General features: G+C 43.7%; 41 protein-coding genes, 2 pseudogenes and 1 riboswitch (2 of these 44 cut by a window edge). Of the genes and pseudogenes, 8 read left to right on the forward strand and 35 right to left on the reverse strand.

Annotated features, from left to right (window positions below):
• The 10 genes and pseudogenes from OCU87_RS23170 to OCU87_RS23210 form a co-directional block, all read right to left on the reverse strand.
• A protein-coding gene (locus OCU87_RS23170) for a LysR family transcriptional regulator (protein WP_062692457.1) crosses the window boundary here: on the reverse strand, nt 1-545 show its 5' portion. Its footprint begins 364 nt before the window's first position; only the first 545 of its 909 coding nucleotides appear in the window; the start codon lies at nt 543-545; its stop codon lies off the left edge, out of view.
• Between the two features lie 124 nt (nt 546-669).
• Nucleotides 670-2,052 (reverse strand): hypothetical protein, encoded by a 1,383-nt coding sequence (locus OCU87_RS23175; protein ID WP_261858642.1) that lies wholly within the window; start codon nt 2,050-2,052, stop codon nt 670-672.
• Nucleotides 2,036-3,850, reverse strand: a complete 1,815-nt coding sequence (locus tag OCU87_RS23180; protein WP_261858643.1) for a vWA domain-containing protein — start codon at nt 3,848-3,850, stop codon at nt 2,036-2,038. The genes OCU87_RS23175 and OCU87_RS23180 overlap by 17 nt, the downstream gene beginning before the upstream one ends.
• Nucleotides 3,843-4,997, reverse strand: coding sequence for a vWA domain-containing protein (locus OCU87_RS23185; protein WP_261858644.1), 1,155 nt, complete (start codon nt 4,995-4,997; stop codon nt 3,843-3,845). Before OCU87_RS23185 ends, OCU87_RS23180 begins: the two co-directional genes overlap by 8 nt.
• On the reverse strand, nt 4,994-5,578 hold the full coding sequence (locus OCU87_RS23190; RefSeq protein ID WP_261858645.1) for a DUF4381 domain-containing protein: 585 nt from the start codon (nt 5,576-5,578) through the stop codon (nt 4,994-4,996). Before OCU87_RS23190 ends, OCU87_RS23185 begins: the two co-directional genes overlap by 4 nt.
• Nucleotides 5,578-6,687 carry a DUF58 domain-containing protein gene (locus tag OCU87_RS23195; protein ID WP_261858646.1) on the reverse strand — a complete coding sequence of 370 codons (1,110 nt, stop codon included), beginning with the start codon at nt 6,685-6,687 and terminating at the stop codon, nt 5,578-5,580. The genes OCU87_RS23190 and OCU87_RS23195 overlap by 1 nt, the downstream gene beginning before the upstream one ends.
• Before the next feature lie 9 nt (nt 6,688-6,696).
• Nucleotides 6,697-7,044, reverse strand: a pseudogene (locus OCU87_RS25095) (AAA family ATPase); the annotation flags it as partial.
• A 117-nt stretch (nt 7,045-7,161) separates the two neighbouring features.
• Nucleotides 7,162-7,743, reverse strand: a pseudogene (locus OCU87_RS25100) (AAA family ATPase); the annotation flags it as partial.
• A 99-nt stretch (nt 7,744-7,842) separates the two neighbouring features.
• Nucleotides 7,843-10,182, reverse strand: coding sequence for a multiheme c-type cytochrome (locus OCU87_RS23205; RefSeq protein WP_261858648.1), 2,340 nt, complete (start codon nt 10,180-10,182; stop codon nt 7,843-7,845).
• Nucleotides 10,183-10,303: 121 nt separating this feature from the next.
• On the reverse strand, nt 10,304-11,851 hold the full coding sequence (locus tag OCU87_RS23210; protein ID WP_261858649.1) for an arylsulfatase: 1,548 nt from the start codon (nt 11,849-11,851) through the stop codon (nt 10,304-10,306).
• A gap of 425 nt (nt 11,852-12,276) precedes the next feature.
• On the opposite strand from OCU87_RS23210, the gene OCU87_RS23215 reads away from it, so the two are divergent.
• Complete coding sequence (locus OCU87_RS23215) at nt 12,277-13,842, forward strand: arylsulfatase (protein ID WP_261858650.1); 1,566 nt, start codon at nt 12,277-12,279, stop codon at nt 13,840-13,842.
• Nucleotides 13,843-13,967: 125 nt separating this feature from the next.
• On the opposite strand, the gene pulA is transcribed toward OCU87_RS23215, so the two are convergent.
• The 3 genes from pulA to OCU87_RS23230 form a co-directional block, all read right to left on the reverse strand.
• Entirely contained in the window at nt 13,968-17,294 is a 3,327-nt protein-coding gene (pulA, locus tag OCU87_RS23220; protein ID WP_261858651.1) for a pullulanase-type alpha-1,6-glucosidase, read from the reverse strand.
• 259 nt (nt 17,295-17,553) lie between these two features.
• Nucleotides 17,554-18,758, reverse strand: a protein-coding gene (locus OCU87_RS23225; RefSeq protein WP_261858652.1) for an IS3 family transposase whose coding sequence is annotated in 2 segments (ribosomal slippage) — nt 17,554-18,371 and nt 18,371-18,758 — 1,206 coding nt in all. Because the reading frame shifts where the segments join, the coding sequence is not laid out codon by codon here.
• A 113-nt stretch (nt 18,759-18,871) separates the two neighbouring features.
• Nucleotides 18,872-20,908: a DUF885 domain-containing protein gene (locus OCU87_RS23230; RefSeq protein ID WP_062692444.1), complete on the reverse strand. Its 2,037-nt coding sequence runs from the start codon at nt 20,906-20,908 to the stop codon at nt 18,872-18,874.
• A 722-nt stretch (nt 20,909-21,630) separates the two neighbouring features.
• Between OCU87_RS23230 and OCU87_RS23235 the strand changes: the two genes are divergently transcribed.
• Nucleotides 21,631-23,691, forward strand: a complete 2,061-nt coding sequence (locus OCU87_RS23235) for a TonB-dependent receptor (RefSeq protein ID WP_094957394.1) — start codon at nt 21,631-21,633, stop codon at nt 23,689-23,691.
• Between the two features lie 117 nt (nt 23,692-23,808).
• Here OCU87_RS23235 and OCU87_RS23240 read toward each other — a convergent pair whose 3' ends face one another.
• The gene (locus OCU87_RS23240) at nt 23,809-25,806 is read right to left on the reverse strand and encodes a methyl-accepting chemotaxis protein (protein ID WP_261858653.1); all 1,998 of its coding nucleotides are present in this window, start codon (nt 25,804-25,806) and stop codon (nt 23,809-23,811) included.
• Between the two features lie 556 nt (nt 25,807-26,362).
• On the opposite strand from OCU87_RS23240, the gene OCU87_RS23245 reads away from it, so the two are divergent.
• Complete coding sequence (locus OCU87_RS23245) at nt 26,363-27,268, forward strand: chemotaxis protein (protein WP_062692440.1); 906 nt, start codon at nt 26,363-26,365, stop codon at nt 27,266-27,268.
• Between the two features lie 196 nt (nt 27,269-27,464).
• Here the strand turns inward: OCU87_RS23245 and OCU87_RS23250 are convergent, their stop codons facing one another.
• Nucleotides 27,465-27,860, reverse strand: a complete 396-nt coding sequence (locus OCU87_RS23250; RefSeq protein WP_062692438.1) for an OsmC family protein — start codon at nt 27,858-27,860, stop codon at nt 27,465-27,467.
• Nucleotides 27,861-27,927: 67 nt separating this feature from the next.
• Complete coding sequence (locus OCU87_RS23255) at nt 27,928-28,293, reverse strand: hypothetical protein (protein ID WP_062692436.1); 366 nt, start codon at nt 28,291-28,293, stop codon at nt 27,928-27,930.
• 332 nt (nt 28,294-28,625) lie between these two features.
• On the opposite strand from OCU87_RS23255, the gene OCU87_RS23260 reads away from it, so the two are divergent.
• Together OCU87_RS23260 and OCU87_RS23265 are read left to right on the forward strand one after the other, a co-directional pair.
• Complete coding sequence (locus OCU87_RS23260; protein WP_062692435.1) at nt 28,626-29,798, forward strand: cation:proton antiporter domain-containing protein; 1,173 nt, start codon at nt 28,626-28,628, stop codon at nt 29,796-29,798.
• 253 nt (nt 29,799-30,051) lie between these two features.
• A complete protein-coding gene (locus OCU87_RS23265) occupies nt 30,052-31,269 on the forward strand; it encodes an acyltransferase family protein (RefSeq protein ID WP_261858654.1) in 1,218 nt (405 codons plus the stop codon).
• A gap of 244 nt (nt 31,270-31,513) precedes the next feature.
• On the opposite strand, the gene OCU87_RS23270 is transcribed toward OCU87_RS23265, so the two are convergent.
• Nucleotides 31,514-32,737 carry an HlyD family secretion protein gene (locus OCU87_RS23270; RefSeq protein WP_261858655.1) on the reverse strand — a complete coding sequence of 408 codons (1,224 nt, stop codon included), beginning with the start codon at nt 32,735-32,737 and terminating at the stop codon, nt 31,514-31,516.
• A complete protein-coding gene (locus OCU87_RS23275; protein ID WP_239928791.1) occupies nt 32,730-33,104 on the reverse strand; it encodes an MFS transporter in 375 nt (124 codons plus the stop codon). The genes OCU87_RS23270 and OCU87_RS23275 overlap by 8 nt, the downstream gene beginning before the upstream one ends.
• A gap of 150 nt (nt 33,105-33,254) precedes the next feature.
• Here OCU87_RS23275 and OCU87_RS23280 point away from each other — a divergent pair, with 150 nt between their 5' ends.
• Nucleotides 33,255-34,301, forward strand: a complete 1,047-nt coding sequence (locus OCU87_RS23280; protein WP_261858656.1) for an AraC family transcriptional regulator — start codon at nt 33,255-33,257, stop codon at nt 34,299-34,301.
• Nucleotides 34,302-34,420: 119 nt separating this feature from the next.
• On the opposite strand, the gene OCU87_RS23285 is transcribed toward OCU87_RS23280, so the two are convergent.
• Complete coding sequence (locus OCU87_RS23285) at nt 34,421-34,900, reverse strand: hypothetical protein (RefSeq protein WP_094957386.1); 480 nt, start codon at nt 34,898-34,900, stop codon at nt 34,421-34,423.
• A gap of 188 nt (nt 34,901-35,088) precedes the next feature.
• A complete protein-coding gene (locus OCU87_RS23290; protein WP_261858657.1) occupies nt 35,089-35,430 on the reverse strand; it encodes a hypothetical protein in 342 nt (113 codons plus the stop codon).
• A gap of 413 nt (nt 35,431-35,843) precedes the next feature.
• Here OCU87_RS23290 and OCU87_RS23295 point away from each other — a divergent pair, with 413 nt between their 5' ends.
• Nucleotides 35,844-36,887 (forward strand): GMP reductase, encoded by a 1,044-nt coding sequence (locus tag OCU87_RS23295; protein ID WP_261858658.1) that lies wholly within the window; start codon nt 35,844-35,846, stop codon nt 36,885-36,887.
• A gap of 793 nt (nt 36,888-37,680) precedes the next feature.
• Here the strand turns inward: OCU87_RS23295 and OCU87_RS23300 are convergent.
• The 9 genes from OCU87_RS23300 to OCU87_RS23340 form a co-directional block, all read right to left on the reverse strand.
• On the reverse strand, nt 37,681-40,335 hold the full coding sequence (locus tag OCU87_RS23300; protein ID WP_315972502.1) for an alpha-amylase family glycosyl hydrolase: 2,655 nt from the start codon (nt 40,333-40,335) through the stop codon (nt 37,681-37,683).
• A gap of 159 nt (nt 40,336-40,494) precedes the next feature.
• On the reverse strand, nt 40,495-41,985 hold the full coding sequence (locus OCU87_RS23305; RefSeq protein WP_261858660.1) for a helix-turn-helix transcriptional regulator: 1,491 nt from the start codon (nt 41,983-41,985) through the stop codon (nt 40,495-40,497).
• A 1,048-nt stretch (nt 41,986-43,033) separates the two neighbouring features.
• Nucleotides 43,034-43,759, reverse strand: coding sequence for a DsbA family protein (locus OCU87_RS23310; protein ID WP_062692417.1), 726 nt, complete (start codon nt 43,757-43,759; stop codon nt 43,034-43,036).
• 10 nt (nt 43,760-43,769) lie between these two features.
• Nucleotides 43,770-44,297, reverse strand: coding sequence for a protein disulfide oxidoreductase (locus OCU87_RS23315; RefSeq protein ID WP_062692416.1), 528 nt, complete (start codon nt 44,295-44,297; stop codon nt 43,770-43,772).
• Nucleotides 44,294-46,390 carry a protein-disulfide reductase DsbD family protein gene (locus tag OCU87_RS23320; RefSeq protein ID WP_261858661.1) on the reverse strand — a complete coding sequence of 699 codons (2,097 nt, stop codon included), beginning with the start codon at nt 46,388-46,390 and terminating at the stop codon, nt 44,294-44,296. Before OCU87_RS23320 ends, OCU87_RS23315 begins: the two co-directional genes overlap by 4 nt.
• A gap of 1,133 nt (nt 46,391-47,523) precedes the next feature.
• On the reverse strand, nt 47,524-48,129 hold the full coding sequence (gene thiE, locus OCU87_RS23325) for a thiamine phosphate synthase (protein WP_062692414.1): 606 nt from the start codon (nt 48,127-48,129) through the stop codon (nt 47,524-47,526).
• Nucleotides 48,130-48,185: 56 nt separating this feature from the next.
• Nucleotides 48,186-48,971, reverse strand: a complete 786-nt coding sequence (gene thiM, locus OCU87_RS23330) for a hydroxyethylthiazole kinase (RefSeq protein WP_261858662.1) — start codon at nt 48,969-48,971, stop codon at nt 48,186-48,188.
• Nucleotides 48,972-49,116: 145 nt separating this feature from the next.
• A riboswitch (TPP riboswitch) is annotated at nt 49,117-49,216 on the reverse strand.
• Between the two features lie 253 nt (nt 49,217-49,469).
• Complete coding sequence (locus tag OCU87_RS23335; RefSeq protein WP_261858663.1) at nt 49,470-49,940, reverse strand: hypothetical protein; 471 nt, start codon at nt 49,938-49,940, stop codon at nt 49,470-49,472.
• A 363-nt stretch (nt 49,941-50,303) separates the two neighbouring features.
• A complete protein-coding gene (locus OCU87_RS23340) occupies nt 50,304-50,462 on the reverse strand; it encodes a hypothetical protein (protein WP_261858664.1) in 159 nt (52 codons plus the stop codon).
• A gap of 63 nt (nt 50,463-50,525) precedes the next feature.
• Here OCU87_RS23340 and OCU87_RS23345 point away from each other — a divergent pair, with 63 nt between their 5' ends.
• Entirely contained in the window at nt 50,526-52,211 is a 1,686-nt protein-coding gene (locus OCU87_RS23345; protein ID WP_261858665.1) for an SgrR family transcriptional regulator, read from the forward strand.
• A 97-nt stretch (nt 52,212-52,308) separates the two neighbouring features.
• Here the strand turns inward: OCU87_RS23345 and OCU87_RS23350 are convergent, their stop codons facing one another.
• The 6 genes from OCU87_RS23350 to OCU87_RS23375 all read right to left on the reverse strand — a co-directional run.
• Entirely contained in the window at nt 52,309-52,875 is a 567-nt protein-coding gene (locus OCU87_RS23350; RefSeq protein WP_261858666.1) for a DJ-1/PfpI family protein, read from the reverse strand.
• An 11-nt stretch (nt 52,876-52,886) separates the two neighbouring features.
• Complete coding sequence (locus tag OCU87_RS23355; RefSeq protein ID WP_261858667.1) at nt 52,887-53,552, reverse strand: bifunctional 4-hydroxy-2-oxoglutarate aldolase/2-dehydro-3-deoxy-phosphogluconate aldolase; 666 nt, start codon at nt 53,550-53,552, stop codon at nt 52,887-52,889.
• Nucleotides 53,542-54,522: a sugar kinase gene (locus OCU87_RS23360; RefSeq protein ID WP_390961045.1), complete on the reverse strand. Its 981-nt coding sequence runs from the start codon at nt 54,520-54,522 to the stop codon at nt 53,542-53,544. Before OCU87_RS23360 ends, OCU87_RS23355 begins: the two co-directional genes overlap by 11 nt.
• A 120-nt stretch (nt 54,523-54,642) precedes the next feature.
• Entirely contained in the window at nt 54,643-55,497 is an 855-nt protein-coding gene (locus tag OCU87_RS23365) for a tagatose bisphosphate family class II aldolase (protein WP_062692407.1), read from the reverse strand.
• A gap of 109 nt (nt 55,498-55,606) precedes the next feature.
• On the reverse strand, nt 55,607-57,088 hold the full coding sequence (locus OCU87_RS23370; RefSeq protein WP_261858668.1) for a DUF2264 domain-containing protein: 1,482 nt from the start codon (nt 57,086-57,088) through the stop codon (nt 55,607-55,609).
• Nucleotides 57,089-57,150: 62 nt separating this feature from the next.
• Nucleotides 57,151-57,671, reverse strand: the final stretch of a protein-coding gene (locus OCU87_RS23375; RefSeq protein WP_261858669.1) for a sulfatase family protein. The gene runs 1,087 nt beyond the window's last position; only the last 521 of its 1,608 coding nucleotides appear in the window; the start codon falls outside the window, past its right edge; it ends in the stop codon at nt 57,151-57,153.

The raw sequence follows: 57,671 nt of genomic DNA on the forward strand, positions 1-57,671 counted from the left end.
TCTTTGATACGCGGATGTTGTGCACTACATACCACCAATAAGCGCTCTGAAAGAATCGGCTCTACTTTTAATACTGTTCGGCCTCGAGGGGCTAAATCAACGATCAGATCATAGCGTTGTAACCGTAAATCACTTTCAAAATCTTCAGTAAACAACGGGTGCACTTCAATAGAAATATGCGGCGCTTGTTCGTGGATCTGTTTCATTAATTGCGGCATCAATTCATAACTCGCAGCCGAGACACATGCAACTGAAAAAATACGATTTGAGACTTTAGGATCAAATGCCCGTGAAGCTGATAAGGTCGAACTAAAATTTTTAAATGCAGCAGACATCGCGGGGTAAATATCGCGGGCAAACGTGGTTGGCTCAACACCTGAAGTATTACGATGAAACAACGGATCATCATAGATCTCACGCAAGCGTTTCAGTGCTTTACTGACGGCAGGCTGAGTAATATCCATCCGCTTGGCGGCGCGCGATAGATTTTGCTCTTCAAAGATAGCAACAAAAATGGGGATTAAATTGAGTTCAGTACTTTTCATTCTTCCTGCTGATAAAGCAAAACCCATTAAGCATGATGAAGCAAGCTTAATGGGTTGAATACATGTAATTCGAGTGTAGGAAATCCCACGAAACGGGGCGAGTGTTATTGCTCAATAGTTTGAGCTAAAGTTCGTTTTTAGTGTTTATTGTCTCTAATGCAGGTAACGCTTTAGGCAAAGAGCAGCCTTTTATTGTCACCTTCTTTATTTTTAACCACACACGGATAAATCCTGCACGACTTAGCTTGGCTTGCTGCAACCGCTGACTCAATGACTGCCACGATGATGAGGCTTGATACTGATGCAGTTCTAGCTGTTGAGTTTGTCCTCGCAGTTTTCGGTATACCAATACGCGTGCGGTGGCCCAGCTTTTCGTTTTTAGTGCGCGGCTAAAGACTAACCATTGTGGCGTAGGTCGGGTACGGTAATAACGCACTAGCATCCGCATCAAGATATAGCTGGTCACCAGCAAAGCAAGCACGGTAAACAAAACAGGGCCGTAAAGCGATAGCCAAGAGCCCACGGTGTGTTTAACTGTAAAATGACGCCCTTCAAGTGTCAGTGTCTCAAGCTGCTGCGTTTTCGTGTTCCACCACTGTAACTTCAGGTTTGGAAAGTATAGATCGCCTCCTTTTTGCAGTACGTACACCACCTCTTCTGTTCGTGATGACTGATAATTTCCCCGTGACTGGCTATCGGCTAATGCATTGGGCTGCGGGTAGCGATGATAACTATCACTCGGCTCATGATTCTCTGTCGCGGCTAGCAAGGGAGGAAGCAACACCGATAAAGTATCCGTACCTGTCAGCGTCACGCTGCGCGTAATGCTATCGCCGACTTTTAGCTCACCCTGTTCACGCGATACTTGCCATTGCTCGGTCGCGGTTAACGCACTGGCTGCAACCCAACCCTGGCCTCCACTTAATAAACCAGACGGTAAACTGGCCTTAAATGCCAATGGTGGTGTGGTTAAATTCGCCTGTACATTCTGACCATTTGGCGCTGAAACTTGAGCTGTCACACTCGTCGGTGGAATATGAAATTGTCCCGATACCTGTGGGTACAAGGTAATTTCCCAGCGTTGAATAGACCAGGTTTGTCCATCACGACGCTGGGTATAATTGGTCGCTAACGGGTTACGTTGCTTAACAATGACATTAGGGATTTCAATATTGCCTATCCGTGTACCACCGGTTAACCAACGTGGAGTCGAGACTTCAACCACCATGATGATCTGTTCACTAACCGCATACACTGCTTCTTTCTGATCAAGTGCTGCTTTCTGGTCAGATGTTTCTCCATCACTGGCGGTATTACTATGCTTTGTACTTTGAGTAGCTTTGGCATTTTTATCAGCCCCTTCAAGCCAAGCATTCACACTCACCAAGTTTTTCATCTCAGCCTGATCAGACTTAGGGGTGATGCCACTTTCAGCGGCCATAACAGGTTGTAAAAATAATAAGATAAGACTGAGTAAGATCCACTTCGGCTTATTCGTTGGGTTCATCAGAGCCTCCTTGTGAGGTAGTAGAGCCAAGTTTGCCCTGAGCCGCCGTTTGCTCTATACGCTGTAACTGGAATTTAGCGCGCAAAAAGTATTTAGGATCAGCCTCTACCCGTCGCAGCCATTTATCGGCGAGTTCATCACTCCCGAGAATTTCATTGGCATTGAGCGTCTCTCGTACCATCATTTCTGAACTCACTTGCTCTTCTGCCCCTTCGGCAGTCTGCGGATTATCACCAAGTTCAAACGATTCTTCAGGGCCATCGGTCGTGCCTGATTGACTTTCACTGGTGCGGTTAATTTCTTCAACAATGCCTTTAATTACTTGGTAATTATGATCCGCTTGCTGACGAATAGGTTCGGTTTGCGCATGCTGCGCCAGTTGTAAGAACATGTCGCGTGCCGCGAGATATTCTCGCTGACGTGCCAACGCATTCGCGGCATTGAATAACCCTAATTCACGTTGTGCAGAACGCGTGTTATCAAGTGCCTCGCTACCCGTCTTTCCTACTTCCTGACTAACAACTGCAGGGCTTTGCTTACCCACTTGTAAAAAGGCACTGTGCGCCAACTGATATTCAGCACCATAGTAATACGCCACGCCTTTGCGTAAGGGATCAGTAAAGTGCTGCGCCGCTTTGACATACTCTTGCTGGTTAAAATAAAGCTGTCCTTGCTGATCTGGCGTTAACCACATATCGAGCCACCATGCCGACACACGGTCAAATACTGTGACCGTGTCAGTTTCTGCCGCAATTTCCTCTGCCGTTGGTGCCGCTTTCGTGTGAACACTTTGTGCTGACACAGGCGCTGAAAATGTCACGGGAAGAAGCACTGCTGCAATCAAGCACCATTGAACCAGCCACCCTTTACGAAACCACAACAGCAAAATAAAGGTGATAGGAAACAACACGTAATAGCCCATGTCTTTCCACGGCATTGCAGATTCATTATTGAGCTGCATGTGGCGCTCAACATAACGATTCAAGGTTTGCACATCACTGGCATCAATCGAAACCTCGACCAATTTTCCCTCAGTACTGTCTGCCAATTGGTTTAAAGATTTCAAATCAAAAGGCTGATGACTCACCACATCCGAGTTCCCCATCGCCAGCACTAATAACTGATGAGGGCTATTAGCAAAATAAGCACTAAAAGCGTCAATCGTGGTGGGGTTTGCACCGTCGGTAATTAATAAAACCGAGCCCGCTAATTCGTTACCCAACAAGCTAGAGATAAGCGGTAAGGCTTGCTCGGCAGATTTACCAGACTCCGGCATAATGCTCGGATCTATTGCCGCTAAAAATGGCGAAAACACATCGCTATCCTGGGTAGGTGGCATCGCCGTATGGGCAGAACCGCTATACACCACTAACCCTGTTTTACCGCCTTGCCTTAGCGCCAACAGGTCACGGACCTTTTGCTTAGCGCGCTCTAGACGGCTTGGCGCTACATCTTTTTCTAACATGGACTCGCTGGCATCCATCACCACCAGCATGGTCGCTTTGTCTTCACCAAAAGGGGACGCTTCACGCTGCCAACTCGGGCCTGCGCACACTAAAATTGCCAGCACCATCAACAGAGTCAGCACTTTAAGCGGAAGTTGTTTTTTCCAACCTTTCTCACCAATCGTCAGCGCATCACGTAAATGCTTTGGCAACACCTGCTGCCATGTTGATGCATCATCAAGCTGCCAGCGCCAATAAATAGTGACCGCCAAGGGAATAAACGCGAGTAACCACCAAGGGCGAATAAAGTGAAAAGCGGTCAGCAATTGCTGCCAAAACAAAGAATCAGTCATGCTGTTCGCCTCCTGGTATGTCTGCGAATCGCTTACGGCGCTTAACCACAACAACACGTTTTAATGTCAGGATGGAGAAAGTCAGTAAATAGATCACCACAACCGCACTGATCAAGTAATGGTGAATCGTCTGTTTAGGCCGATAGGTTGTGGCTTCATAAAGTGCAGGCTCCAACTCACCAATCGTGGCATAGGCTTGTTCCAGCTCAGACTGATTCAAGGCTTGAAAAGATTGGCCACCAGACAAGGCAGCAACACGTTTAATTGTATTCATATCTAACGCCTGCTCACCAACGGTTGCGGGATCTCCCATGGCGACCATGTGAATGCGTACACCTTTCGCCCCTGCCACTTTGGCCGCTTCTATAGGCTCAACAAAGCTGCCTGTGTCGTTGCCATCTGTCAGCACAATCGCCACTTTTTCTCTCGCAGGTTGGCTAGGGTCTTGGTCTTGGTCTTGGTCTTGGTCTTGGTCTTGGTCTTGGTCTTGGTCTTGGATATATGTTTGGTCAAAGACTTTAATCGCCAAACCAATCGCATCTCCCAAGTGCGTACTTTGCCCTGCCATCGCAACATCTGTTTGCTGTAACAGATCCAGCCAAGCTTGCTGATCGGCAGTAAACGGGGTTTGTAAAAACGCAGCGTCACCAAACAAAATTAAACCAAGACGATCCCCTTGACGCGTGTTAGCAAAATCCGTCAACACTTGCTTAGCTGCAGCCAAACGAGAGATACGTTGTCCCGCTTGAATCCCCTTTTCGGGGTTATCTTGAGTCGCAACAAAGTCGGTCTCTGCCATCGAGCCAGATAAATCCACCACCACCATGACATCACGACCAAACTGCTCACGCACCTGAGGCTTACCTAAAATCATTGGCTTAGCCAATGCAGTGATGACCAATAACCAAGATATGATTAAGATCACTCGTTGCCACCAGCTCGGCGTTAATTGGCTTGCACCTTGGTTGGGTGTTTCTCCCAACACCGCCATTAAGGTGTCAAAAAATGGAATTTTTATTGCCGTTTTCTTGGTGCGATAAGCGGGAATAAACCAATACACCAACAGAGGAAGTGGCAATAACAAGAAGCTGTAGGGGTGAACGAATTCAATCGATGCCCCTAGCCATGCGCTAAATATTGTCATCATTGCGCCCCTTTATTGCTTGCGCTAATTGACTCTGGCTTACGATGAAACAGCAACCACGTACGGGTATGCTCAATCAAAGTCGCTAATTCGGGTTCGGTCAGAGTTTGCTGACTCGACAAACTTGCCGCTAACCACTTTTTGCCAAGCTCCCCCCGATACTGAAAATCAGACTGAAAATCAGCATGATGTTCAGGCTTAATCTCAGTATCACCCTGTGCTCTTTTAAGCGTTGCCGATGGCAATAAACTATCGAGTTTTTGTAACAAAGCTTCACCAAATAACGCGGCATTTTTAGGGTCGAGATAAACCAACACTACTTTGATAATGGTTAGCAAAGACATGGCACTTTCGCGGGGCAAGCCAAGATCGAGTGTTGCCAATGCTTGCAAAGCTTCGCGGCGATAGCGGTTTTGCCACCACACATTGATGCGACGATAGCCCCAGACTAAACTAGCCATCAAGATCACGAGGGCCAGTATCTGCCAACCTATGGTTTGTGGCCACCACGCCACAGATTTCGGAACAGCAACATCAACAATATCGCGTAAAATATAGGTACTAGGTGGGGTGTGAATACTCATTAGCGCCCTCCCACCGCACGCTTAAATTGCTCGAGATGTTGTCCTTGAGTATCAAGTTCGATCATAGGAAGGCGTTGAACCGCCATAAGCTGTAAAAGCTGTTGTTTCTTTAATTGATGGTGTTGCTCTAACCCTTGGCGTGCTTTCTCCATTTGCTGACGATTAGCAAGATTAAATTGATAATCACCGTCCCCCACCACCCAAGGCGTAAATGAGCTGGGATCTGAAGCCTTATCTGCAGAATGCATCGCTGTAGAATGCATAGCCACGAAAGCACTTTCTAAAGGATCAGCAATGAGTACACCTAATACATCGTTGTGTTTTTGCAGATGCTTCAAATGAAGAATATCGTCACTGGTGACACCAGACCAATCACTCAAAAATATAATGGTGTTATTGCGGCATTTTAATCGCCCGAGTAATCGCACCAAAGCTGTCATACCAACATCGGGGCTATCTTGGCGGCTGACATCCAAGGCTTGATTAGCTTGAGCTAATTGATTGAGATTAGACAACACGTTAGCTTGCGAACGCTTAGGCATGCTGTATTCGATGTTATCGTGACGACTGATCACAAAACCGACCCGATCGCTGTCTTTCAGCACTCGCCACGCAGTTAAGGCAGCGATTTCAGCCGCGACCACAGACTTCATCATATTGACCGATGAAAAAAACATACTGCTGCGCTGATCAACACAAAGGATCACGCTACGATCTTTCTCTTCGGTGTAGCTTCGTACATGAGGCTTACCCGTTCGCATCGTGACCTTCCAATCAAGGTTACGAATATCATCACCTTGTTGGTAATGACGTAGCTCTTCAAAGTTCAGCCCTCGTCCACGAAACGATGAATGGTGCCGACCCGATAACGCGCTACCCGCTTTACGCTGAGGAAGGAAACTAAACCCATCAACCTGCGCTTGAAGTCTCACTAAGCGTGAGTAATCACAGTAAATTCGCTCATCGAGTTGCTTTGCAGAATGATTTGAAGCGTACTTTGATGAATGATCTGAAGAGTGCTTTGAAGTATCCCCGCTTTTACTCGTAACCTTTTTACTTCCAAATCTTGAACTATCCGCCTTTTGACTGCCGACCTTTCTTTTAAACATAGTGCCGCCTTAGCCAATTACGACATGATCAAGAAGCTCATTCACCACATCTTGGCGCGTAATGCCATCGGCTAACGCGTCATAGCTCAGCGTAAATCTGTGCCCGAGCACATTGGCAGCAACCGCGCGGATATCATCAGGCTCGACGTATGTTTTTCCTTGTAACCATGCATTGGCACGCGCACATTTATCTAATGCAATAGAAGCACGAGGACTCGCGCCGACATCAATCCAACGAGCAAGGCGAGAATCAGGGTAACGCTCGGGTTTTCGTGTCGCCATCACAAGGCCCACGATATAACGCTCAATGAGATCAGACACTTCAACTGTTGGCAAAGCTTGGCGTGCCGCTAAGATATTGGCAGGATCGATATTACGTACTTGGGTCTGGGTATCAGCGAGACTATCGCCACCGTTTACAGCGCTATTCAAAGTACCATTCAAAGCGCTATTCGAAGTGCTATCGGGATTCACTACCTCTTCACTGCGCACTAAACGAATAATCTCGGCTTCTGCATCATCGTCAGGGTAATCAACGGTGACCTTCATGATGAAGCGATCCATCTGCGCTTCTGGCAGTGGATATGTCCCTTCTTGTTCAATTGGGTTTTGGGTCGCCAATACCATGAAAAGCTCGGGTAATTGATGGGTTTTATCCCCGACAGTAATGGTGTTTTCCGCCATCGCTTCAAGCAAGGCCGCTTGCACTTTGGCTGGCGCACGGTTAATTTCATCAGCAAGCACTATGCTGTTAAAAATAGGACCTGGCTGGAAATGTAACTGTGGTTTCCCATCAAGATCTTGATACACCTCAGTGCCAGTGACATCCGAAGGAAGGAGATCTGGGGTAAATTGGATCCGACCAAAATCCGTATTCAAGGCGTTTGCTAAGGATTTCACCGAACGCGTTTTCGCTGTTCCCGGTAGACCTTCCAGCAACACGTGCCCATTGGTGAGTAGCCCTATCACCAAAGCCTGAACCACATGGCTTTGCCCTATGACGCTTTTTTCAGTTTGTTGAATTAATTGATTAATAGCTTGCTGTGCGTGGTTCATAACGTGCCCTCGAATGCTCAGTTCTTCACTGTGTACAACCTACCCTCAAATCCCATAACTATTGGTTATAAAACTCATACTGACTACGCGACAATTCGATCACTTTACGCGTATGTAACGCTGTAATTGTTGAATTGCTTCAGGCGGTGCAACACCCTCTAACTGGCTGGAACACTGCTCAAACGCTTGTGCTATTTCAGCTTGAGCGATATCACTTTGAACTATTTCACCTTGCGCATAGTTACGTGCCAAGACTTCGCACTCAGCATATAAATGTTGCGGATTGCCTCCGACTTGATACGCCATGTGGAGTGCTTTACTCGCAGCCAGCACATCAACTTTCTCTAATGCCAACCCGTATACGTACCAATATTGCGGGTTACGTTCGGCGGTTTCTGCGGCCTGCTTAAGGTACTGTGTCGCCTGTTGATGCTTGCTGGCACGTAACAAAGCTAAACCCGCACTGTATGGCAAGGCGCTGGATTTTGGCTGTGCTTTCATTCCTGCCAACAAAGTCGTCAATGCTTTATCTTCATCACCTTGAGTACGGTAGAGATCGGCGAGGTTGGCATAGCTATTTTCAAAATACGGCTCAATCTTAATTGCCTGTCGATACGATTGAATGGCTTTATCTGTTTGCCCTAAGTCACGATAAACATTCGCCAAATTAGTACGACCAAATCCTCGATCAGCATTAAAACTTTGAATCGCCATATAGTCATCTAACGGTGGTTGCAGCTGTTCACGTTGCGCCGAGTTCATTTGTTGATAGCTCCCCACCAAAGCCGCAGCGGTTTCAGCACGAATAGATAACACGGGATCATCCAACAAAGGTTCAAGGATTTGCCAGCGATCACCAAACGCATACCCGGCTGATCCAGCAATGGCCCCTAACCTGATCAAGTCGCTATCATGCTTCACCGAGCGCGCTAAAGACACCAAGGTATTCTTGCCTGTATTGCCAGCCATTCGTTCCAAAGCTGAAGCGCGAATAATGTCGCTCAACGAGGCATCTTGCGCGGAATACGCCAGTGCATCAGGTGCACCACGGTGTCCAATCGCATCAGCGTAAAACGCAACGGCAAAGTGTTGCTGGTTACGGTACTTAGAATTCGGGAACCAGCTAGCGATCTGTTTATCGGCCCATTGATCAGTTTGATCTTGATGGCACGACGTACACACATTAGGCGTCTTGATATGTTGGCTGAGATCGGGGCGTGGTACATGCCAGCTGTGATCACGACGAGGATCGACTTGCATGTAAGTCGTTTCAGGCATATGGCAACTGGTGCATTGCGAGGCTTCGCTATTCGCCTGATGGAAGGTATGTTTTTCTGGTGTGTATTCCGATGCAATATGGCATTGGCTACACACGGCTTCTTGAGGGATTTTCAATGTAGCACTGTGTGGATCATGACAGTTGGTACAAGTCACGCCTTTCTCTGCCATTTGTGATTGTAAGAAGGATCCATACACATAATCTTCATCAAATATCTGACCATCAGGATAATAAAGCTCGGCGGTAATCAGGCTGAGGCGATATTTATCGAGGAATGCACCTTTGACATGATCGGCAGTTTCATTGAGTTGCGTGCGTCGGCTATGACACTGGGCGCAAGTCTGTAGTTGCTGAGTAGGCACTATCTCTTTGGGTTGCAGGGTACTGTGCCCCTCTTGGTAAACCCACTCCTTTACCGCAGTCGACAGATCGCGATCAAAGCCATAATGAAGTTCTGATGAAATCGGCGATCCAGCCTGTTTAGCTTGTTGAGCTAACGCAATATGTTTACTGGCAGGGCCATGACAAGCCTCACAGCCGACATTAATTTCAGACCAAGTGGTCGTATAGGTATTGTTGGCTGAATCGTAGTTTTTTTGAAGGTTGGTTGAATGGCAATCGGCACACATGAAATTCCAATTCTGACCCGTATTGGTCCAGTAGAATTCATCGGTGGGTGTTAGATCAGGGTAAAGATGAAACCAACGCTGGCCGCCGTCTTTTGCACTTCTGGTGTCCCATGCAAACGGGATAAGCTGCAACCGCCCATCGTCAAACTCCACCATGTACTGCTGGAGAGGCGTCCAACCGAAGGTATAACTGATTTTGTAGTCGTGCCATTTTCCATCGGGTCCTTGAATATTGACCCAATACGCATCGCCCTTTCGGAAAAATCGGTTTGACTCACCTAGGTGAATCACACTGCGATCATCAAAATCACCCAATACAGATTCACTGTCTGCATGCCGCATCGCCATATCGTGGTGAGATCCTTGCCACGCCGCCGCTTCCTCGGTGTGACAATCCACACAAGCATCACTGCCTACAAATTGAGCTTGTGTACTTTCAATATTTGCCTCTTGCGCCAATAACGGCGCATTCAGCAACACAGCTAAGCTGAGAAAACACAGCCACCCACTTGCCCACTTCCATTGAGCCATAACTTTCCTTGTTATTTTATTCTCTAATCAAAGATAGAAAAGATTCTTCTTTTTAGACAAGCCATTAGCATATTTACCATAAAGAAAGGGCTCCGAAGAGCCCTTGCTATTGCGATAAAAATTACTTATTCGGATTTTCTTTCAGTTTCTCCATCACTTGATCAAGCGAGAAACTGGCCGCTTCTTGTCTTGGAGGGAACTCTTGGAAGGTTTCCAAAAATTTACCAACATATGCTTGCGCTGGCACTAGCATGTACGCGCGATCTAACATCCAATCATAGTAAGTATTAGAAGTCACATCAGCGATTTCGTATGGGTCCATACGCAAGTTGAAGATCTTAGGTACACGCAATGGGGTGAAGGGTTCAGCCCAAATACGTAAGGTCCCTTTCGCGCGCTGCTCTAGGAATACAATTTTCCAATTGTGGTAACGCAGTGAACTCAAATCGCCATCATCGGTGAAGTAGAAAATCTCTTCACGCGGCCCTTTTTCTTCGGTACCCGTTAGGTAAGGCAGGAAGTTATAGCCATCAAGGTGCACTTTGAATTTCTTATCACCCGCGCTGTAACCGTCTAGCAGTTTTTCTTTAATTTTGTCATCACCTGCGGCTGCCACTAATGTTGGCATCCAGTCCATGTGGTGCATGATTTCATTAGAGACAGATCCTGGTTCGATCTTACCCGGCCAACGTACCATAGCAGGTACGCGATATGCCCCTTCCCAGTTGGTATTTTTCTCACCACGGAATGGCGTCAAGCCTGCATCAGGCCATGAATTCATATGTGGGCCGTTATCCGTCGAGTAAAAAACGATGGTGCTATCTTTGATGCCCAAGTCATCAACTTTTTTCAGTAGTACCCCCACATGATTATCATGCTCAACCATACCGTCTGCATAAAAACTGATCCCTGTTTTCCCTGAGTTTTCAGCTTTCACATGCGTACGGAAATGCATTCGAGTCGCATTCCACCAAACAAAGAAAGGTTTTTCAGCTTTAACTGCGCGATCCATGAAGTCTAATGCGGCATCAAGGGTTTCATCATCGACCGTTTCCATCCGCTTACGTGTTAATGGGCCCGTATCTTCGATTTTGCCATCTGCATAAGATTTAATTACCCCACGAGGGCCGAATTTTTTACGAAATTCAGGGTCTTTCGGGTAATCAACATTCTCAGGTTCTTCCTCGGCGTTCAAATGATAAAGGTTGCCAAAAAATTCGTCGAAGCCGTGGTTCGATGGAAGATGTTCGTCTTTGTCACCTAGGTGGTTTTTACCGAACTGCCCTGTCATGTAGCCAAGGGGTTTCAGCATTTCCGCGATGGTAGCGTCTTCTGCTTGTAAGCCTAAATCCGCGCCAGGTAACCCCACTTTACTTAAACCTGTTCGCAGTACCGATTGACCCGTGATGAAAGTAGAACGACCCGCGGTGCAAGATTGTTCACCATAGTAATCCGTAAACATCATGCCTTCTTTGGCAATACTGTCGATATTCGGTGTTTTGTATCCAACTAAGCCAAAGGTGTAAGCACTAATATTGGTTTGCCCAATATCGTCCCCCCAAATAACCAATATGTTCGGTTTTTCTGCTGCGATGCTGCTACTTGTCGCGCCAATCCAAGCGGCGGCAAGAATCGCTAATCGGCGTTTAACGCCATATTTCGCTGTCATATAAACCTCTATCTCCAATAGAAATAAGCTTCCTGCACAAAAAGATATAGTTCACAAAATAAACAATTGCGAATCACTTCATGCACAGAAGACGCATATCTATGCTTCTACCCGCTTCACTAAAAACCAGATCACTCTCACAAGCAAATAAACCGCAGCAAGGTATTAACAAGGAATGGATTCTTTATTTTTAGAAGGTATTCGAAATAGGCATGCGTGATCTAAATCTCGCTTTACTCGAAAGCACTCTTGATAGAATTCAATGGTAAAACCAATGAATACAGCGAGTTAACAAGTCACTATAACTATTGTTTATAACCACTATAAAGCGACAATTTTCAATTACATCATTAACTTATTAGCCAACGACAGCACAGGCGCTTACTTGTGCTTCACTTTCAACTCTTAACTAATTTGGAGTTTTTATGGCTTACCAAATGAGCAAACTGGCCGTCAGTATTGGTGTGCTGGCAACGTCTGGCGCAGCAGTTGCGGCAGATCAGCCAAACATCCTTGCTATCTTCGGCGATGATGTCGGTTACTGGAACATCAGTGCTTACAACCAAGGCATGATGGGGTACGAAACCCCCAACATCGACCGTATCGCGAATGAAGGTGCACTATTCACTGATCACTATGGTCAGCAATCTTGTACTGCGGGGCGTGCCGCGTTCATAACCGGCCAAGAACCGTTTCGTACCGGCTTGTTAACTATTGGTATGCCAGGTTCAGATCAGGGCATTCCTGACTGGGCCCCAACCATTGCCGACCTTTTGAAAGACCAAGGTTACATGACGGCGCAATTTGGTAAAAACCACCTTGGTGACCAAGATAAACACCTACCCACTAACCACGGTTTTGATGAATTCTTTGGTAACCTTTACCACTTAAACGCAGAAGAAGAGCCTGAAACTTACTACTACCCGAAAGATCCAGAGTTCCGCAAGAACTATGGCCCACGTGGCGTTATCAAGTCTTTCGCTGACGGCAAGATTGAAGACACAGGCCCAATGACGCGCAAGCGCATGGAGCATGCTGATGAAGAGTTCCTAGAAACGTCACTGGCATTTATGGAAAAAGCGGTGAAAGCCGACAAACCTTTCTTCATTTGGCACAACACCACACGTATGCACGTTTGGACGCGCCTTCAAGAGAAGTACCAAGGCAAATCAGGTATCAGCATCTATGCCGATGGCATGTTAGAGCACGATGACCAAGTCGGCATCTTATTAGACAAACTTGATGATCTTGGCGTAGCCGATAACACCATAGTTATTTACTCAACCGATAACGGTGCTGAAACCGTATCTTGGCCTGACGGCGGTGCGACACCATTCCACGGTGAAAAAGGCACAACATGGGAAGGCGGGATGCGTGTTCCTCAGCTTGTTCGCTGGCCTGGCGTCATTGAACCGGGCACTAAAATCAACGAGATGATGGCGCACCAAGATTGGCTACCAACCTTGCTTGCTGCCGCTGGCGTTGACGATGTGAAAGAGAAACTTGCGAAAGGCTATAAAGCCAATGGTAAAGAGTGGAAAGTACACATTGATGGCTACAACTTTAAACCTTACTTCCAAGGTAAAGAAGAAAAAGGCCCACGTGATTCACTACTCTACTTTACAGCGAATGGCGAATTAAATGCCGTGCGCTGGAATGACTGGAAACTGCACTTCGCAACGCTTGAAGGTAACATTACTGACGCCGTACGTTTCTCACCAAACTGGCCGAAGATCATCCACCTACGTGCAGACCCATTTGAAAAAGCACCACACGAATCAGGCATGTACCTACGTTGGATGGCAGATAACATGTGGTTATTCGTACCAATTCAAGACGTGCTAGGTGAGTTCTTCCAAACATTACCAGATTACCCAATGCAGCAAGGTGCGATCATGAACCCAGCTAGCATTAACTACCAATCGCTAGGTCTTAAAGCCAAAATGAATCAACTTGATGAGCTACAAAAGAAAGTAGCGACGATGAAGTAATAACCTCTAAGCTCATTCGTAGAGATAACGAATAGTTAAATAAAAAGCGCCTATCATTGCTGATAGGCGCTCTCATTGCTAACAGGCGCTTTCTTCTTAAATGTTATCGTAAATATTGCTAGAACTTATTTACCAATAACAGGGATACCCGTTCCGCGTTGCGCTGCGCGAGGCATGACAAATACCACTGGCGTCCACGCAGGGATCGTTAACACTTCACCGTCTGCTTTGGCACCTTTGGCTAAATCAGAATGGTGTAGTGCACTCACTTGTAGCCCTTTAACCCCTTTGAGGGTAAAGGTTTTAGAAGTACTTGACGCATTAATCGCCACGACTAAAGCGTCTTTCTTAGGATCAATATCGACACCCGCACCAATACCGTTATCGATGCTCATCACAATTAAACCTGGCTGTTGTTTTGGTCCTGTATTGTGAAAATCGATACGTTTGTTCACTTCACTGCCTTTACCTAAAGTCAGTAATGGGTAAGCTTTACGTAGTGCTGCCATTTCTTTGTAGTACACCGCCATATCTTGAATGTTTTCAGGTGCAGGCTGTGCATCCAAACCGCTGCGAGTAATAACGTCATTGATTGCATCGTAGTTATCACTATCTTTATCTTTACGCGGTAAGCCCTTGTTCCAATTATTACCTTGGTAAGTAAAATCAACATGGTTATACCAATCACCAGAATCGTAAGAATCTCGCTGCATTGATTTAGAACGCAATAAATCCGAACCCATATGAGTAAATGGCACGCCTTGACCTAACATTGCGGTTGCTAACGACACGGCTTGCATACGTACACGTGTATCAATCGATGTTGCATCTGGCGCTTTATACTGGGTGTTATCCCACAACGTTTGGTTATCGTGTTTCGACACGTAATTCTGCACCTCTGTAGGATCATCGGCATAGCCTGCAGCTTGACCGTTATAATCCAGCTGCTTACCCGTGATTGCCTTGCCGGTAGCATCAATAAACGTGAATGTTTTGATATTCCCAGCCATACCTAAACGCGTCAAATCCGCTAGATGAAGGCGTGATTTAACAACATCAGCATCAGTTTGGTCGTTCACACCATTACCAAACCCTTTATTAGTTCGCAGCGCATCACCACTATCAAATGGGCCACCACCACGAACGGCATCACGTAGGCGATCCGAGAAGCTACCAATACCGGTTCCACCTAAGTGTTTTTGCGTCGCTTGCACAAACAACTTGTCGTTTTCTACTTCACCAAAGTTCCAGCCTTCACCATAGAAGTAAGTATTTGGGTCAACACGTTTTACCGCTTCAAGCGACTCTTCGATTTGTGCTAACGGGTGATGACCCATTAAGTCAAAGCGGAATGAATCAATCTTGTAATCACGCGCCCAAACCACCAGCGAATCTTTAATTAACTTGGCCATCATGGCATTTTCAGGAGCCGTATTAGAACAACAGGTGGAATTTTTCACCTGCCCTGTTACTGGGTCTAAACGGTTGTAGTACCAAGGTACAATCTTATCCAATACCGATGTGTCAGCCGTAGGGCCAGCGGCATTCGTATGGTTATACACCACATCCATCACCACGTTCATTCCAATATTTTCTTTAATCGATTGGATCATTTCACGGGTTTCAAGAATCCGTTGTGTTCCCTCTGGATTAGTCGAGTACGAACCTTCAGGCACTGTGTAATGGAATGGGTCATATCCCCAGTTGAATCCATCAGTAGAAGAAACATAACGGTTCAACTCCTGAACAACTGGATTGGCGGGTGTATCGTTATCGCGCTCGATTTCAAGTACTTCAGCAATCGTCAAACCAGACATGCAATAGTTGCTAAAGCGCGACGTAGTAATCGCTTTATTGACGTTACATAACTTACTGAAAGACTCATCGATATTCGCAACTTTTGACGGATCTTCTTCGATGGTCGCAATATCAAAAATAGGCAATAAATGTAAGTGAGTCACACCACTTTCGCTGAGCGATTTTAGATGTTGTACAGGTGCACTATCATCATCGGTAAATGCGGTGAATTTACCGCGGTCTTCGGCAGGTACGGATTCATCTAGAGCAGAAAAATCGCGGACATGTGACTCATAAATCACGAACTTCGCAGGATTGTCTTGAGCAATAGGCGCTTTTAAGCTGTCCCAACCAGCAGGTTTTAATGCGGGATCATTCAAATTAACGACTTGGCTGTATTCAGAGTTGCGAGATAAACTCAATGCATACGGGTCAGTCACCTGATAGCTTTCCACCTTACTTGAAACTGGATGGACAACATTCACTAGGTAACGATAGTAAGTACCGCTCGGTGCTTGATTGGTATTCACCGACCATACACCAGACTCAGCCTGATAAGCCATTTGTAATCGGCCCAGTTCTTTTTTGTCTTGATTAAACAGTACAGCAACCACGTTTTGTGCCGATGGTGCCCATAATCGGAAACTGGTGTTAATACCGTCTGTAATTGCGCCAAGTTCGATATCTTTTGCTTTATCTGCAAACAGATTATCTAAACTGCCCGCCGACTGTACTTTAGTTGCAGCAAGCACATCGCCTTTGTCATCAACTGCAATAGCCACTAATTCAGCTTTCACAATCGGACGCATATTGATTTTAGGATCTATGCTGTAAGCCGTTTTGTTCGCAAACTGCGGGTATTTTCTTGACGCTTCAACTGAAAGTGTACCTGCAGATAATTCAATATATTGGTTAGTAAACTGGTAATTATCACCTTTAGGTTCCACATCTGATGCGAGCGATAGATACAAGCGCACATCTTTTGCCCCTGTCGCACCGTCCCACACTAAAGTATGTGCATCCACTAGGTGCGCTTCAGCATTGGCAACACCCGCCAACGACAAGAAGGCTTCTTCGCGGCTATCATAAGGTTCGGTCACACCAGGGGTTAATGAACCAGTACGATCGGTAATAGTGTCAAAATCAAACTTCACATTTTCGGAAAGTTTATCTGTCCCTTTTCTTACTATGATGTTCATACAGTTTGGCGAAGCGTTTTGCAGTGGTAACTTCCAGTACGGGCCGTTACTATCAGAACCTGTCGGCGTATTGACGACTTTACTCCAGTCATGATCAATTAAGGTTTTACCCGCTCGTTTACACGTATCATCATTCCAAATGTATAAGTTGTAATCACTATAATCTTTCGACGAAGTCTTAGCTGATGCTCCTTCAGGGGCTTTTTCAACTAAATATAAAACAGCCTCACCATTACCCGCTTTAGCAGGCTCATCCACTTTACCTGTGGCTTTTAGTTTCGCGATAGGGCCTGATGTTTCAGGAATTACGATATTTATTTGTGGCGGATTAGTGGTATCAAAATAACTGTCCTTGTTACCACTGTTATTATCATCACTGCTATTACATCCCGTTAGTGCTGTTGCGTAGAGTAATGGGATTATAATTTGTGCCGTTTTAGACAGAGTAAATTTCACGTTTCATTCCCTTGTTATTGGATTTTGGACAAAGATATGAAATTTCGTGTCATGCAAACTGTGATATGTGCAATCTTCTTTAAAACAGCAGCGTTTTATTACTTTTTATGGGCAGGCACTCACCCTTTGTAGGGGTACACCAAAAATCACCTCACCGTACAAAATGTTGCGAGGCTCATGTTTATTGCCGCAGATTAGCGTTCTGCTCTGCCATGACTATTAATATGACCCGTCCTGATATGGGTTGACACTTGATTGACTAAAACGCTCGATGTATTTCATCGGGCGTTTTGTATTTTAGAGCTGTGTGAGGCCTATATTCATTATAGATTTTTACTGATTCGGCGACCATTTTCTTTGCTTCATCTAAATCATTCGGCTTATTCAACAGATACTCCATCTTCAGTATTCCGTTGATCCTCTCTGCCAACGCATTCTGATAACAGTCATAGCCATCAGTCATTGAGCAAGATACATCATACTGTCGATGCAACTCTTGGTATTCAACAGAGCAGTACTGAACACCTCGATCTGAGTGATGAACAAGCTCACCTGTATTCTTCCGCTCTTTCAACGCGTTTAAAAAGGCCTGCTTGACCGTGCGAGCTTTCATATCATCACCTATGTGATAGCCCACGATTTTTCTTGAGTAAGCGTCCGTCACTAAACTGAGATAAGTACTACCACGTCGCGTTGCTAGATAAGTAATATCGGCAACCCATAATTGCTCTGGTCTTTCCGGTATTAAGCCTTCTTTGATTCGATTTGGATGGCAGTAAAAGCGATGATTACTGTTTGTGGTTCGATGATAAGCCCTTCGATTTTGCACTAATAATCGATTCATTCTCAACAGAGAGAATAAGCGGTCTCGCCCGATTTCAATATCGTTCTGAGCAAGTAAATACTTGATCTTACGAGTCCCTATACGAGGGTGCATCATCCTTTGCTCCTTCACAAAACCGAGTACTGATTCATCTTTCTTTGTTTGATGAATTTCTGCAACACAGCGCTTGTAGAAAGCTTGTCGTGTAATACCTATGAAGTGACAAGCTTTAGTGACGGTCAACTTTCTGACCGTTTTTTCCTTAATAACTCGGCCTTGCGCTTCTTTGAGATTCGGACACCGAAATCTCGATCCATGACTTTTACTACCGCTTCAAAGAACTCAGCTTTGAGCTGAGTCTCTTCCAATTGCTGCTCGAGTTCTTTGATTCGTTGCTCTGGGGTTTGAGTTGAGGAAGGGTTTGACATAGTCGCTCCTAACGCTCTCGATTGTTCTATTCCTTTAGACCAATCTAGTTGACCATGTTTGCGAAGCCAAACTAAAACGGTAGAGCGACCTTGGATCCCATAACGCTCTTGAGCTTGCTTATAAGTCATTTCGCCTTTTTCAACTTGGCTTACGACTGCCAATTTAAAGGCAAGAGAATAATCTCGTTGAGTACGTCTACTTGTTGTTTTCATGACACTCTCCAATTTCATGTTGGAAATGTGTCAACCATATTTAGGACGGTACAATACAAAAAAAAGAGGCTGCATTTAGCAGCCTCTTATTTAATTACAAAGTGTGACTCAGGTTATTTTTTGCTCGCAATCCAATTGGTAATACTGGTTTCAACCACTTCCATTGGCTGATCACCGTATTTCAATAGTTGGTCATGGAATTCAATCCAGCTAAAGTTGCTGCCCAACTCAGATTGTGCTTTTTCAAGCATTTCTTTAATTACTAAATAGCCTGATTTATAAGATACCGCTTGGCCAACATAAGCTGCATAACGGAAACTTTCAGATGCAATATCACCATCACCAAGCGCCGAGTTTGCATCCATGTAATTACGCGCATCTTGAATACTCCAGCCTTTAGCGTGAATACCAGTGTCCACAGCCAAACGCATATTTCGTAATTGCGCTTCATTCAAGCTACCGAAGTACTGAATCGCATTACACTCTTCCGCATCAGCATAAATACCACCTTGGAAACTAGTGTAATCAACACCTGTTGTCTTACACATACCCGTGCCATCTTTAAATGTCGGTTTACCGTTAGCATTTAGCTCACCGTAAATGCCCATTTCTAGACCAAGCCATTCGGTGTATAACGCCCAACCTTCTGCGTAAGCGGTGTACCAAACACCTTTAATATATTCAGGTTTGTCTGCAGGTGGATATTCTAACGAGTACGCATTTTGGAAGTGGTGACCTGGTGCTGCTTCATGAAGAAGTAAGGTAGAGACATTCCATTTTTGTAGGCTGTATTTAGGGTTAGTGTTTAAGTTAAACGATGTTGAACTACCACTGTAAGAAGCTACGCCATCATAAAGCTCACGTTCGGCAGCAATCGGTACAATTTTATAATCTGTTTTAATTGCTTTGAAGTATTTAGCGACAACATCATTAGCGTCATTTTTAAATTTATAGTAATCGGTTAAGGCTGCTTCACAAGCAGTCTTAGATGAAGCAACTTCACACGCTTTAGCATATTCAGTACCGCTAATTGTTCGTCCGTCACGGCCGTAGAAGAAGGCTTCTGAATTTAAGTAATCGAAGAAGTTAGACAAGTTAACCGTTTTGTCTGCATTAATGACTTTATAGCTTGCTGTTTGTTCTGCGCCTTTATCATCAAGCCACTTAGCCGTAAGCGTATCTGTACTGTGCTTATCTGCAATAAAACGGGCTACACGCTCCATTTCAGCTTTCGCATCAGCCACCAAATCTTCACCCAGTTTATTTAGCTCATCGGCTGATTTACCTGTAGTACTGTTGCGATCAAGTTGCCATTGGTACCACACTTTACCGTTCGGTAAGTCACCCCAACCAATGTTTTTATCCGTAATATCGCCCGCAGTACCACGTGCCGCTGTTTTATAATCACCAGCTAAGTAAGTAACAATAGCCTTACTTGCAGCCAGCGCTTCATCAACAGCTCGTTCATATTGTAGAACTAATAATTTATCATCATCACCTGCCAATGTTTTTAAATGGGTTAAACCCACTTTCAACATAGCGTCATCGGTGTCTTTAATTAACTCAGCAGAACTCGCTACATAACGGTCAATCAATACTTTCGGTAATTGTGTGTTCTCAACCTGACCTTGAATATATTGGTCATGAAGGTTGGTAACCCATCTTGTATAATCTTGCACAACCGCCAAGTGATCTTGATACTCTTTAACTGTCTTTAATTCTTTTCCTGCGTATTCTGCATTACTTTCTATATAGTTATAAAAGTGAGTACTTGGAATATCAAAAGTACCAAAACGTTGATTAGGTAAGTCACCGCCACGAATAGCTAAATCACGATCAAACTTAAAGGTGTCATAATAAATTTTATCTTCATCCGACAACTGATTACGATCTACTTTCTCTAATTCAGCCAAGTATTTCTTATCTAGCACTTGTCGAGATGCTGCCATTTCATCAGTGACCTGACCAAGAGCCGAGCCATCTAATTCTTTCATATCTGATTGATAATCATCAAAAACCGCATGCATAGCAACTTTAGAGTCTTTGCTATCCGTATTGGTACTTGATGAATCATCGTTACAACCGGCAAGTGCAAATGAAGCAACAATTGAAGCCGCAATTACCGATATACGATGGTATCTCTTTTTCATGACTATTTTCCTTATTGTCTTTATGATCGTATCTACACGTGGTGTTTAGTGCGAAATAATCCTAAAGTAAGAATGCCATCAATTATGTGAATACACTCACGGTAGATATGACTGAATCAATACCCATAAAAGGAGTGAATTTATTAATGCGTTAATATTCGAAAGAATATTAAGCAGAAGCGGGTAATATATATAGCGAGCGGATAATACAGTAATATTGATGAATATTTTAAAAATACCTCAATGGTATTATTTTCCAAAGTTTAAAGCAGCCTCACAAAAGTCGTACAAAACGTGACCTAGCCCTTCATAGTTTTTCATTTAAATGAATAAAAGCATTTTCTTGCCCCCGAGTTCAAAAAAGGCCGCAACGCGACCTTTTCTTAAAGTAACTAGCTAAAGATAAAACTACGCAAAAATAGCAAATGGCACAGCCATAGAAAGTACTAATGCAAAACCCAGAAAGTAAAAATAAACCGATTTAAAACTCATCTCTTCTCCTTGAAACTAACAATGTCATGTCCGAATCATTAAGTGGCATTTAAAATGCAATATTATTGAAATACGTATTCTATTTCAATAAGTTGTCTTGTTGAAGTACGTTTATAATCCTTTTTGACGCCAAATGTATCTGAATGTAAATAAAGTAAATGATAACGATTATCAACTCACTGCATGTAAGAATGCGCTCTCACTTACGGACAGCCATTACAAATATAACTATGAAACTAAAATTACTTTCAGTGGCCATTGCAGCCACATTAGCCTCAACCGCAGCGATTGCTGCAGATACACAAAAAGAAGAGACCATCGTTGTTACTGGCTCAGCCCTTGACACTCATATCCAAACCTCCATCGATTCTGAAACGCTCGAACAAAAGCAAGCGTCTGATATTAAAGATATTTTAAATACCATGCCAAGCGTGACAGTCGATGGCAATGCCCGCTATTCTCGCAAAGTATTTATCCGTGGTATGGAAGACAAATATGCCGTTGTTACCATTGATGGTGCACGCCAAGAAGGCCAATTGTTCCACCACTCAGGCGATCAAACTATTGATCCAGCACTTTTAAAAGTCGCCGAAATTGAACTGGGTGCAAACTCAGCATTAAGTGGTGCAGGTGTGATTAACGGCTCGTTTAGTTATGAAACGAAAGACCCAGATGACTTACTTAAAGAAGGTGAGCGTTTTGGTGCGCGTGTAAAAACAAACTACCAAAGTGCTTACGAACGTAAAGGGGTGAATGTTTCTGTTTACACCAAGCTTAACGACCAATGGCAATTCATGGGTATTGGTCACTGGTCTGAAGATGGCGACCTTTATATTCCAGATCACGACAAAGTCAGCTCAAAGCAAGGTGAATTGAAATCAGGTTTAGCTAAACTGGTTTATATGCCGAATGATAACAATGAATTCAAATTGAGTGTGAATCACTATAGTGACGGTGGTAAGCGTCAACTCTCTGGTGAAAAAAATGGCGCGTTATACGCTGATGATGAACACAAATATAACGCTATCAGTCGCGATACAGTCACCTTCCAGCACCACTATGATGCAGGCAGTGATTTACTTAATCTAAAAACCCAACTGTATTACAACCGCCAGTACATGGATCGTGATCAATTGACCGACGTATTGTGGGATAAGGATGCGAATGGCGATTGGATTAAAGACGGCAAAGTCGACATTCCAAAGCGTGAATATAACGTAACCACTGTAGGTGGTGATATTCGAAACATATCTTGGATTGGCGATCACCAGATCACTTATGGCTATGAAGCCTACCATGCAAAACAATGGATTGATGCTGAAGACGGTAAAATCGTATCTGGTACGCGTAAAGGTCAAACCCAAAAGTACGCAATGGATGGCGGTACAGTCACGGCACATGGCTTGTATGTGCAAGACATGTTTGAATTCAGCCAATTCCGTTTAACCACAGGTTTACGTTACGACATTCACCAACTAGGCGGTGTATTTGACGGTAACTTCAGTCAACTGTCTCCGAAGTTTAAAGGTGAATACCAAGCAACTGATGAGCTAAAACTTCGTGTTGGTTACGGTCGCATCTTCAAAGGTGCTTCATTACCAGAAGCACTAACGATGAAGCCAGCTGAAAAAGTAAAACAGTCTGAAACCAAAGCAATGACAGGCCACAACTACGAGGCCGGTTTTGATTATAACCTCACTAACTTGTTGGCTAGCGATCGCTCTATTATTGGTTTCACAGCCTACCGTTATAATGTTGATAACCAAATCCACCCAACTAAAAATAACAGCACATTATCCAATCAAAATGATGTCCACGTTTGGGGTGTAGAAACGGTATTTACTTACAGCTTGAGTGACTTTGATCTGTACGCAAACCACTCTTACTCAAAAGGCCAAGAAACTAACCTGAAAACAGGCGTTGAAAGCCAAATGAATAAAACAGGGATCCACAACTTCAAAGCAGGTGTTAAATACCACCTAGATGAAGATATCGTATTCGGCTGGGATGCGCGTTACGTACCAAGCAACAGCTACACAGACAAAAGCATCGACCGCAAAGGTAAATACTCAGAAGAAGAAATTGAGCGTAAAGGCTTCTCTACTCACAACCTATGGGCTGCATACAACCCATCGTTCGCGAAAGACCTAACACTGAACCTAGCGGTTGATAACCTATTCAACAAAAAATACGCAGAGCATACTGGCTTTGGTATTTCATGGGGTTCAGATAAATACACCAGCTACGAAGCAGGTCGAAACCTGAAAGCATCTGTGGCTTACGAATTCTAATAACAGAATAGAGCGTCACTCACTAATCATTTGTTTCGCACATAGCTAACAAAAAACGGCCCAACTAATGGGCCGTTTTTATTTTAATTAAATGCATAGCGTAATTTAATATAACGTTTAGGCCATCTTAAACATTTGCGTTTTCGCCAGTAACTCAGCCATTTGACTTTCAACGTCACGCATTTCTTTATTGATCTCACCAACTAGTGCACCTGACGCATTTGCGAGCTCTAATAGCTCATCAATATCGGCATCAACCGTTTTAGCCGTATCAGACTGTTGCTCTGTTGCTTGCGCTATATTGGCATTGTGATGACTAATCTCATCCACTAAAGCATGCAATTTATCGATTGATTGTTTGGTATCACTCACGACATCACGTGTTTTAAAACTAAACTCTTTACTGTGCTGCATGTTCTCAAACGATGCAGTCGCATTGGTACAAATTTCATCAAGCAAATGGCGAATATCTTCTGTCGATTGCTTACTACGCCCAGCAAGCGTGCGTACTTCATCAGCAACAACGGCAAAACCTCGACCTTGTTCACCCGCGCGGGCAGCTTCAATTGCGGCGTTCAGTGCTAACAAGTTCGTCTGCTCGGAAATCGCATTGATCGTATCAAGGATCACAGAAACGTTCTGCGTCTGCTGTTCTAGTGATTCCAGACGACCATACGTTTTGTCGATATCTTCAATTAGCTCATTCACTGAGTTGAACGAAGAATCACTTTGCTGGTTACTGGCTTCTGCATGACGACGCGCATCATCTGCACTTTGTTGTGCTTCAACCGTGGTACTAGCCACTTGTGAGCTTGTCTGTGCCATTTCTGTCATCGCGGTTGCGATATTTTCACAACGGCGCTGCGTTCGCTCACTCGCATTACTCGCTTGCTCCGCAGAATGAGTCACCAACTGTAGGCTCGCTTGGGTCGTATTTGCCAGCGTGTTGACCCCTTCAATAATTTTCGCCATGTCATGGATAAGCGCATCAACACTACCGCAAATTGCACCAATTTCATCATGATGGCCATCACTTAGGCTGATCGTCAAATCGTTGTGATCCGTCATTTGGCGTAGCTTATCTGTCACCGCTTTAACTCGGCGCTTCATAAGGCGAATATAAACACTCGTCATGAAAATTATTGGCAACACAATCAAGAGTAAGCCAGCAAGGACTAACATTTTAGCCTGCTGGGCTTGATGTAAATTATCAGCCGACACTTGCATTAATTGGGTCGTAACTTGATCGCGAATAGATTTGATCATACCGATACGATCAGTGGCTAATGTAAACCAACTTGTTGCTTGTGGACCTTTAATATTATCCAGCGAAGATTGCTGTGCTAAAAATTGGGTCTGAATATTATTAACCTGACGCCATACTGCTGCATTTTTTGTACTATTAAGTGAACCAAGTAGCTCCCCAGTAAAAAGCAGTTCCGCTTGTCGCAGTGCATAGCCTTCTTGCACAACATAATTACTGATTCGGGTGTAGCCTTGCGCATCTGTTTTACCAGCGGCAAAAACACCATTTAACGCACCACGCGCCTTACCAGCCTCTTCTTTGATGATCAGTAAAGACAACAAGCCAATGCTATCGCGCTTAATTGTGGCATCATCAATTTCAGAAATAACTAAACGGACATTATCTATCGCAAGCTGATTCAAATGGGAATAGAACGCAAAAGGAGAATCAACAATAGACCGATTATCAACTTGGCTACGAATATTGTTTTTCTTACTTAGTAAAGACAGTACGTCACGGCTAATTTCACGTACACTTTCTTTGGGTAAATATTCAGGTTGGAACTGACGTAAAGCCTGCTCTGCGGAATCTGCTTTGCGACGTTGCTGGTTGAGTTGCTCGACTTGTGAACCCTGACCTTTAGCCGCAATTACGCCTGCCGTCAAACCACGCTCAACTGCAAAATTATGCGCAACATCATCAAACAAATTAATTAATGTAATAGCTTCGCTAGTAATCGCAGCATTATTACTTTTCTCTTGTGCTTGCCAATACTGATTGGTTAACAACAACAAGACGATAAAAAGAGGGATCCCCGAAATTAACACTAAGGCTTGGCTTAGTCGGATAGAGGCCAACTTTTTCAACATGAATCACCCTTAAATATTCACACGAGCTCACATAAGCAAGCAAAAAAGACATATAAGCACATATTGTCAGATAAATATTCACAATTGGCATGTGATCCATGTCAATGTTTTTCAAATAAATGAAAAGCATTTGTCAAAAACGAGATATTACTATGTTAAGTGTCAGTAAGTTGACCGCTGCCATTTTTTTGACCGAACAAAGCTACCCATAAAGTGTTATTTATTTAGATTTAATGCTTAATATTTCCAGTCACTTTATGAACCGCTTAAAATATGTGACAGCTTTCATCATCTAACTCGGTTCCTTTTAAAGGCCTGTGTCTTCATTCCCTATTCGCGCTTTTTCTACTGAACATTTAATTAGGTGGGGGAGAATAATCAGACAATGCTAAATAAAGCCTTATCACTACAGCTGTAATATTTAGAAAACAAGTAGAAGGTCGCTGTAATAAAATATCAATAGATTAATCACTTAGTACTTTTCCTCTACTTACAACACGTTGCAAAGTAGATTATCATTGGGTATTGGGAACGTTTCAGCATTCGAGGCACAGGAATGAAAAGCAAGGCTAGTCAATCACAGGGATTACTTCTCTTTCGTTTATCGCAAGCACAGATGTTTGCGATGGGTACACTGAAAGTACAAGAGATTGTTCCTTTTACCTCTTTCACCTCTATGCCCTACTCTCAGCAACATGTACTAGGCGCTGTGTGTATTCGTGGTACGACTATGCCGCTGATCGACATGCCTTCAGCTATTGGCTACCGTCCAATCAGCCGTGACGAATTCTCGGATTGCAGCATTATCATTACGGACTGCAGCCGAACGACGGTGGGTTTCTTAGTACGTGGTATTGATAAGATCACAGCATGTGATTGGCAAGCGATTGCGCCACCGCCTGAAACATTAGGCAACAATACCTATGTCACAGGGATCACTAAGGTTGAAGATCATCTTGTACAATTACTGGATGTCGAATTAATTTTATCGCACCTTAACCCGAATGATCCAAGTACCTTGTACCCGACCCTTACGGATATTGATCGCGAAAAACTCAAACCCATGCGTATACTGCTCGTGGATGATTCCGGCGTTGCCCGCCGTCAACTTTGTAATGCGCTCGACAGTATCAACATTCCGTATTTTGTAGCAACCAACGGTAATGATGCACTCGGTATCATGCAAAAATCAGCGCAAGCAAACCATCCAGTTGATATTCTAGTCAGTGATATAGAGATGCCGGGGTTAGACGGTTACGAATTAGCATTTGAAGTGCAAAACACCCCGAATTTAGCCCATACCTACATGATTTTACACACCTCATTATCAAGTGAGATTTGTGTTGAGCGCGCACTCCAAGTCGGCGCACATGAAGCATTAACCAAGTTTGAAGCCAACGAGCTAATACATGCGATGTTGCGTGGCGCTAAAAAACGCCGTGAAGCCACAGCGACAACTTAATACTAACCAGTAGCACGTAAACAAACGAAGCTAGATTGGTCAACATAAATAACAAAAGCCCGAATTACACTGTAAATTCGGGCTTTTTGTTGGCAGCTAGCCTACTACCTACGTTCTTATCAATTTGGTTACATCAAGCAGATGCGGTAGGCGCTTTATAACGTCGCAACCATGTACATCGAGAACGCGAATAAATTTACAACACTTCTGCTGAGCAACTAATGGTGATTGAAGGTTGCAACATTAAACAAACATGACAATGCTTCAAAACCGCTTCCTGCGCTGCAATAAGTACATCATCTTTCGATATGCCATCGCCAGTTACTACAAAATGGAGGTTGGCCGATTCATATAATCGAGGCTCACTCTCGGTGAGTGTGTATGTCAGATTGTTATCGAGCGTTTTTACGCTAAATCCTTTCTCCTTTAGGAGTAACACCACATCTGTTGCACTACATGCACCCAAGGCTGACAATAACATATCTGTTGGGCAAGGTGCGACGGTACTCGTCGCGTCTACATCGAAGTTAAAGCCACTGCTTGTGGTTATTTTAAATTGGCAGTCACCTGCCCACTTTACATTGATAGTCATAATTACCTATTTACTCGGCAATGCCATTTATATTAAAACCCATAAGAAAGCGAGCTGTGCACTGATATCACAGGTTAATGTTCTCTAATGGAATTATTGCCGACTGTGCTGGACGCAAATCAGCTTCAAATCCCACTAATGCACAGCCAGAGAAAATCATAGCGACCACAATCAGCCACGTTAATTTCAAGTTTTTCACTTTATTGGAAAGGACTAAATTTTCTAACCTATCGCACTCAGAGCCAACCGCTATTGGTCTGAATTCTCCAAGCTGATTTTGATAAAATTCAATAAATTCAGGCTTTCCCCACGTTTGCCAATGTGCACGTTCATCAGTTTGCCAATACTCAAAAAACACCTTGCAAGCCATATAGTTTGCAACCAAGGAAACACTGATTACGAACAAAATGATAATGCTTAAAATCTGGAACATCCTTTTCCTAATAGTTAGCCCCAATAAATATATTATCAGCGTAACAATAACCCTCAATGCATACCTGAATACGTATCGTAAATTGGACTTATCCTGTGAACAATGGCTGTTTATTTGGGTTGAATTCACGCTGCGTGCACGACAAAAGAAACTTTAGAAACGATTAAACAAGAAGAAATGATGAAAGCGTCTTATCCTTTAAAGAGCCCAATACATGGGGAAATATGACCATGACGACATCACTTCAAGCTGTAATACTCACCGACACGGCGGCCTCGCACCACTCAGCCTGCACCCATAGTGCTCATGAAAAATGTGTTACTTAACCCATCATGCCGTCTGATATTGCACTCATCATCTTTGAGCTTTGCACCATAGTGATCAGCTCTGCCGTACTAGGTACCTTATTTTTATATGCACGTCAGCCCATTATTTTGGCTTATATTGCTGCCGGTATTGTTATTGGACCTGATGGCTTCGGATGGGTGAAAAATGCAGAAAACATCAGTCAAATCGGGCATCTTGGCGTAATTTTATTGCTGTTCTTGCTAGGTTTAAACCTGCAACCACGTAAATTGCTTACCTTGTTTAAGGAAAGTGCCCTAGTCACCTTAGGCACCAGCGGCTTCTTTTTTGGCTGCACCTTTGTATTCGCACTGACCATTCAGCTTGCACTCATGGATGCACTAGTCGCCGCGGCGGCTTTAATGTTTTCGAGTACCGTTATAGGGTTAAAGCTTATCCCCACCACCACACTTCACCACCAGCGGATGGGGGAAGTGATGACCAGTATCTTGTTAGTGCAAGACATACTGGCTATTACAGTGATTTTACTGCTTAATATGAACAGTGATCAGACCTTGATTGCGGCTTTTGTACTACTTATCACTAAAGCGGTGGCACTGTGCGTGCTGGCTTTTGCTGGCGTAAAATATGTAATACTGCCGCTCTTTCGAAAGTTTGATGTCATCCAAGAGTACAGTTTCATCACCACACTTGCTTGGTGCTTATTATGGGCTGAAATCGGCCATCAAGTTGATCTTTCTTATGAAAGTGGTGCCTTTATCGCGGGGTTATCCATCGCAGTTAGTAAAGTGTCTCAGGCCATCGCCCAACACTTAAAACCATTACGAGAGTTTTTCTTAATTCTGTTTTTCTTTGCTATTGGCGCAAAAATGCAGCTTTTAACAGGGCATGTTTACACCCTTTACGGCATTGGGTTTGGGGCTATATTGATAGTATTAAAACGATGGGGCTTCAAACAGGCTCTAGGTTTTGCCAATGAAAAATCGACCATGCGAAACGAGCTCAGCGCGCGACTCAGTCAAGCCAGTGAGTTCTCACTCTTACTCGCCTATTCCGCTATCAATAACGGCTTACTCAGCTCAAGTGGAATGATGTTTATTCAAAGCACGACGCTTAGCACTTTCGTTATTTCGACCTATTGGGTTGTAAAGCATTACCCAACACCCATATCGCTCGCGAATAAACTTCGCCAAGATTAACCTTCGCCAGACTCAACTCTCGTTATTATTATCACCCTCAGATCGAACACCGCAGTAATACAAGTTCATTAAGTATTCTTAACCTTTCTTTTAGGCAAAATTAATCTAAATTTATACCTCATTCGCAAATACCAAAACTAACGTTAATTTGCATAGATAAGCCACATTAGGAGCGTAATAACAGTGCTATGGTTTGGCTAAATAGCCCTATCTCTATTGTCTCAACTTACGTATCTGATTAAGGACGATCTACATGCAAGGTCACTTACCTCTGCTTACTTCAATTCGCGGTTTCGCCGCGTTTTTTGTTGCCTTATTCCATACCCGCTTAGTGCTTTTTCCTCAATGGAAAGAAAATATCGCCAACACCAGCCAGCTGCTTGAAAATGGCTATCTCTGGGTTGATATATTCTTCATTCTCAGCGGGTTTGTCATGATGCATGTCTACCGTAACAGCTTTCAACAAGGCTGTACGATGGCGAAATGGCGGCATTTTATGTGGCTAAGATTTAGCCGTATCTATCCACTTTTTCTCATGACCCTATTATTTTTGCTTGGTTGGGAAAGCATTAAACACGTCTACGGCATTGGATTTTACGGTGGGGAGTTACTTAATAGCTGGGGACTAGCTGGCATTCCTGCTTTTCAAGGCCCCTTCAACACCAGTGATACCCTATTTGCTAACCTCTTCTTATTACAATCTCTCACAAGCCAAGCTCTTAGCTGGAACTTCCCAGGCTGGTCATTAAGTGTCGAGTGGCTCTGCTATATGATGTTTCCGATTATTTTAGCACTGCTGTCTTTTAACGCTAAGCGCAGTAGCTGGTTACCTATTTTGGTCTTCTTTCTACTCTATGGCCTTATTTCAACCACAGGTACCATCGATTTAACGTCTGGCATCCCCGCATTTTTACGTGGATTATGTGGTTTTTCACTTGGGGCGTGGATGTGCCTTATTCGTATACCCCATAACATAAAACGCTTTATCAGCAATGACTGGGTTCTTTTCGCTCTGGTTATTAGTTTGGTGTTGCTCTTGCACCATAAACTCGGAACAGGACAAATTTTGAGTGTTTACCTACTCTTCGCACTATTGGTTTTCTGTGGAGCAAACCACACCCAAAACACATCACTCTTTATGCGTTTATTCGATAATAAGTTAACCCAGTATCTCGGCGATATTTCTTATTCTGTCTACCTTTGGCATTCAGTCTTGCTCCTAATTGGTGTCGAAGTAATTAACCAACTCGCCCCTGAATTCACCTTATGGTGGTATCAACAAAGCGGCCTTGGTGCGTTCGCGTTGGCCTTAGCCCTGTATACTGTCGTGTTACTTACTATTTCAACCGCCAGTTACCACTTACTGGAAAAGCCAGCCCTACGCCAATTACGTTCATTGCAAATAACTAAACTAGCCACTCGCATTAAAAAAACATCAAAAACAAATAGCAATAATCTAACAACAAAATAAAGTTGGATAGCACCCAAAAAGTAGGCAAAAAAAAAGCTGTAACCCCAGCCTTAAAAGGGTTACAGCCGAACTACAGCAAAGTGGTTTCTGTAGAAAAAGTGGCGACCAAGCATCGCCATTGGTTTACTCTTCGTTTCAGCGTTCTTAACCAACAAGAACGAACAGCTACTTAGTTAGATTGATATGGAAGCCTGTTTATCATCTTATTTTATTTATCAGGCAGCCCATGCTCGTTACCTTGTCATTACATTGCCCATACAAAGTAGATCTGCGCTTTCATTCGGATAATGATGCCGCGAATAACATCCAAGAAACCCATGAAAGGAATCGGTTTCTCTGCGCTTATCCAAGCCAAACCAACAGAGCCTACTGGCATGTCGTACCCTTGTGGTTCATCCAACTTCAGGCGTACAAAGTGATGCTTATTCGCGACGTTCAACCCTGTCACCTGACGAACATTATCGTCTCGAGCTAGAAGGCTACCTTGTGATTCACCTGTCGCCTCAATGATCCCTTCGACTTCCGCGTTAAAGATTTTTCCAGGGTAAACAGCGGATGCAAACTCTGCGCGCTGTCCCACTTTTACGTTACGAATAGCCTGATGGTTCACCCGCATCAGCACATACTTCTCGTTGGTATACATCTGAATGCGCGGCATCAAGCCAACATACTGCCCTTCACGCATAATAAAGTTCGTTAAATAACCATCGGTTGGCGCATACACTTTGGTCTGTTCAAGGTTCCATCGCGCTTGAGCTACGTTCTCTTGCTGCGATGTCACATCTACTTCACGGCTATTCACTGTTAACTTCGATTTTTCAATGGCTAAGCGTGCTTTATTAACCGCTAACTTGGCCTTTTCTAACTGGCTTTCTACCGTTATTTTCTGAGCTTTTGCCACCTCAACTGCGGTGTTCTGCTCATCCATCATGCTTTCCGTAATAGTGTGCTTCACTACGCGATTCTGTTCTTGGTAACGACTAAGCGTTTTTTGCTTCCATTTCAGATCTTGCTGGGCAGCCACTAGCTTATTCTGTGCGATTTCGATGTCTTTTTCTGCGGCGGCAAAATTCGCTTTATTAATGTTGATATCTTCTTTAGCCATATCCAACGCCACATGCGCCGAATCTAACTTAGCTTGCGCCACATTAAGGGCGATCGAGAAAGGTTCGTCATCAATCTCATAAATCAGTTGTCCTTGTTCCACTTGTTGGTTTGGACGAACATGTATTGCTGTAACCTTACCTTTAATTTGAGTCGTGGATGGACGTAGCTGCACATGGGGAGACTGCACTAATGAACCACCAGATAAATCCATTGGCGCAAAAGTTATCAAACCAACCCATACAAACAGCAACCAGCCAGAACCCCCTAAGTACGCAAAACTCTTAGTGAATTTATTCCAAGGCATACCCACCATTCTTAGAAGGTAAATAAACAGTGCCCAAACCGCTAACCCCTCAAGCATGCTCAGTCTCCTGCTTTGGTGTCGAGATCACAGCTTCTACCTTTTCCATTGATGCAGCAGGCTGCTGTGATGGCGCGTCCCCTTTCCAAATATCACGAATACGACGAAGTGCTTGTTCACCATCAACAAAAGCAATTACAACGGCAATTACCCATACCCAATGCCAAACAAAGCCAATCCAAGTAAGGGCGGTGATGAGTCCAAGTTGATGATGATCTTTACTGTGCGCTTTCTGAATCGGTAATTCATGAAGTCGCCAAAATCCAAAGGCCGCGGCAGCAATCGTGCCAACCATGACCACGCTAGCTATAACATGTAGTGCGGTATCCACCCCACTATCTACAAAAGGCATACTAAAAAGGCTCATTAACATTCTCCGATTTATCGGTTTATTTTTTTGTTGCAGGGAGTGTCATCTAAAATGTGAGCCTTGCCTTAATTTAGGGTAGATCGAATTAAATAGTGCGTAATTACGATACAATCATTCCACCCAAAGCAGCTGGCAGGACAAATTAACATGTTTGATTTGAGCTTTATTCGTATCACTTACTTACAAATTGTCTTGAATGCGGTAAGAAAACATTACGGCATTACGACTCAGCAGATAGGTGTTCCAGATAGCTTAATGAACGAACCGATGGCCTTAGTTCCGTTCAATGACTTCATGACATGGCTAGAAAAAATTGCGGCACTCAGTGGTGATCCCGCCTATATGCTAAAGATTGCGCCAGATCTCTGCTTTAGTCAGATGGGAAGTTTAGGAGAATGGTATTTATCTAGCCCTGATTTAGCACTCGCCGTCAGGCGGTTCAACTACGGCGTATCGTGTCTTCATTCAGGGGCGACTTATCACGGTGAACAATCGGGCAAGATCATGAAGTGGAGTTATGATTCCCCGCACGCTCGTCAACAAGCTCGCTGCTTAGACAGTTTGCGGGTGGCAACAATGATGATCAAAGCGCTACGCCATTATATGGGGAATGACTATAGCCCACTTAAAGTGCAGATCAGCAGTGCGCTTACTGGAAACAATCTGGCAGATCGCCAACAAGCAGAAAAGTGGTTTGGCTGTGCGATTGAATGGAATGCGCCAATGACCAAGGTGTGGATTGATCTCTCTATTCTTCGCCATGGCAGTGAACGTGCTTTTTCGATCAGTCGCCCTATGGTGGTTTCTAACTTACAACTGGATGATATGCTCAACATACCGCAACCCAACGATAGCGCTAAGGTCATGTTCGAGTTAGTGAATTACTCACGCCGTTATGGTGTACCTAACATAGAGTTCGTGGCGGAAAAGCTGGGCTTCTCCAAGCAACAACTACAGCGCCGCCTCCACCATTTTGGTTGGACGTTTAGCAATATAACCCAGTACGTAATTTGTAACCTTGCCATTCAGTACATGCAAGCAGACAAGCCGATAGACGAAATAAGCCAGCTGCTGGGTTATAGCCATCCACAGAGCTTCACTAAGGCATTTCAACGACAGCGTGGATTAACACCTAAGCAGTATCAACAACGCTTGCTAGAACGCAGTCGTGAAACCATCTCATTGAATTTATAGGTGAGAACAAAAAACGGTAGTGACCCTTTCCAATGAGTGCATCACTAATAAATGCATCAATTGCTCACAAGGTTCAGCTACCGTTTTTAGTTAAGAAGAAGGTCAGTTGGCAAACTGCGTTAGCTTGCCTGTTGCTCGCAGGTCATCGTGAAATGGTTATCGGGCGTTATGTGATACCACATCTCAAAATTCGCTTTATTCCGGCTGACAATTGTCGGCTTAAAGAAAATGCGATACCCGGTTAAATCACGACGCTGCTCGGCATTGAAAGGATCAATATTCAGCGGATCAGCGATAATTTCCCGGCTCAACTTAACAGGTTTAAGCACGTAATCATCACCCTTTTTCGTGAATCGGTAGTCAACGAATAGGTTATATTCCAACTGCGTTTTACGTTGCTTTTTGTACTGGATCCATTCTTGCGATTTCACCATTCCCTTCTCAGAAAAATCGTAAATAACCCAGCTTTTCTCATTTTCAGTGTTGGCTTCAGGTGATTGGCATTGCCATTTACCGTCTAACGTTGGCAAACTCGCGGCTGAAACAGAAGTAATACTTCCGACCAATAGCAACGCAGTGCCCCATATTTTCATCGACATAGGCAATCCTTTTAATAAGGGCTTTTTCTTTACCTTAGCCTACTTTATGTAAATAACTCAATTAGATAATGCTTGTGTGCTGCAACTCACTTAAAAATCATTGTCGATTTATATGAATATTCGCGCAAACACAGAGCATAAAAAAGGCACTATGCAGTGCCATTCTTATTTATTTTTTGTCGTTATATTTATGCTGATACCATTTTGACCAAGTCACCACTCGCGACTTTCTCTAATATGGTCGATATAAGCACAATCGGCCCCATCATATTGACGCGGATCGGCGCATTCCCACCGCCAAAGTGCAAGTCGGAGGTTTCACCGGTTGAATAGTTATAGCGGTAATTGAATTTATCTGTCGCGAGATGCAATAAATCCACATTTTTTCGATGGCACGAAATATATGCGCGCCAATACATTGCCTCTAACACCTCATCAGGTGTTTGAGCACGAATGATAAAGCGCCAACCACTGTCTTCGCCGTAAAAATCTAACGGGAATATTTTCTTTATTTTTCTTTTACTTAGCAAGGTTTAGCCTAAATCCAACTGTACGCCATCACCTAAACGGGTGAACAATCACTGTAATGAATGATTATTAAGCATTTATTTGAAAATTATATCGCAATAATTCATAGATCTTATATACAGGGATTATGCAAGAATTTGGTAAGAATGGAAGGCGATAAGCGAATATTTCGCTTATTTTGACAATAGTGGTGCGCAGAAAAGAGGATTTATCGAGATTTAATCTTTGTAAAGGTATCACAAAAAAAACACAATTATCAGGCTTGTTAATAATTTTTATCGCCCTATAATGCTGAAAACCGGAGCGTCTGCCAACGCTCCGGTTTTTTTGTGCCTGCTCGTCTGATGTCTATCTGTTGTCTGCCAACAGCAGAAAGATTGAGAGCAAAATTCGATTTACATTTAAGGAAATTACCATGCGTATCGAACAAGACTTGAAGTTAGGTTTCAAAGATGTACTGTTTCGTCCAAAACGTTCTACCTTGAAAAGCCGTTCTCAAGTTGAATTAACCCGCGATTTTACATTCAAGCACAGCGGTCGTCAATGGTCAGGCGTGCCAATTATCGCTGCTAATATGGATTCAGTGGGTAGCTTTGAAATGGCTGCATCACTTGCGAAGCATAATGTAATGACAGCTATCCATAAGCATTACACAGTTGATGACTGGGCTGGCTTTGTAAAAAACAACGATGCATCAGTACTTAACAACGCAATGGTTTCTACTGGTACGTCAGATAACGACTTCCAAAAAACCAAAGACATCATGGCCCTTTCAGATGACCTTATCTTCATCTGTATTGATATCGCTAACGGTTACTCTGAGCATTTAGTTGAGTACGTACAACGCGTACGTGCTGAATTCCCAGACAAAGTAATCAGTGCAGGTAACGTTGTTACGGGCGACATGGTTGAAGAACTTATCCTAGCGGGTGCCGACATTGTTAAAGTGGGTATCGGCCCAGGTTCTGTATGTACTACACGCGTTAAAACAGGTGTAGGTTACCCTCAGCTTTCAGCAATCATTGAATGTGCAGATGCTGCGCACGGCCTTGGTGGTCGCATTATTGGTGACGGCGGCTGTTCATGTGCAGGTGATGTATCTAAAGCATTCGGCGGCGGTGCAGACTTCGTAATGCTTGGCGGTATGCTAGCAGGCCACGAAGAAAGTAACGGTGAAGTTATCGAGCAAGATGGCAAAACCTTCATGAAATTCTACGGCATGTCTTCACAGTCAGCGATGGACAAGCACTCAGGCGGCGTTGCGAAATACCGCGCAGCTGAAGGTAAAACCGTACTATTGCCTTACCGTGGCCCAGTTGAAACAACTATCCAAGACATCATGGGTGGCGTACGTTCTACTTGTACTTACGTAGGTGCAGCGCAACTTAAAGAACTTACAAAACGCGCAACCTTTATCCGCGTTCAAGAACAAGAAAACAACGTGTTCGGTAAAGAGTAAGCAATTAAAGCACATATATGTTGTTTATTGAAACAACCATATGTTGATTGCTAAAACTTAGAATGAATACCTATCAGGCCGCTTATTAGCGGCCTTTTTTGTATCTCTCATTATAGTTCAGATCCATTTCATCTACTCTTCGCTATCAAGTTCACCAAGGCTTAGCTTAGTCACCGACGAGTAAACAAGCTTGCTGGCTGATCTGGCTTTAAATTACCCTAATTGCATGCTTCACTTTTTCCTTTATTGACCACTTGGTTGTTCATAATGTTAAGATTTTCTGATTGCAACTAAGAACAGATAAATAATCATGACAGAGAAAGATAAAAGACGAATAGAGCTACTTCGATACCGTATTGCATTACTTAATATACGCAAAGAGAAATATGTCATTGGCTGTTCGCGCTACTGTTTTGCAGCCAAAAGAATAGAGAACAGTACAGCTAATTTAGCAATACTAAGGGCTTAGATGTAGCAAGGTTCAGCCCCATTCCGCGTTAGATCTGAAACTCATCTATACCCTGTTAATGTCTATTAGCCATATGTGAACTAATGAATTGAGAAAAACTCAAGACCGCTTTCAACGCAATAGATTTTGTTTTTGCTCAATTCGCACACTTATCCCCCACACTGTATCGAGTGCAATCAAAATAGGTAAGTACAGTCGAATACTTGAGCAAAGTGCAATTTTTAGAGAGACGAGAAGCCCCCCTGCGTCAGGATAGTTTGTTAAGTCCTCTGCTGAGGCAGCAGAGGACTCATACCTTAACGATTTACATTATGAGTGATTTTTTTACTCACTTAAAATGATGACGGGGAGGTTATCCCAAATCTTGGGTTCTGATGTATCGTTACCGGTGAAATTCCACGGTCCTTTTTGGGTGTCTAACGGACGGTAGACAGCCGATAATCCGTCGATATCCCATGTTGTGACATAAATGCTGATACCGTCAAGCGAATTGGGGCGGCCAAGTGCATCACTAGCAAAATCAAGATAAATCGCTTTGTTAGCTTTATCTACAGTGACAACGGGGGCGGGTGATACGGTTTCTCCCCATGTTTGTGAATCTGCGCCTGTTGAGCTGTAGATTGAGCTTTGCCAGCCAAATATCACCGCGTTTCGATTCCAAGTGCCAGAAGGCATTTCTGCATTGAGCTTCGGCAGTGCTGTTAAGCCAGTCTTACTTTCATTGGGCAAACCAATAAAGACTGAAAAACCGACATGGTCAAAGCCGTTGGGTGGTAACCAGCTGTTGGTGACGTTATTCATGGTCATTTTTAAGCGTACGTTACTGCCCACGGTATAGATCTCGGCTTTTTCAATCGAGAGCTGATTCTTATCTTTATCAAAAGAGGGATCGGTAGGTAGAGAATAGGAGCCGTATAGTCCGCCACTACCATCTTGAGCATCACCTGTATCATCAATGATTTTCTCGGGTGTTTCCGCCCATGAAAGATCGGAAGTGAATGCAATATCTTTAGTGCCTGCTTTATCTTCAGGGTAGTAAATCGCAAAGCGATGTTGTTGTTCACCGATGGCAAAATGACGGATCGAAATGGTGGTTTTCCAGTCTCCGTTAGCATCAACAGGTATGTCTTTTGCTACGCCTAAATTACCATCTACGACCATTTTTAATGTCACATTGGGTGTTGCTGTCCCGGTTATTTCAGTATCTTGGGTGATTACCGCGTTATCCCAATTTCCCTCTAATTCGACTTTTGTATCCGGGGTATCGATATTGCCTGCTTGGGATGTTTTAAAGTAAATCACCGCAGATTTTGGAGCCAGTTCGAGGGTGACTTGACCATGACTATTGGTTGTCAGTATTTCTGGTGCGCCTTGCCAGTTGGATTGAATCTGTCGTTCAAAAACCGTTCCTGCATCTTGCTCTAAGTCTAACTGGTTTAACAGCATAGGAGACGACGAGGTATTCAAGACAACGAACACTTCTTCATCATTTAAACGACGAGTGAAACTGAATATACCGGCTCCTGCTTTATCACTGGCGATGACTTTCAATTCACCTCGTGTAAGCACTTTGTTTTCTGTACGAAGCTGGGCCAATGATTGAATAAATCGGTACATCTCGTTGCTTGAATCGAAAGAATCGACAAGTTGACCGTCAGTGCGATAGCCGCCGTTAAACATACTATCGCGGCTATTGATGATAGCTTGCTCAGTACCCTGATAAATAACCGGAATGCCGGGCACTGTCATCATGGTAATCAAGGCTTGCTGCATATCTTCTGGGCTAGCCTGAGACAAAAAGCGAGGCATGTCATGGTTATCGATAAAGTTCGGCATGATGTAAGGGTTAGGGAACATTTCCATCATACGTTCTAGGCGAAAGCGTAAATAATCCGTCGGTTGGCCTGATGCAAAAACACGGGTCATGGTGGTTTGGAGCGGAAAGTTTAATACTGAGGTTAACTGTGCCGGAGAGCCATTTTCACCAATATAGGTGAGCATTTTTTCCTCCCCTTCTGTCTTGTACGGCGTCGATGCCTCAAAGACTTCACCGAAGGTTAGGAAATTTTCACGTCCTGTTTCTTTTGCCTGTGATAGTACGCCGTCTTGACTGTGAAAGAAATCGTTCCAGAAATCGTGTTCAACAAACTTGGCGGTATCTACCCGGTATGCATCAACACCGACGTCTTTAATCCATTTACGGTAGCTCGCTTTAAGGTACTTTCTGACTTCTAGATCAGAAGTATTGAGATCATCCAAATCGGAGAGTTGCCATGTTTTTTCTTGTGTCGGATTATTGTGATCGGTAATGCTTGGTGTCCAATGGTAGCTACCTGTGCCGTCGTCTTTGCACTGGTTCTGATTCAGAGGATATGGTAGGGATTGATTAGATGCCAATGCATTTTCAATTAGACGGAAACCGGCACAAGGGTTTAAAGCGTCATAATCGTACGGGTTATCGTAAGTGAAAAAGTTACCAACATGATTCGTCACAATGTCTTGGATGAGGAACATATTTCGGCTGTGTATTTCACGAGAAAGTGCTTGGTAATCTTCTAAATCCCCGAAATGCTCATCCACTTTCTGAAAATCACGCGCCCAGTAGCCATGATAACCACCGTAATTCTGTTCTGAATCCCACCATTGGTTTGCCACAGGCGGAGTGATCCATACAGATGTTGCTCCTAAATTTTGGATGTAACTAAGCTGATCGGTAACGCCTTGTAGATCACCGCCGCTGAATTTTTTGTCCGATGTCGGATCGTATTCATTTTGGCCTTGGTCATTATTCTGGCTATTTCCATCGCTAAATCGATCGATCATGAGAAAGTAGATGATTTGGTCTTGCCAGTCAGGTGATGCCACCTGATTATCAACTGGCGCCACAGTGTTGTCATCTATTTCGATGGCATTATTGTCTGAATTACAGCCTGTTAAGGCTAACGCTATCGATAAAGTTAAAAACTTTATTTTATTCATTGTGTTAGGTGTTTTCAGTCTCACGTTATAATCCCCTGCCTACAAAACTGTGTGAACAATAACGGGAATTCAACGCGATGAGAGTGTCACTCTACGCCATTATATTGGTTGTGGTGTGTCAGTTGGTGCTAAATATGAGCCTGTTATCATTTTCGCTGGCTATGAAAGTGGCGAAAGAAATAGATAGTCGTGTTGATAGTTATCACATCGCTGGTGTTCACCTTGCTGAGAAATCAATTCAAAATGACATTTTTTAGGTCGTTCAGTTAGATACGTTGATAGAGACCAAGATGAAAATTGACGGTTTTGGTTTGTTTTTGTCATAGCCCAACGGTTATTTTCTTGACCATCAATATGACAATGAATGATTTCAGTATCAGGCAGGCGGCATGCAAGCTCTATAACAACACGAACGCCTTCCATTTCGGGGACGACGACAAGGGTAGGTACGACAACAATAGGATGGCCTAATAGAATCGGTTCGTTGACGACATAGTTGTGTTGAAGGTTATCATCGATGAATTGATTGCCATCGACTTCGTAGCATAAGCGAAAGCGTAATGGATTAGCGACAGGTAGGTTTGCGGTTGACCAAAGCTCAATACCATCAGCCAGGAAGTAATCGAAAAAGGCGGGATAGCGGCGCCATACACCGTCTCTGTCTTCACACTCAACCGCCACTTTTTTTTCAAACGCTATATTATTGACCTCAATCCATACTCTGCCACTTTGACCTTGTTTGGCGGCACTTGATTCTATAACGGCAGTGGCGTAATGCAGCCTGATGGGGTTTTCTTGTTGAACGGTTCGATTGGTTCGATTGGTTCGATTGGTTCGGCATTGTTCACGGTACATTTGAGGGGTAAATGGATACCACTTTCGAAATGCGCGGTGAAAGTTTGAAGGATCATCATAACCTAGCTGATTAGCTATGTTGGATACGCTCAATTGTGTATCGGCCAGTAGACGTAAAGCGGTGGCTTTTTTTTCATCATCAACAAGTGTGGTGAAGTTGATTTGTTTTTCTTGTAGGCGCCGTTGCAGTGTTCTGGGTGATAGCCCTAGATCAACCGCTAAATCGGATAAACGTAAAGGTGAACTAATGTTGTCATGGATACGTTTTTTTAATCGAGAGACCAGATCTTCTTTTTCAATACGGACGTGCTGTAGCAGTAAAAAAAACTGCTTAGCGAGAGAAAATAACTTGGCATCGGGTGTTGCGCTAACCTGAATTTCTTGATGGTCAAAATGCAGTTGTAGCGACTTTCCGTATTCATTACGAATTAAATAGTTGCGTTGACTAGGGGTTTGCAGCCAAGTATGCGTTAAGTGAGTAAATGAAGAAACGTGCTCGAGTAAATCTTGGGTCAGGTAGTGCACCCACAAAGGCAATTCAGTATTTGTTCGTGATTTAAAATGTAGCGATAGGCTGTCATAGCGAGATGCAGGTTCAACATAGATTGAACGATCGTACAATGACACAGATTTGCTCCACCAAAGTAATCCTTCTTTGATTGTTGGGGCTGTTAACAGCAACAGATGTTGTAAGGAAAGTAATTCCTCGATGTGCCAATGATCATGACCAATTCGAAAATAGGAACTGCCTACTGCTTGAGAAAGCATTACGGAGAAAGGTTTTTGGGCGTTCACGATTTTTCCATTGTCAGGATAACATGCGCGTATTTTAGCGGAACCGTTACTATGAAGCATGGTTTTGTTTCAACGCTAAAGCTACGCGTTTTTTTGATACGGTTAGGCGACTCAGTAGTTATTGGACATTCCGAGGTGAGTAAAGCGATTTAAAACAGAACAACCGAGTAACATTTCCTTTGACTAATATGGCACGAGGTTGCTAAGGAGGGGGGCTATATCACTCGTTTGGCTAATAGTTTCCAAAGACAACTATCTTTGCGATATTTTTCCTAATGTCAAAGTATAGTTCAGATCCATTTCATCTGCTCTTCGCTATCAAGTTCACCAAGGCTTGGCTTAGTCACCGACGAGTAAACAAGCTTGCTGGCTGATCTGGCTTTAAATTACCCTCAATGCATGCTTCACTTTTTCTTTATTGACCACTTGGTTGTTCATAATGTTAAGATTTTCTGATTGCAACTAAGAACAGATAAATAATCATGATAGAGAAAGATAAAAGAATAGAGAACAGTACAGCTAATTTAGCAATACTAAGGGCTCCGATGTAACAAGGTTCAACCCCAAAGTTTGTTACACACATATCCACTATGTTTTATCTCCGAAATGGAAGCGTCCTTCTTGAAATAAATTTTGTTAAATAAATTTAAAAATGGAATTAATTGGAATTAAATACCTCTAACTCTAGGTTGGTTAATATAGTTTTTTATAAGCCACTTTGTGAATATCTATCCGTTTCCAATTGATCTATTTTATTAAAATTAAGGTTATGATACTTATTTTTCATTATAGATTTTGACTAATAGATGAGGTTTACCTGCGTGATTATTTGGTTAAGAGAGTAATAATGAGACTATTTTTTTATTTGATATGTGGTGTGCTGAGTTTTCTAGGTATATTTGGCTTAGCTGCGTTATACATTGTTTACTAATTTGTAAATCAACTTGTAAACTACTTTTACAATCAATATCCAAATAAGAAAAAGCCCTAATCACAATAGGGCTTTTTTATCCATCAATAATAAAGATTCAGTTATTGTAAATTTATTCTACTTACTTTTCTCTTCTAGTTTATCTTTTACTATTGGATATAGTTTTTCGTATGGCAGGTAACCGGGGAGCAATATTCCATCAATTAGCATCGCTGGTGTACCTCGAACACCCAACTTCGTAAACAAATTATAGTTTTCAGCAACTTCAATCGATATTTCACTGTTTGAAGAAACGTAGTCGGTTGCTTTATTCTTCTTAGCTACTTTCATTATCGAGCGCGTATTGTGAATACCAGGCTTACTGATCAACATCTCTTCAACTGCTTTGTATTTTTCTCTGTCATTGTTCCAGACATTAAGTCCAAATGTTGCAGAGTTCAGTTGTGAATCTCTCTCCTTTAGAGGGATATAAATATTTATCACCTTGATGTCATTAGGGAAATCATCTGCTATTTTTCGAAGAACAGGATCTAACTTTTTACACCACGGGCAACTAAAATCAGTCATGTTGACGATCGTCAGTTTTGGATGTTCGGAACCATACCAAGGGTGATGTGGGTTGTTATAAATAAAGTCATGGCTCTCGGCTAACGTTTTATCAAAGCTACTTTGTTGATCTATGTAAGCCGCCAGACTGTCGTGAACCGAATCGATAATACCTTCATTCGTTTCTAACATTTGCGTTATCTCGGCAATTTTTTCTTGTTTTGTCATTGCGTAAGTGACGGGTGAGAAAGCCAGTGTGACTAATAGTGTGATGATGCTTTTTGTTATGAATTTCATATTTTTCCCATTAATACTTAGCTAACCAAAGTCGGGCTGCAATACCTATTGGCGTAGTAATTCCTGAAGTAACACTTGTTACTTTTCCGTCATTAATAACAATGAGTGTTGGCGTTAAGGAGATCCCCCAATCGCGTGCTATTTTACCCTGAGTATCATTAATGTTGTCGTAGCTATACCCTTTAGCATTCATATAGCGTCGAACTCTTTCATCTTTACCTGAAGTCAGTGATACACCAACGACAGGATAGCTTGATGAAAGCCAATCAACTACTGGCGTCACAAATTTGCAAGCCACGCACCATGTCGTCCAAAAATAAACTAATACCGGCTCTTTCTTACTCATTTCAATTACATCTATCGGTTTACCGGATAACGACATTCCGACCATTGGCGGAACGTTCTGCATTGGAACGTCTTTTGTACGCCAATAATCAACACCAAAGACCACGACCAACGCGAACAAGATATACAGTAATGCCGATCTCAACTTCTGCTTTTTAGTCTGAGGCTTTGCCTTAAATTTTGTTCTCATCATTCGTCATCACCTCTTGCCTTCTCGATGGCTTCCATTACCGCATCACTGGTTAAGATGACAGGAAGCTCAACACCTTCTGGAGCATTAGGGCCATAAACCATATTGAACGGAACACCGAACCGATTGTGCTCTTGCAGGTATGACGTGACGCTATCACTCGGTACTGTCCAATCCCCCTCCATCGGCACTACATCACCTTCAGTCAATGCGCTGTAGACAGGATCTTGTAAGAGAACACCTATCTTGTTTGCTTTACAAGTCACACACCAATCAGCGGTGACATCAACAAAAACCACCTGGCCATTAGCAACATGCTCATCAATGGCGACGGTCGACAAAGCTTCCCACTCAGGTTCTGGTGGCAGCATTTTGGATGTTGCTTTCTCGACAAATAACGAGGCAGAGATAACACTCAACAACAGCAAGGCAACAGCACCCGCCGTCTTGATTCCATGCACTTGAACCAACCTGACAAGCAATAAGCAAACACTGACTGCCAATATTGCGTATAACCACAATTGAGGGACGTGAGGTCGAAGCAAGCTAAAGAGCCAGACGCTAGTGATTAGCATCATTCCGCCGAACAGGTATTTAACACGGTTCATCCATGCCCCTGGTTTAGGCAACGCCAAAGCTATTGATGGGAATGCAGCAACGAGAATCCATGGAAGTGCCATACCAATGGCAAGTGCGGTGAAAATACCAAACATCGTCGGGATAGTCGTGGCAAGAGCAAAGGCGACTGCTGTCCCAAGAAATGGAGCAGAACATGGCGTAGCCAATAGCGTTGCGAACATACCTTGAGTAAAGTGCCCGACGTAACTACTGTCGCCCTTGGTTGCCATCCACGTATTTGTATTCGATGAAAGACGGATCTCGAAAAGCCCTAACATGTTGGCGCTGAAAAGAGCGGTGACGATAAACATCCCACCGATAAACCAGCCGTTTTGGAACTGAATTCCCCAACCGATAACGCTACCTGAGATTTTTAACACAGCCAAGAAAGTGGCTATTAACCAGAAGGATGCGAGGATGCCACTCGCAGATGCAAGGAATTGGAACCTAACCTGTTTTCTTGCCATACCTTGAGCAGAAATAACCCCACTCAGTTTCATTCCAAGCACAGGGAATACACAGGGCATGATATTGAGAATCAACCCACCTAATAGCGCCAAAAGCACCATACTTATCATAGAGCTATTACCCACTATGCCGTTGGTAACAGTGGCTGGGTATTCTGTAATGAAGTCTTTGTCTTTGATGCTGACACGAATGTGTTGGTTGTTGAGATCGGGTGTGCCCATCCAGCTGCTTACGTCATAAGTCGCAATGGCTTGGTTACCTTCAATTTCAATGTGAGGAATACCAAATTCAGCATCTTGCATTTCATCTGAATCACCATCCACGATTACATCGGGTACAGTCCAGCCAATTTGATGTGTAGCAATAACTTGAAGTTGCGACTTGCGAGCATCCCAAATCGTAGATGTACCCTCTACAAGCGGTGAGTCTTTCGGCACTTCGCTCATTGCTTTAGCGTAGACAAGCATCGCGTCGTTATTCACGGTCATGTCACTTGGGTTAAACACCAAGTTGATATCAAAATCCGTGAGAATACATATGGTGGTGCATGAAGACATCGTCAGCACGGCATTAAGCTCAACAGGTTTGTTCATATCATCAATATGAAGATTCATCGGAAAGATGATGTTGTGCTTGTAGCCTAGCGTATCTATGCCGAGCAAATTGAAGCGTTGAGGAAACTTCCAAAACCATTGTAGTTGCGAAACATTCTTAGAGTCGGCCCATTTGATTTTGGGCGCAATGCCTCCTTCACCAGGACTTCTCCAGTAAGTTTTCCATTCGCCTGAAAGGTTCACCTCCAGATAACCTGCTGCAGTTTTGTCTTTTTCATTAACTTGTCCAGTCATGACAAAGCGCGTTTCTACATACGGATGTAACTTGTCTTGCATCCAACCCGTTGTAACAGGAGTCATCGATTCGCTTGCACTTGCGTTCACAGTGAATGTTGAACACAGCGCAACGAATAGCCAAAGCACAACAAAGTGCAATGACATTTTGCTTTTAGGCATGTCTAATTTTTCCTTAAAAAATGAATAATATGAGTGTTAGTTAAACGCTCTTATTCTCATTCTTTAAAGACACAAACCTTGAGATGGATCCGCCTACCCTTGTGAAGGATTGGCTCAGTGAATGGAGGGAAATACGGGACAGTACTTAGCAGCCACAATACGACTACAACGAGTATGAAGTACGTGAATATAGCTTGATCATTGACTTGGTGGTGATCAAAATTTATCAGGTGTTCTGATAAGTCACATTTATGGACAGATTGGCCGTCTTTAGATTGAGATTGAGATTGAGATGCACCATCAATAAAGCCGCTACCATCACCAATATTGTTTGCCTGCAGAACAGTAGAAATCGCAGAATCACTATTGCCATAGTTTACTTTACAACCTTGGATAAAACTCATATTACTGGCGAGACAGAAACAGATAACCCAACCCACTAATAATAGTGCGTTACGAGTTAGTTTATGTGTGTTTCGACTTGAGAGCATATCTAAACTACAGATGTCTATGTGATGGTAAACGTAGCAATATGACTGAACTAAAATAATAAAGTTCAATTTTTTCGCTGGGCCGATAAATTTCATGACTTAAAGCGATTGAATGTCGCAGAAAGCTTATTCAAAAAACTGGATAAATTAAAATGAGTAAGTTAATAATCTCCATGGCAATGACTAGTATCTACACTTTTCGGTCAACTTTTGCGCAAGCCGCGTATTTAATTTCGGTTGGGTTGATCCGCCCAGTAGTTTTGGATACGAGTTTAATGACTTACCATACCTGCGCCAATTTATGATTTGCTAATGCTTGCTTTTCCGAAACTCACTTCTGTCCATAAACAAGTTAAAACGATTACTCCCGAAACGTATTAGCATCAAAACAAGCCTCCTCACTTCCAGCCTATCTCGATTACGGTTAGCACGTTCCATTTAAATATCTGTGATAAATGAGGTAAATTCGCGCCGAATTAAAAATCTAGAATGAAGTATTCTCATGATCTCTGCCGCAATTTTCGAGACGGATTACGGAATTTAATGGGCAACACTTGGAAACACTGCCGCCCTAGATTTCGATAACCAAATTACATTAGTTTTATACCCACAAACTTTTTCAAAAAATCTGCGGGTATTAGCTTATCCAATCAAGTTGCGTACTGCTGTTCTCGGGCATTCGGCATGACAAATTGCCGAAACCAGTGCAATACTGTCGACGCCTGTCGCTATAACCGCATCAAGGTTTGATGCATTAATCCCGCCGATTGCCACTATAGGTAAGGAGCTTTGCGCGACGGCATTCGCCAGCCCGTCAATGCCCCACTCTTTTTGTATATTGGTTTTCGTCGGGGTCGCAAAGATTGCGCTCAGCCCGATGTAATCGATAGGTAAATGTTTGGCTTCAACCAGTTGCTGTTCATTTTCAACCGACAGTCCCAGTATCTTGTCTTTACCAATCAGCTGGCGTGCGATGTTAGCTGGCATATCTGACTGGCCCAGATGTACACCGTCGGCATCTACAGCCAAGGCCACATCGACACGATCATTAATAATTAGTGGAACCCCAGTGTCCTGCAAAATCGTTTTAACGGCTAAGGCTCTTTCAATAAAAGTACGTACATCACCATGCTTTTCTCGAACCTGTACCATAGTCACACCGCCAATGACGGCTTCTTTGACCACCGTTTTCATGGTTTCAAGATCTTGCAGATCATCAGTCACCAGATATAAACGACACGAACGCATTATTTCCTCCAAAACTAAGCCTCCAAAACTAAGCCTCCCAAACTAGGCCTGCCAAACTAAGCCAGCTTCAGACGCTGGATTAACGTTTCTTCATCAAGCTGATACAGGGTATCGAGCAAATTACACTGCAAGCTACCTGGGCCTTTCGACTGTTCGGCTGCGATTTCGCCCGCTACGCCAAGTATCGCCGCGGCTGCTAATCCCGTCTCTTCTCCGATAGCCGCAAAAGCACCAGTCAGTGCACTGAGAGTACACCCCATCCCTGTTACATAAGGCATCATGGCATGACCATTACGTAGCTGGCTCTGTCCTTCATTGGTGACAACAAAATCAATCTCACCTGAAATAACAACATTGCATTGATATTCTCGGCTCAGGAAACGCGCCGCATCCACTGCCGCTTCCGTGCTATCAAGCGCATCAACGCCTTTGTTTTGCCCTTTTTCACCTGCCAAGGAAATGATTTCAGAAGCATTGCCTCGAATAATCAACTTATTAGCTGCTTTGGCAAGCTGGCGGGAGGTGTCTGTTCGTAAGCGGCTAGCACCACAGCCAACAGGATCAAGCACTATCGTTTTATTATGAATATTTGCCTGCTCGACAGCGAACACCATACGTGGCACCCATTCGCTGTCCAATGTGCCGATATTAATGACCAAAGCACCAGCAAAAGACATCATTTCCGCCATTTCTTCACGAGAATGTGCCATGATCGGCGAAGCACCAATGGCCAGTAGCGCATTGGCAGTATTGTTCATTACGACATAGTTGGTCAGGTTCACAACCAGTGGTTTCTGCTCACGGACTGCATGCAGAGCGTTAATGATGGTTTGTGTGTTCATGTTTTCCCTCAGCGATTGCCATTATCAATTGCGGTAACGGATAGGAAGAACCTGAGGGAAGAAACTGATATGAATGCTGGGGCTGGATTGGCATATCTTGGTCCAGCCGAGCCAAGGATGTTGATAAATATAAATCAAACCATCATTCGCTAGACATATAGTTCCCTACGACAGTATTAACTGAATCAGGTTCTACGGGTCTCGCAACATGCGATCTCAGCCTTTCGGCCCCCCGACTATCTTTTCGAATAGTAACAAGCTCATTGAAAGAACAACAGATAAAACTAAATCATGTTTTAGTCTTCGCTGAGTACTCAGTGTTCCCTAGCGCTGTGCTGTCCCGGGCCAGCCCCGAGTCTACCCCAAGCTTCCTTTAAATAATCCACGAAAATCTGAACTTCAATGTCTATTGAGATAGCTAATAAAAAAGCCCCGCTTCACTCATAACATGAAACGGGGCTTTTCTCTGCTTAATTTCAAGCGCTCAATATCCGCTACCTAATCCCTATTCCATGGATAAATCTTTTCTGTGGTATGCTTTTGAAAAAACTCATAATTGTGCTGCATGAAGTCATCTTTTTTGAGTGCTTTAGGGTTCCACTGCTTAAGATCCAAATCAAAATCGAAATCAGGCGTAGTTAAGTGCAGCTGACTGAACTTACGTTTCGCTATTCTATAAACCACCGTGTTCGGCTCATGACAATCGAACATGATCTGTTGGTTTGGTTCATTGTTCACGCTCAGCATTCCTTGATAAGGCGACAAAGCGCTGCATGGCGTCTGCTTAATGAAGGTAAAAAGAAAATCGCCGTCATAAGTGGTGTTCAGGTAGATAACCAATTGACGATCCACATCGACTTGGCGAAATACCAGCTGTTTAGTATGCGGTGTACGCGCGCTCTGCATCGCGGTGGTATCAGGGCTAATCAGTTGGCTGTTTATCCATAACCAACCCATATCGTTTCTCATATAGGTTAATGCTCGATATGTCTGGTAGCCGAAATAGCTAAATATCAAGAGCCCTATCACGCAAAGAGTCAGCAAAATCTTCAACAACTTTGCCATTTAATTTGCCTCAGCCTGAACACAAACTTTACAGTGGTTCACCACGTTATTCATACCTCTACCCTGCGCTATATGGTTGTTACATTTAAAAAGTTAGCTATCACTTCAAAATGATACTTTATAACACAGTGTGAGTCTTTACCGCTTGGTGTCAACTGTTTACCTCTTGCTCGATAACAAACCAAGCCTGAAATCAATCATGAGCAAAGGAGTAATAAAGGGCCTTCTTTGATTTAGTCCAATTTGATTACTGATCAGGCATAAGATCTAATACAGCAGCCCCACGACAACACCAACCACAAAGATCACCAAGTATAAGCCCATGCGATTGTGGCTTTTATGGGCCGTGGTTGGTCTGATCTCTGGTTCAACTAGCAATTGCTGCGCATTCAAGGTGTGAAGGGTATAACTTAATGGATTCATCATTTTTTCCTGTACTCACATTTTGTTGTGGTTATTATTAGTCAAAAAACAGGAAGTAATAATGATATGGTAGGAAACCAGAGTTCACCTTTTATTAATCAAGTTCATCTGCAGCGTCTCAAGCAGCTGTGCGAGCATTATGAACCACACCAAACCACAAAAACAGACATCCCTACCCTGTCTGAGCAACTAAGCTGCTCTGATCGAAATGTCGCTAAGTTAGTTAAAACACTGGCAAATATTGGTTGGCTTTCTTGGCAACCGGGAAGAGGACGGGGGAATAAATCCGAAATCACTATCCTGACTGGCTTTGAAGCTACTTTAATGCAGATTCTTGAGCTGTACTGCCATAAAGGGCAACTGAGTGAAGCATCGCGCTATGCTGATGTGTTTGGATTTAGCGAAACCTTTCGTAAGCGCTTACCGCACTGGCTGTCGGCAGCACAAGAAAACCTGAAAGCAAAGAACACCCTTATTACGCTTGTTCCTTATACCATCCCCAGCTTTCACCCGCTCTGGGCTTACCGTGCAGCTTCACGGCTCTATGTTGATGCCATGTTTGATACCTTGTTCACCTATGACGTAACCACCAAACGTATCCGCCCACACTTAGCACATTATTATGAATTTAGAGATAACGAGCTTTGGCTTCGTCTACGCCCTGATGTACTTTTCCATAATGGTGAAAAGCTTACCGCAGAGCACGTTGCGACTTGCCTAACGGATAGAATGACGAAGTCTCATACCTATCAAAATCTTTATCGACATATTCAGAGTATACGTACGCAAGGCGCATGGGTTATTTTAACCATGACTCACAAGCAACATGCTATCCTCCACATCCTCGCCGATATGCATTCCTCTATTTATCTTGAAACAAGTGATAACGATATTCCCTATGGCACAGGGCCATTCAGACTAGAGTCATGCGATAAACATCAATGGGTACTGGCTAAAAACCCAGACTATTTTTCCAGTGGCGGTTTCATCGATAAAGCTGAATTTTGGACCAGCGATACCACAGAAGCGAAGGTCCAAGGTCATATTGTCCATCACGGTTATTCATCCAATGGCTTCACTGCTTGCGACCAAGTTGCACTCCAAACGGGTTGCGATATCATTTCGTTTCCCACCACCAAAAGCTCATTGTCGATGGATGAAAAAGCTTGGATTTTTCACCATGCGCGAGAGTTTTGTCATCACGTCACTCAGGATATTTTGCCTGTCGCCAACTCTGTCGTTGGTTACCACCAGCACCAAGGCGTCTACCTGTATCATCATGAGATGAAGCGACCAACTCAAACACTCAAGGTATTGGCATCGCACTCCAATAAATACCGCATCCAATTGCTTCAATATCTGGAAAGCAAAGGGGCTAACATTGAGGTATTTTCTGACGACGAATCCCAACATAGCCAATACGATATGGCTATTGGTGGCTATGTATTTTCCGATGACGATATGTTTGGTTACTACAAGTGGCTCATTTGTAGCTCAGTATTTAAGTACTGCTTATCGCCACAACAACAAGCGGTCTTTTTGAATATTGTCGATAAGCTCTTACTCACCAGCAGTAGTGAAACCAATTACTTAGATCAACTTCATCGTTGTGAAGATTGGCTCATTCAACATGGCGTCTTCTTCCCTTTATGGCGAGATGCACTCAGTTATAACTTTGATAAATCACTACAAGGTGCAGAAACAGACAGCGCAGGCACGGTGTCGCTGAGAAAGTTGTGGTTTGAGGATTAACGCTGTTAGCCGTTTAAAAAAGAAAAGAGGTATATTTTCATATACCTCTTGGATCTTATTTCTCTCCCGTCAGTTCTGCTGACAGATCTAATCGTATTTACCAGTGCTCAAAGTAAATATGGCTCGCTTGCCAATCAACTTTTTGCGGATCGTCGGTGAGCAGTGCTTTTGCCACAGTGAAAGCAAACTCGAAACTAACACCTAAGCCTTTACCACTGATAAATTTGCCGTCGATCACCACTTTTTGATCGACAAAATTACCATCAGCAAACTTCTTCTCAAGGCCGCCACCAGTGGTGTAATTGCGCCCTTGTAACAAGTTATTTGCCGCTAACACTTTAGCGCCAGATGAACATAAGGCACAGATGTATTTATCGGCCTCAATATGATGTTGCAAAAACTCAACCACCATAGGGTTAGCCGATAAGTTGTCGGTTCCTTTCGGGCCGCCTGGCATCATCACGGCATCGTAAGTTTGATGGCATTTATTGGCTAATGTGTCATCGGCACTGATCCGTGTTTCAAAGTAGGTTTGCAGCGACGTGGTTTCCATGCACGACAGCACATCCACCTTAATATCTAAACGACGCATGATGTCGATAAAAACAACCGCTTCACCTTCTTCAAAGCCGTCGGCCAACAGTACCGCTACTTGTTTTTCCATCTTGTTCGCTCCTATTCGCTTTGGCTCTGATTTTGACTTAGGTTTTGACCGAGCAGCGCGCACGTTTCACGTACATTTTTTGCAATCGTCGGCCAATCATTGGCGCGAATGGCGGCGGTTGGCGCTATCCAAGTTCCACCACACGTAAAGACTTGGGGAATGGCCAAGTACTCCATTAAATTGGCAGGCTTAACACCGCCTGTCGGCATTAACTGGATATTACCGTAAGGGCCAGTTAGCGATTTCAGCATGCTGATCCCACCCGATGCTTCGGCAGGGAAAAACTTCATGGCTTGGATCCCCATCTCCAAGGCCTGTTCCACTTGGCTCGGATTATTAACGCCAGGAATAATTTTGATGCCCTTTTCTAGACAATGCTTAACAGTCGTGGGATTAAAGCCAGGACTCACCACAAAATCAGCGCCCGCTGCCATTGCCGCGTCTGCCTGTTCGCCCGTTAATATCGTGCCAGCGCACAAGGTGATCTCAGGGTAAGCAGCGCGAATTTGGGCTATCGCCTCTGCCGCCGCGTCGGTACGAAATGTAATTTCAGCCGCAGGTAAGCCATTTTCCACCAGCACTTTCGCCAAAGGAACCGCATCTTTCGCATCTTCGATTTGAATAACCGGCATCACACGCAGCGCACGTAACGCATCTATCCATGTATTAGTTTTCATTTACTTCACTCATCGCTGTCGTTATATGATTAATTTGGTTAATTGGCACAATCGCGCCTTTGCATTGAATCACTTGGGCGGCTAATGCATTGCCCCAGTGGCACGATTCCGCCATAGACATGCCATGACACCACGCCGCTAAATAAGCGCCATTAAAGGAATCACCTGCCGCTGTGGTATCAACAACTAGGTCAACTTTCTGACCCGCCACAACGCCTTGTTGTTGGTGACAAGACCACATCGCACCGTCAGCACCCAGCTTCACCACAACTTGGTCAATCCCCAATCGGTGGAGGCGATCGGCAATCAGCTCTGGTGGCGTATTGTCTTGATCAAGCAGTAAATCTTCATCCTCTGCAGTCACCAGCGCGATATCGCTAAGTTGATAAAGTAGGTCTAGCCACTTACGTGCTTCGCTGGCATTCGGCCATAAACGCGGACGATAATTCGAGTCCACGGCAATTTTCACGTTATGTTGTTTTAACGAAGCCAAAGCATGTAGCAATGCCGCTTTACCTTCATCAGGTAAAATCGCTAGCGATATACCCGACAAATAAATAAGGTCCATGGTTTTAAGCTGCTCAACGACAGCAAAAAAGCCATTGTGCTCGCACAAATATCGCGCGGCAGAATCGTTACGCCAGTAATGAAAACTACGCTCGCCAAAATCATCAATTTGAATAGCATAAAGCCCCGGCAGCTTGCCTTCCGTCGTCAGCACCAGAGAAGTATCAATACCTTCTTGCTGCCACATAGATCGCATGTTTTGGCTGTAGCTATCACAACCTAAGCCTGTGACGTAATAAGGTGTTAGCCCAGAGCAAAGACGGGAAAGATAAACGGCAGTATTGAGCGTATCGCCACCATAGCTTTGCATTTGTTGCTCAAAAGGCTTGCCACTGAGTTCAATCATGCATTCGCCGATAATGGCAACTTTCTTTTGGGAAGTGGGTTGTCGCATCTTCATCATTTATTGACCTAACGAATCAGATTAAAAAAAGGGCTATGGTATTAGCGATGGGGGAACACCAATATTCATAGCCAGGAGCATTAAGATAATGTTTTGTAAATTGTCAGAGTTATGCAGGTATTAGAGTTTTCCTTCGCTACCACATACGCGAATTTTGTCGATCACCACTTGTTTCATTGCGGCTTTACCCGGCACGATGTAATGACGAGGATCGTTAGCTGATGGATTATCAAGGAAGTACTGTTTTACAGCGTCAGAGAAGGCAATTTTCAATTCAGTCGCCACATTAACCTTGGTGATACCCAATTCAATGCAACGGCGAACGTCTTGATCTGGCACACCTGATGCGCCATGCAAGACCAAAGGCACATCGGTTTTACTGCGAATAATGCCAAGGCGATCAAAATCGAGGTTAGGTTCTTCTTTGTACATGCCATGCGCAGTACCAATGGCAATCGCTAGCGAATCAATGCCTGTCTTTTCAATAAATTCAATCGCGTTATCAGGATCAGTAAACAGCGCATCTTTGCTCTCGACAATCAGATCGTCTTCCTGACCACCTAAGCGACCTAACTCAGCTTCAACCGAGCAATCCCAACGGTGACAGAACGCCACCACTTTTTTAACCAGTTCAATATTCTCTTCGAAAGGTAAGTGTGAACCATCAATCATGGCTGACTTAATACCCGCTTCAATTTTTTGGCGAATATCGGTATACGATTCGTGATGATCGAGGTGTAAAGCAATGGGCATTTCATAACGTTTGGCCGCTTCTTTGCAAATCCCAACTAAGTAGTCGGTACCCGCATAAGAAAAGGTACCCGGCGTACCCGCCAAGATAACAGGTGAGCGCATCTCTGCTGCTGTTTCGACAACAACCTGTACCGTCTCTAGATTGTGAATATTGAATGCAGGGACGGCATAGCCACCTAACTGCGCTTTGTGAAGCATTTCACGCGATGAAACCAAAAACATATAAAACCCCTAAAGACCTTCGTTAACTTTCGCTTTAATCTTATTCGAAAAAGAAAGAAAGTAAATAGATCAAGATCACACTACACTTTCAAAGTGAAAACTTACGAAACTAAAAGAAATGCGACATTTTCGATGTGTAACAGGTAATGCCTTTACGTAAAAGGTTATTTTTAGGCCTTAACGCCCTACCACTCACCACTTCTAACGCCTTGTCAGCTAGGTTTTGTCGTAATAATCGGCGAGATAACGGCGTCTGCTCTTGGGTATACTCGCTCAAAAACAAAACCGTCACCTCTTTCGTTTTGAAAGTCCCGATGACATGTGCATCGATGGCAGGGATTTGAAAGTCAAAATCGCCTTTTTCTATCTCTAATGGCAGCTCTTGTGCTTGCCACAAGCCAGTACGCCCGCCTACATAAAGCGCAATGTTCAACGCGCGCAAAGACCAAAAACTACTGGCTGGGCCGCTATAATTATCAACTAAGCGGCTATCATCGTCGAAAACCCCTTGCGTTGGTGCGCCTGATTTAAGCGCGCCATTCGAAATGAAGTATTGAAGATTAGTGCGAAAAGCACGTTTCGCTTCACCTATCGCTATCGCACTCGATTGTTGATCGACAGCGGCCAACAAGGGCACAGCAGCAGACAAGCGATAGCAGGCACTACGGCCAAACAAAGGCAAACCTTGGGGAGTAAAGAAGTACCGATAACCCGCCACAAAATCACTCATGGCTTGGTGAATAAAGGTCGCGTCGTAGTCAGGATCTATCTGATCGATCCAGTACAGGGAATAGAAAAAGCCCCACACATTGTAATAGTCGTAATTGCCATTCGCGCCGTCACGGAACCAGCCATCACCGACATAAAACTCTTTTATTCTTTGATATTTACTGTGATCAACCCACTCTTTACCGGTTAAATCTTTCAACACGAAACTCACGGTTAAGGTGAAAAGCTGCCAGTTGTTATCCAGTGTTTTAAGCGGCGGAATTTGTTCAAACCACGCGGCTATTTGCTGTTGTTGCTGGGTATCCAGCTGCTGCCAAATATGCGCTTTGGTCAGCCAAAGGGTTAACGCTAAATCTGCACTTTCACAAATTCGCTGATCATAGTCGTGCAATTTACCCCAGTAGCCTTTATGACTCGGATCTGTCCCTGCTAGCAATGCTGTGCGGATAATGTTTACTACATCAATCGGCTTACCGTTTAACCCTTGTAAAGGCGTGCACTCGCCCTCTTGGCTATGCAGCCAAGTCGCCAAGGTTGGAAGCACGCGGCTAACGCCTTCAATAGCATCAGTACGCGCGGTCTGTTGGCTTGGCCGACCGGGGTAATAGGCATGGGTATAATCCCATACTGCATAATGTTCAAAGGCTTCCGCGGTATAAGCAACCAAAGCTTCGCATTGCGCTTTCAGTGACGCGCCATCGTTACTGAACAACTTACGAATGGTTTCATCATGCTGCTGATAGGCCGACTTGCGATGACGCAAGCGCACGATGTTTTCCTTAAATAGCTTGAAATACATGGCCGCATCGGGATGTTCATAGGGGATGGTGGGCCGCGGCGTCGCAGCAATAGTCTTAGGCATGGGATGTCTCTTTACAGGTAGAAGCAGATAAAGAAAGGCCTCCGAAGAGGCCTAATTACACGTTACTTGGCAGAATCAGTCAGGATTTGGTAGCGATCTTGTCCCCAAGCGATTGGTGCTGGCTTGGTTTTAATCCAATCGTAAAAAGCCATTTTCAGCTCTTTCACTTTTTCTGGGTATTGCTTGGCGAGGTTTTTCGACTCCGCAGGATCTTTGGCATAGTTGTAAAGCTCGTACTCACCTTTGCCATCATCGTAATAATGCAAAGACCAATTCTGATCTTTAATCGCCCATTCCCCTTTCGAATGCTTTTCAATGTAAGGGCTTGGAATGAATTCATTGGTTTCGTAAGTGATCCATTTCCAATAGTTACTCCAAAAATCAGCATTGCTTGAATCGTAGTGAAGTGCGCGTGGACCCGCCCAGTACAAGTAAGGGTGCGGTTGCTCGGCCTTGCCTTTTAGCAACGGCATAATGTCTTTACCGTCCACTTTCATTTCTGTTGGGATCTTAATACCAGCAGCAGCCAGTGCGGTTGGCAGAATATCCATCGCAGAAATCATAGTATTATCTGCTTTGCCTT

Origin of the sequence: Photobacterium sanguinicancri, from assembly GCF_024346675.1 — a bacterium.
GTDB lineage: Bacteria > Pseudomonadota > Gammaproteobacteria > Enterobacterales > Vibrionaceae > Photobacterium > Photobacterium sanguinicancri.

Coding starts and splice junctions, on each gene's coding strand:
- OCU87_RS23175 (WP_261858642.1), bottom strand. CDS start 2,052: ATGAACCCAACGAATAAGCCGAAGTGGATCTTACTCAGTCTTATCTTA.
- OCU87_RS23180 (WP_261858643.1), bottom strand. CDS start 3,850: ATGACTGATTCTTTGTTTTGGCAGCAATTGCTGACCGCTTTTCACTTT.
- OCU87_RS23185 (WP_261858644.1), bottom strand. CDS start 4,997: ATGATGACAATATTTAGCGCATGGCTAGGGGCATCGATTGAATTCGTT.
- OCU87_RS23190 (WP_261858645.1), bottom strand. CDS start 5,578: ATGAGTATTCACACCCCACCTAGTACCTATATTTTACGCGATATTGTT.
- OCU87_RS23195 (WP_261858646.1), bottom strand. CDS start 6,687: ATGTTTAAAAGAAAGGTCGGCAGTCAAAAGGCGGATAGTTCAAGATTT.
- OCU87_RS23205 (WP_261858648.1), bottom strand. CDS start 10,182: ATGGCTCAATGGAAGTGGGCAAGTGGGTGGCTGTGTTTTCTCAGCTTA.
- OCU87_RS23210 (WP_261858649.1), bottom strand. CDS start 11,851: ATGACAGCGAAATATGGCGTTAAACGCCGATTAGCGATTCTTGCCGCC.
- OCU87_RS23215 (WP_261858650.1), top strand. CDS start 12,277: ATGGCTTACCAAATGAGCAAACTGGCCGTCAGTATTGGTGTGCTGGCA.
- OCU87_RS23230 (WP_062692444.1), bottom strand. CDS start 20,908: ATGAAAAAGAGATACCATCGTATATCGGTAATTGCGGCTTCAATTGTT.
- OCU87_RS23235 (WP_094957394.1), top strand. CDS start 21,631: ATGAAACTAAAATTACTTTCAGTGGCCATTGCAGCCACATTAGCCTCA.
- OCU87_RS23240 (WP_261858653.1), bottom strand. CDS start 25,806: ATGTTGAAAAAGTTGGCCTCTATCCGACTAAGCCAAGCCTTAGTGTTA.
- OCU87_RS23245 (WP_062692440.1), top strand. CDS start 26,363: ATGAAAAGCAAGGCTAGTCAATCACAGGGATTACTTCTCTTTCGTTTA.
- OCU87_RS23250 (WP_062692438.1), bottom strand. CDS start 27,860: ATGACTATCAATGTAAAGTGGGCAGGTGACTGCCAATTTAAAATAACC.
- OCU87_RS23255 (WP_062692436.1), bottom strand. CDS start 28,293: ATGTTCCAGATTTTAAGCATTATCATTTTGTTCGTAATCAGTGTTTCC.
- OCU87_RS23260 (WP_062692435.1), top strand. CDS start 28,626: ATGCCGTCTGATATTGCACTCATCATCTTTGAGCTTTGCACCATAGTG.
- OCU87_RS23265 (WP_261858654.1), top strand. CDS start 30,052: ATGCAAGGTCACTTACCTCTGCTTACTTCAATTCGCGGTTTCGCCGCG.
- OCU87_RS23270 (WP_261858655.1), bottom strand. CDS start 32,737: ATGCTTGAGGGGTTAGCGGTTTGGGCACTGTTTATTTACCTTCTAAGA.
- OCU87_RS23275 (WP_239928791.1), bottom strand. CDS start 33,104: ATGAGCCTTTTTAGTATGCCTTTTGTAGATAGTGGGGTGGATACCGCA.
- OCU87_RS23280 (WP_261858656.1), top strand. CDS start 33,255: ATGTTTGATTTGAGCTTTATTCGTATCACTTACTTACAAATTGTCTTG.
- OCU87_RS23285 (WP_094957386.1), bottom strand. CDS start 34,900: ATGTCGATGAAAATATGGGGCACTGCGTTGCTATTGGTCGGAAGTATT.
- OCU87_RS23295 (WP_261858658.1), top strand. CDS start 35,844: ATGCGTATCGAACAAGACTTGAAGTTAGGTTTCAAAGATGTACTGTTT.
- OCU87_RS23300 (WP_315972502.1), bottom strand. CDS start 40,335: ATGAATAAAATAAAGTTTTTAACTTTATCGATAGCGTTAGCCTTAACA.
- OCU87_RS23310 (WP_062692417.1), bottom strand. CDS start 43,759: ATGAAATTCATAACAAAAAGCATCATCACACTATTAGTCACACTGGCT.
- OCU87_RS23315 (WP_062692416.1), bottom strand. CDS start 44,297: ATGATGAGAACAAAATTTAAGGCAAAGCCTCAGACTAAAAAGCAGAAG.
- OCU87_RS23320 (WP_261858661.1), bottom strand. CDS start 46,390: ATGCCTAAAAGCAAAATGTCATTGCACTTTGTTGTGCTTTGGCTATTC.
- thiE (WP_062692414.1), bottom strand. CDS start 48,129: ATGCGTTCGTGTCGTTTATATCTGGTGACTGATGATCTGCAAGATCTT.
- thiM (WP_261858662.1), bottom strand. CDS start 48,971: ATGAACACACAAACCATCATTAACGCTCTGCATGCAGTCCGTGAGCAG.
- OCU87_RS23335 (WP_261858663.1), bottom strand. CDS start 49,940: ATGAGAAACGATATGGGTTGGTTATGGATAAACAGCCAACTGATTAGC.
- OCU87_RS23340 (WP_261858664.1), bottom strand. CDS start 50,462: ATGATGAATCCATTAAGTTATACCCTTCACACCTTGAATGCGCAGCAA.
- OCU87_RS23345 (WP_261858665.1), top strand. CDS start 50,526: ATGGTAGGAAACCAGAGTTCACCTTTTATTAATCAAGTTCATCTGCAG.
- OCU87_RS23350 (WP_261858666.1), bottom strand. CDS start 52,875: ATGGAAAAACAAGTAGCGGTACTGTTGGCCGACGGCTTTGAAGAAGGT.
- OCU87_RS23355 (WP_261858667.1), bottom strand. CDS start 53,552: ATGAAAACTAATACATGGATAGATGCGTTACGTGCGCTGCGTGTGATG.
- OCU87_RS23360 (WP_390961045.1), bottom strand. CDS start 54,522: ATGATGAAGATGCGACAACCCACTTCCCAAAAGAAAGTTGCCATTATC.
- OCU87_RS23365 (WP_062692407.1), bottom strand. CDS start 55,497: ATGTTTTTGGTTTCATCGCGTGAAATGCTTCACAAAGCGCAGTTAGGT.
- OCU87_RS23370 (WP_261858668.1), bottom strand. CDS start 57,088: ATGCCTAAGACTATTGCTGCGACGCCGCGGCCCACCATCCCCTATGAA.